Source organism: Actinopolymorpha sp. B11F2 (assembly GCF_040195635.1).
Classification (GTDB): domain Bacteria; phylum Actinomycetota; class Actinomycetes; order Propionibacteriales; family Actinopolymorphaceae; genus Thermasporomyces.
This window is the reverse complement of sequence record NZ_JBEFTX010000010.1, coordinates 230,345-273,387: the sequence shown is the minus strand read 5'-3', so window position 1 is coordinate 273,387 and position 43,043 is coordinate 230,345. Positions and strand designations below refer to the sequence as shown.

General features: G+C 69.0%; 39 protein-coding genes and 1 pseudogene (1 of these 40 cut by a window edge). 16 read left to right on the top strand and 24 right to left on the bottom strand.

All coding sequences use genetic code 11. From position 1 onward, the window contains the following. Window positions 1-89: 89 nt before the first annotated feature. Genes ABN034_RS19775 through ABN034_RS19765 form a run of 3 tightly spaced genes read right to left on the bottom strand, consistent with a single transcriptional unit; the run spans window position 90 to window position 3,885 of the window. A complete protein-coding gene (locus tag ABN034_RS19775; protein WP_349692469.1) occupies window positions 90-1,166 on the bottom strand; it encodes a substrate-binding domain-containing protein in 1,077 nt (358 codons plus the stop codon). Further along, window positions 1,163-2,326, bottom strand: a complete 1,164-nt coding sequence (locus tag ABN034_RS19770) for an ABC transporter permease (RefSeq protein WP_349692468.1) — start codon at window positions 2,324-2,326, stop codon at window positions 1,163-1,165. Before ABN034_RS19770 ends, ABN034_RS19775 begins: the two co-directional genes overlap by 4 nt. Next, the gene (locus ABN034_RS19765; protein WP_349692467.1) at window positions 2,323-3,885 is read right to left on the bottom strand and encodes a sugar ABC transporter ATP-binding protein; all 1,563 of its coding nucleotides are present in this window, start codon (window positions 3,883-3,885) and stop codon (window positions 2,323-2,325) included. The genes ABN034_RS19770 and ABN034_RS19765 overlap by 4 nt, the downstream gene beginning before the upstream one ends. A 193-nt stretch (window positions 3,886-4,078) precedes the next feature. Between ABN034_RS19765 and ABN034_RS19760 the strand changes: the two genes are divergently transcribed. Beyond that, a complete protein-coding gene (locus ABN034_RS19760) occupies window positions 4,079-4,621 on the top strand; it encodes a hypothetical protein (protein ID WP_349692466.1) in 543 nt (180 codons plus the stop codon). Window positions 4,622-4,692: 71 nt separating this feature from the next. Here the strand turns inward: ABN034_RS19760 and ABN034_RS19755 are convergent, their stop codons facing one another. The 7 genes from ABN034_RS19755 to ABN034_RS19725 all read right to left on the bottom strand — a co-directional run bounded on the left by ABN034_RS19755 (window position 4,693) and on the right by ABN034_RS19725 (window position 11,553). Beyond that, a complete protein-coding gene (locus tag ABN034_RS19755) occupies window positions 4,693-5,565 on the bottom strand; it encodes a hypothetical protein (RefSeq protein WP_349692465.1) in 873 nt (290 codons plus the stop codon). A 281-nt stretch (window positions 5,566-5,846) separates the two neighbouring features. Beyond that, a complete protein-coding gene (locus ABN034_RS19750) occupies window positions 5,847-6,230 on the bottom strand; it encodes a cold-shock protein (protein ID WP_349329738.1) in 384 nt (127 codons plus the stop codon). Window positions 6,231-6,463: 233 nt separating this feature from the next. Next, window positions 6,464-7,906: an ATP-dependent sacrificial sulfur transferase LarE gene (larE, locus tag ABN034_RS19745; RefSeq protein ID WP_349692464.1), complete on the bottom strand. Its 1,443-nt coding sequence runs from the start codon at window positions 7,904-7,906 to the stop codon at window positions 6,464-6,466. 151 nt (window positions 7,907-8,057) lie between these two features. Continuing rightward, the gene (locus ABN034_RS19740) at window positions 8,058-8,813 is read right to left on the bottom strand and encodes an META domain-containing protein (RefSeq protein ID WP_349692463.1); all 756 of its coding nucleotides are present in this window, start codon (window positions 8,811-8,813) and stop codon (window positions 8,058-8,060) included. 204 nt (window positions 8,814-9,017) lie between these two features. Further along, window positions 9,018-9,527, bottom strand: a complete 510-nt coding sequence (locus ABN034_RS19735) for a type 1 glutamine amidotransferase domain-containing protein (protein WP_349692462.1) — start codon at window positions 9,525-9,527, stop codon at window positions 9,018-9,020. An 86-nt stretch (window positions 9,528-9,613) separates the two neighbouring features. Further along, window positions 9,614-10,618 carry a lysylphosphatidylglycerol synthase transmembrane domain-containing protein gene (locus ABN034_RS19730; protein WP_349692461.1) on the bottom strand — a complete coding sequence of 335 codons (1,005 nt, stop codon included), beginning with the start codon at window positions 10,616-10,618 and terminating at the stop codon, window positions 9,614-9,616. 122 nt (window positions 10,619-10,740) lie between these two features. Beyond that, window positions 10,741-11,553, bottom strand: a complete 813-nt coding sequence (locus ABN034_RS19725; protein ID WP_349692460.1) for a DedA family protein — start codon at window positions 11,551-11,553, stop codon at window positions 10,741-10,743. A 265-nt stretch (window positions 11,554-11,818) separates the two neighbouring features. On the opposite strand from ABN034_RS19725, the gene ABN034_RS19720 reads away from it, so the two are divergent. Both ABN034_RS19720 and ABN034_RS19715 read left to right on the top strand, forming a co-directional pair. After that, on the top strand, window positions 11,819-14,065 hold the full coding sequence (locus ABN034_RS19720; RefSeq protein WP_349692459.1) for a helicase-associated domain-containing protein: 2,247 nt from the start codon (window positions 11,819-11,821) through the stop codon (window positions 14,063-14,065). Window positions 14,066-14,134: 69 nt separating this feature from the next. Further along, window positions 14,135-15,100, top strand: a complete 966-nt coding sequence (locus tag ABN034_RS19715; RefSeq protein WP_349692458.1) for a DUF3152 domain-containing protein — start codon at window positions 14,135-14,137, stop codon at window positions 15,098-15,100. A 100-nt stretch (window positions 15,101-15,200) separates the two neighbouring features. Here the strand turns inward: ABN034_RS19715 and ABN034_RS19710 are convergent, their stop codons facing one another. The 5 genes from ABN034_RS19710 to ABN034_RS19690 all read right to left on the bottom strand — a co-directional run bounded on the left by ABN034_RS19710 (window position 15,201) and on the right by ABN034_RS19690 (window position 19,548). After that, on the bottom strand, window positions 15,201-16,019 hold the full coding sequence (locus tag ABN034_RS19710; RefSeq protein ID WP_349692457.1) for an HAD-IIA family hydrolase: 819 nt from the start codon (window positions 16,017-16,019) through the stop codon (window positions 15,201-15,203). Beyond that, a complete protein-coding gene (locus tag ABN034_RS19705; protein WP_349692456.1) occupies window positions 16,016-17,302 on the bottom strand; it encodes an ArsB/NhaD family transporter in 1,287 nt (428 codons plus the stop codon). The genes ABN034_RS19710 and ABN034_RS19705 overlap by 4 nt, the downstream gene beginning before the upstream one ends. 55 nt (window positions 17,303-17,357) lie before the next feature. Then, on the bottom strand, window positions 17,358-17,804 hold the full coding sequence (locus ABN034_RS19700) for a CBS domain-containing protein (RefSeq protein WP_349692455.1): 447 nt from the start codon (window positions 17,802-17,804) through the stop codon (window positions 17,358-17,360). Window positions 17,805-18,086: 282 nt separating this feature from the next. Next, window positions 18,087-18,923, bottom strand: coding sequence for a phytanoyl-CoA dioxygenase family protein (locus tag ABN034_RS19695; protein ID WP_349692454.1), 837 nt, complete (start codon window positions 18,921-18,923; stop codon window positions 18,087-18,089). Between the two features lie 169 nt (window positions 18,924-19,092). Further along, on the bottom strand, window positions 19,093-19,548 hold the full coding sequence (locus ABN034_RS19690; RefSeq protein ID WP_349692453.1) for a nitroreductase/quinone reductase family protein: 456 nt from the start codon (window positions 19,546-19,548) through the stop codon (window positions 19,093-19,095). 138 nt (window positions 19,549-19,686) lie between these two features. On the opposite strand from ABN034_RS19690, the gene ABN034_RS19685 reads away from it, so the two are divergent. The 4 genes from ABN034_RS19685 to ABN034_RS19670 all read left to right on the top strand — a co-directional run bounded on the left by ABN034_RS19685 (window position 19,687) and on the right by ABN034_RS19670 (window position 23,226). After that, complete coding sequence (locus ABN034_RS19685) at window positions 19,687-20,406, top strand: TetR/AcrR family transcriptional regulator (RefSeq protein ID WP_349692452.1); 720 nt, start codon at window positions 19,687-19,689, stop codon at window positions 20,404-20,406. A 277-nt stretch (window positions 20,407-20,683) separates the two neighbouring features. Then, window positions 20,684-21,454: a cupin domain-containing protein gene (locus tag ABN034_RS19680; protein WP_349692451.1), complete on the top strand. Its 771-nt coding sequence runs from the start codon at window positions 20,684-20,686 to the stop codon at window positions 21,452-21,454. 238 nt (window positions 21,455-21,692) lie between these two features. Further along, entirely contained in the window at window positions 21,693-22,415 is a 723-nt protein-coding gene (locus ABN034_RS19675; protein WP_349329610.1) for an iron-dependent transcriptional repressor DtxR, read from the top strand. Window positions 22,416-22,428: 13 nt separating this feature from the next. After that, a complete protein-coding gene (locus tag ABN034_RS19670; RefSeq protein WP_349692450.1) occupies window positions 22,429-23,226 on the top strand; it encodes a class I SAM-dependent methyltransferase in 798 nt (265 codons plus the stop codon). Window positions 23,227-23,290: 64 nt separating this feature from the next. Here ABN034_RS19670 and ABN034_RS19665 read toward each other — a convergent pair whose 3' ends face one another. Both ABN034_RS19665 and ABN034_RS19660 read right to left on the bottom strand, forming a co-directional pair. After that, a complete protein-coding gene (locus ABN034_RS19665) occupies window positions 23,291-23,809 on the bottom strand; it encodes a DUF6790 family protein (RefSeq protein WP_349692449.1) in 519 nt (172 codons plus the stop codon). A gap of 77 nt (window positions 23,810-23,886) precedes the next feature. Continuing rightward, complete coding sequence (locus ABN034_RS19660; RefSeq protein WP_349692448.1) at window positions 23,887-24,960, bottom strand: LacI family DNA-binding transcriptional regulator; 1,074 nt, start codon at window positions 24,958-24,960, stop codon at window positions 23,887-23,889. A gap of 157 nt (window positions 24,961-25,117) precedes the next feature. Here ABN034_RS19660 and ABN034_RS34475 point away from each other — a divergent pair. Together ABN034_RS34475 and ABN034_RS19655 are read left to right on the top strand one after the other, a co-directional pair. Next, a pseudogene (locus ABN034_RS34475) lies at window positions 25,118-25,468 on the top strand (glycoside hydrolase family 78 protein); the annotation flags it as partial. A gap of 9 nt (window positions 25,469-25,477) precedes the next feature. After that, window positions 25,478-28,444 (top strand): family 78 glycoside hydrolase catalytic domain, encoded by a 2,967-nt coding sequence (locus ABN034_RS19655; RefSeq protein ID WP_349692447.1) that lies wholly within the window; start codon window positions 25,478-25,480, stop codon window positions 28,442-28,444. On the opposite strand, the gene ABN034_RS19650 is transcribed toward ABN034_RS19655, so the two are convergent. From ABN034_RS19650 to ABN034_RS19635, 4 genes are all read right to left on the bottom strand, one after another. Next, on the bottom strand, window positions 28,409-29,116 hold the full coding sequence (locus tag ABN034_RS19650) for a sensor histidine kinase (protein WP_349692446.1): 708 nt from the start codon (window positions 29,114-29,116) through the stop codon (window positions 28,409-28,411). The genes ABN034_RS19655 and ABN034_RS19650 overlap by 36 nt on opposite strands. A gap of 41 nt (window positions 29,117-29,157) precedes the next feature. After that, on the bottom strand, window positions 29,158-29,922 hold the full coding sequence (locus ABN034_RS19645; protein WP_349692445.1) for a HAMP domain-containing protein: 765 nt from the start codon (window positions 29,920-29,922) through the stop codon (window positions 29,158-29,160). Window positions 29,923-29,957: 35 nt separating this feature from the next. After that, window positions 29,958-30,683 (bottom strand): response regulator transcription factor, encoded by a 726-nt coding sequence (locus ABN034_RS19640; RefSeq protein WP_349692444.1) that lies wholly within the window; start codon window positions 30,681-30,683, stop codon window positions 29,958-29,960. Between the two features lie 67 nt (window positions 30,684-30,750). Next, a complete protein-coding gene (locus tag ABN034_RS19635) occupies window positions 30,751-31,554 on the bottom strand; it encodes a methylenetetrahydrofolate reductase (protein ID WP_349692443.1) in 804 nt (267 codons plus the stop codon). 394 nt (window positions 31,555-31,948) lie between these two features. Between ABN034_RS19635 and ABN034_RS19630 the strand changes: the two genes are divergently transcribed. From ABN034_RS19630 to ABN034_RS19605, 6 genes are all read left to right on the top strand, one after another. After that, window positions 31,949-33,085, top strand: a complete 1,137-nt coding sequence (locus ABN034_RS19630; protein WP_349692442.1) for a sugar ABC transporter substrate-binding protein — start codon at window positions 31,949-31,951, stop codon at window positions 33,083-33,085. Window positions 33,086-33,091: 6 nt separating this feature from the next. Beyond that, the gene (locus ABN034_RS19625) at window positions 33,092-34,141 is read left to right on the top strand and encodes an ABC transporter permease (RefSeq protein WP_349692441.1); all 1,050 of its coding nucleotides are present in this window, start codon (window positions 33,092-33,094) and stop codon (window positions 34,139-34,141) included. Then, complete coding sequence (locus ABN034_RS19620; protein WP_349692440.1) at window positions 34,141-34,920, top strand: ATP-binding cassette domain-containing protein; 780 nt, start codon at window positions 34,141-34,143, stop codon at window positions 34,918-34,920. The genes ABN034_RS19625 and ABN034_RS19620 overlap by 1 nt, the downstream gene beginning before the upstream one ends. 271 nt (window positions 34,921-35,191) lie before the next feature. Next, window positions 35,192-35,878, top strand: a complete 687-nt coding sequence (locus ABN034_RS19615; RefSeq protein ID WP_349692439.1) for a ThuA domain-containing protein — start codon at window positions 35,192-35,194, stop codon at window positions 35,876-35,878. Then, on the top strand, window positions 35,863-36,963 hold the full coding sequence (locus tag ABN034_RS19610; protein WP_349692438.1) for a Gfo/Idh/MocA family protein: 1,101 nt from the start codon (window positions 35,863-35,865) through the stop codon (window positions 36,961-36,963). The genes ABN034_RS19615 and ABN034_RS19610 overlap by 16 nt, the downstream gene beginning before the upstream one ends. A 400-nt stretch (window positions 36,964-37,363) precedes the next feature. Next, window positions 37,364-37,696 (top strand): LuxR C-terminal-related transcriptional regulator, encoded by a 333-nt coding sequence (locus ABN034_RS19605; RefSeq protein WP_349329594.1) that lies wholly within the window; start codon window positions 37,364-37,366, stop codon window positions 37,694-37,696. Here ABN034_RS19605 and ABN034_RS19600 read toward each other — a convergent pair. Next, the gene (locus ABN034_RS19600; protein WP_349692471.1) at window positions 37,657-37,788 is read right to left on the bottom strand and encodes a hypothetical protein; all 132 of its coding nucleotides are present in this window, start codon (window positions 37,786-37,788) and stop codon (window positions 37,657-37,659) included. The two genes, ABN034_RS19605 and ABN034_RS19600, sit on opposite strands and share 40 nt — an antisense overlap. A 293-nt stretch (window positions 37,789-38,081) precedes the next feature. Between ABN034_RS19600 and ABN034_RS19595 the strand changes: the two genes are divergently transcribed. Then, window positions 38,082-40,091, top strand: a complete 2,010-nt coding sequence (locus tag ABN034_RS19595) for an aldo/keto reductase (RefSeq protein ID WP_349692437.1) — start codon at window positions 38,082-38,084, stop codon at window positions 40,089-40,091. A gap of 61 nt (window positions 40,092-40,152) precedes the next feature. Here ABN034_RS19595 and ABN034_RS19590 read toward each other — a convergent pair whose 3' ends face one another. Continuing rightward, window positions 40,153-41,958: a hypothetical protein gene (locus tag ABN034_RS19590; protein WP_349692436.1), complete on the bottom strand. Its 1,806-nt coding sequence runs from the start codon at window positions 41,956-41,958 to the stop codon at window positions 40,153-40,155. Window positions 41,959-42,076: 118 nt separating this feature from the next. Beyond that, window positions 42,077-43,043: the 3' portion of a glycoside hydrolase family 2 protein gene (locus ABN034_RS19585; RefSeq protein WP_349692435.1), read on the bottom strand. Its footprint extends 878 nt past the window's final position; 967 of the gene's 1,845 nt are visible here — the last part of the coding sequence; its start codon lies beyond the right edge, outside the window; its stop codon occupies window positions 42,077-42,079.

Genomic DNA, 43,043 nt, shown 5'->3' with positions numbered 1-43,043 from the left:
TTGTGGGTGCTTGGGGGCCGCTGTGCCCGACCAACCGACACCAACTCGCGGAGCGCACCTGCAGAAGCGCCGATCAGGAACGGAACCGGTCAGGAACGGAAGCCGAGCTCGAGGTAGTCGTCGACGTTCTCCTTGGTGATGGTCGCCGACGCCAGGGTGATCATCTTCGGGATCTCGTTCTCCACCAGGTCACTCATGCCCTTGCCCTGCGCGACCAGCCGGGCCAGTGACACCGCCGACGACGCCATCGAGGGGTTGTAGGTCACGGTGCACTTGACCACGGTGTCGTCGGCCTTGATGCGTTCCATCATGTCGGTGGAGCCGGCGCCACCGACCATGAAGAACTCGTCACGGTTGGCCTGGTCGATCGCCGCGAGGACACCGATGCCCTGGTCGTCGTCGTGGTTCCAGATGGCGTCGATCTTCGGTGCCGCCTGGAGGAGGTTGGACGTGACGCGCTGGCCGCCCGGGACGGTGAAGTCGGCAGCGACGCGGTTCTTCACCTCGAGGCCGGCCTTGGCGAGGGCGTCCTTGAAGCCCTGGCTGCGCTCCTGGGTGAGCGGCAGGGAGTCGATGCCGGCGATCTCGGCGATGACGGGGTTGGACGTGCCGTCGGCTTCGAGCCGTTCGACGATGAAGTTGGCGGCGGCGACGCCCATGCCGTAGTTGTCGCCACCGATCCAGCAGCGGTACGACAGCGGGGTGTCGAAGATCCGGTCGAGGTTGATGACCGGGATGCCCGCGTCCGTGGCCTTCTGCGCGACCGCGGTGAGCTGCTTGCCGTCGTTGGGGAGGATGACGAGCGCGTCGACCTTCTTGTTGATCAGCGTCTCGACGGCGGCGATCTGCTTCGCGATGTCGTTGGTGGCCTCCACCTTCTCCAGCGTCACCTCGGAGTAGGACTTGGCCTGGCTGTCGGCGTTGGCGGTGATGGCCGCGATCCAACCGTGGTCGGCGGCGGGTGCGGAGAAGCCGATCGTCACCGGCTTGCCGGGCTCGTCGGCGGCGGGCTTGGGGGCCGACTCGGCCCGGTTGTCGGTGCCGACGTCCTGCGGCTCGTTCGACGTGCATCCGGCGACCACCGCACCGCCGGCGACGACCGCCGCGCCGAGGAAGAGCTGTCGGCGGCCGAGGTCGGCCCGGTCGGGACCCTGCTGTCGGTTCATGACCATCTCCTGTGGGTGGGGAGCGCTGAGGACGGACGGACGCCTGGACGGTCAGGGGACCAAGAACCCCGGCGTACGACCTGGGTCAGCGCGGCGCCGACGATGATCGCGCCTTTGGCGATGTTCTGGATCTCGGTCGGCAGGTTGTTGTGGATGAAGAGGTTGGTGATCACGGTGAAGACGAGGACGCCGAGCAGCGAGCCGATGATCGTGCCCCGCCCGCCGGTCAGCAGGGTGCCGCCGATGATCGCTGCGGCGATGGCGTCGAGCTCGTAGAGGTTCCCGTGGGTGCTTGAGCCCGCCGTCGTCTGCGAGACGATCATGATCGCGGCGATGCCGCAGCAGAAGCCGGACAGGGCGTAGAGCAGGACGGTGTGCCGGCGTACGTCGATGCCGGCAAGCCGCGAGGCCTCGGGGTTGCCGCCGATCGCGACCGTGCGCCGGCCGAAGGTCGTGCGCTCGAGCAGTAACCATCCGGCGCCCACCACGACGGCCAGGATGATCACCAGGACGGGGATCCCCACCACGTCCGACCGCGCGATGTCGTTGACGAACTCGACCCGGCTCACCTGCGTCTGCTTCGACGACAGCTGCTCGGCGAGACCCCGCGCGCTCGCCATCATCGCGAGGGTCATGATGAACGGCACGATTCGGCCGTACGCGATCAGCAGGCCGTTGACGATCCCCGTGCCCGTGCCGACGAGCAGCGCGCACATGATCATGACGCCGGGGCCGTAGGACTGGGTGGCGAGCGTCGTGCACCATACCGAGGCGAGTGCCATGATCGCGCCCACGGACAGGTCGATCCCGCCGCCGATGATGACGAACGTCATGCCGACCGTGACGACGCCGATCACCGAGGCGTTGGTGAGGATCGTGTTGATGTTGGACTGGGTGCCGAACGTCTCGGGCGACGTGATCATGCCGACGATCGCGAGGACGACGAGGACGACGACGAGACCGGCGTGCCGCACGAGCGTCCCCATGGCGAGCCCGCCTACGGTGCCCGCGGTGGCCGCGCCGGTCGCGGCGGCCGCCGCCTCCACCCGCGACTGCTCGCTGGTGGGTGGCGCGGTCACGGACGGCGTGCCTTCGCCGGGTTCGCGCGTGGTGCCCGCGTCCGTGCCTGCGCCTGTTCCTGTGCCGGTCTGGTCGCTCACACCGCTCCTCCTCCTCCGATCGCGGTGCCGCTGGTGGCGACTCGGCCCTCCATGAGGGTGTCGAGCACCTGGTGCTCGTCGAGGTCGGCCGCCCGGCCTTCGTGCACGATGCCGCCGTCCTTGAGCAGCAGGACCCGGTCGGCGAGGCCGAGCACCTCCGGCACTTCGCTGGAGACCACGAGTACGCCTACGCCGTCGGCCGCAAGCCTGCGGATCAGTGCGTACAGCTCGGCCCGCGCGCCGACGTCGACCCCACGGGTCGGCTCGTCGAGCAGCAGCAACCGGCTGCCGCCGAGGAGCCAGCGACCGACGACCGTCTTCTGCTGGTTGCCGCCGGAGAGGGTACGCATCGGACGGCGTACGTCGTCCGGCCGTACGTCGAGCGAGCGCGTCACCCGGGTCGCCTCCGCGTGCTCGCGGCCGCGGCGGAGCAGCCCGAACGTCGAGAACCGGCGCAGCGTCGCCAGCGTGACGTTGTGGGAGACCGGCTGGTCGAGGATGAGCGCCTGGCTCTTGCGTTCCTCCGGAGCGAGGCCGAGCCCGACGCGCACGGCGGCGCCGACGGACCCCCTCCGCAGCGGCTTGCCGTCGACGAGGACACGGCCCGCGTCGGGGCGTCGTCGGCCGTAAACCGTCTCGAGCAGCTCGGACCGGCCGGCGCCCACGAGGCCGGCGATGCCGACGACCTCGCCGGCACGCACGCTGAACGTCACGTCGCGGAACTCGCCGCGCCGGGTCAGCCCTTCGACCCGCAGCAGTTCTGCGTCGAAGTCACGGCTCGTCGCCGGGGGGAACACGTACTCCACCTGGCGGCCGGTCATCAGCCGGACGAGATCGGGTGTGGGCGTGGTGCGGGCGGGAAGGTTGCGGGCGACCGTTCGGCCGTCCTTGAGCACGGTGATCCGGTCGCCGATCTCGCGGATCTCCTCCAGCCGGTGGGAGATGTAGACCACCGCGACGCCGTCGGCGGACAGGTCGCGGATCACCCGGAACAGGTTGGTGGTCTCGTCGCCCGCGAGTACCGCGGACGGCTCGTCCATGATGAGCAGCCGCGCGTCGTGGGAGAGCGCCCGGGCGATCGAGACGATCTGCTTGCCGGCCGACGACAGCGTGCCGACTTCCTGCGTGGGCGGGATCTCGGCGTGGCCGAGGCGAGCCAGTAGCTCCGTGGTGTGCCGCCACATCGCCTGCCGGTGGGGTACGCCGAACGTGCGGGGTTCGTGGCCGAGGTAGACGTTCTCCGCGACGGACAGGCCGTCTACGAGGTCGAGTTCCTGGTAGATCGCGGCGACACCGCGTTTCATCGCCGCCTGCGGAGTCGGAAGGGTGAGGTGGTCGCCCCGCCACTCGATCTCACCGGCGTCCGGCTGGTGTGCGCCGGAGAGGACCTTGATGAGGGTGGACTTGCCGGCACCGTTCTGGCCGAGCAGGCAGTGCACCTCGCCGGCCTGGACCTCGAGGTCGACGCCGTCGAGTGCGCGTACGCCGGGGAACGCCTTGACGATGCCGGTGAGCCGCAGCAACGGTTGCGTCGTCCCCCCGTTCGTGGTCCCGCTCACCGCCTCGTCCCACCTCCCGTCTGGGAAACGCTTCCCCGCACCTTAGTGCTCCTGCTGGCCGGAGGCGTAGCCGTGATCGATGACAGGAGAGCGGCGAAAGTTGCGGACCGGCAGTGACGCGTATCAGTCATGGCGCGAACCTGCCGCGTCGCGATCGTTCTGCGTGGTCGGCGGTTCTGTGAAGGTGACGGTCATGAACGCAGTGCATCGTCGTACGCCCATCAACCGTCGTGCCGGATTCCGGTTCGGCACCGCTGTCGCGGCAGCTGCGACAGCGGTGGCGCTGCTCTGTTCCATGACGGTGGCGAGGGCGACACCCGCAGCCGGCGATCGGGGGCCAGGTGTGGCCGCGGGCGAGAACACCGCCCTCGTCGGTTCCGCCGCCACTCTGGACGCGACCACGGTGACGCTGGTGACCGGTGACCGCCTTGTCGTGCGTACGGACGAAGCCGGTCGCCACTCCGCCGTCGTCTCGTCGCCGGATCCCGACCCGGCCGGCTATCTCACCCGGCAGGTGGGTGACGAGCTGTACGTCGTGCCAGCCTCGGCCGCGCCCCTGCTCGCGGACGGCACCCTCGACGAGCGGCTCTTCAACGTGACGGGCCTGGTCGAGCAGGGATACGACGACGCGCACAGCGACGGTATCCCGCTCATCGCGACCGCCACGGACGCGCGCTCCGGCGGAGAGGTGCCCGCGCCGGCCGGCTCGCGTCGTACCCGACCATCGGTGAAGTGAGCGGGGCCCGCCGCCCAGGGGTGTCGAGCAGATCGTGGAGCCTGGCGTACGCCTCCAGGTGAGGGACGCGCTCAGGTGCCGGGAGGGGTGAACCAACCGCCGCCGGCCGGGAAGAGGTACCGGTCGGCGACGAAGTTGAGCACCCGCCGCGCCTGCCGGAAACTCTCCGCGACCTCGGCGATGACCTCCAGGCGCACCGTCCGCAGCGGCGCGAGCTGGGACGCCTGGCGATACCAGCGGGCACCCAGATGCTCGAAGAGGTCGATCGCCGGAGCCGCGGCGAGCGCGTCGCGGTCCTCGCGGGCGATGCCGGCCGCGCGCAGCAGGCGGGCCGCGTCGATCGGGCCCAGGGCGTGCCTGGTCGTGTAGTCGGGGAACACGCCGGCGAGGAACAGCACCACGTCACCGAGTCGGCGGTAGGCGCCCGGCCGTTCGGCGGGAGGCACTGTGTCGACGAGGCCGGCGAGGCGGACGGGGTCGAGTTCGCTGTAGCGGCGGGAACGCAGGCCGCGGGCGGTACGCACGACATACCGCCCGCTGGCCACCCGGGCGAACGAGGCCAGCAGTTCGGCGAAGAACAGCCGCCGCGCCAGGGGTTCGAGAAAGCTGGCCAGCTCCGGGCCGTCGAAGACGGGGACGCGTTCGCGGGCTCCCGTGCGTTCGGTGAGGTAGCTCGTGTGGGACAGGTCCGCGGCCGACCGGTGCACCGCGGTCGTGAACGCCAGGAACGGCGACACCCCGACCAGCCAGCGGTCGTGAGGTTCCTGCGTACGACCGAAGACGGCCTCGAAGACCTCCGGCCGGTCGAAGAGGCCGGGAATCGCCGCGGGTTCGTGCCGCAGCTCGGCGGCGGTGAGTGTCGGCGCGGCCGCCTCGGCCAACAGCTCGAGGTCGGCGTCGGTCAGGTTGTCTGCGTACAGCTCACCGATGTGTCCACTGGCCACGCTCTCCACGGTACGCCGAAGCCGGGTGGCGGACACCGCCGTTCGCGCCGGCAAATGACCACGCTGGGCATGCCTGTGGACTGTTGGCCAGGCGTCGGCGCCTCGCCGGTGACCACCCGCCTGGCCGACCAGGCGGGGAACAGGTGGCGCCCCGCGCGGGAACAGGTGGCGCCCCACGCGGGAACAGGCGAAGGAGCCCTCCGCGGGAACAGGCGAAGGGGCCACGCGTGGACAGCGAGCCGCCCGCGCCGAGGACCGGCGAACAGCAAGGGAGCGGCGGCTCAGAGCTCCAGCTCGTTGGCGAGCGCCCGGAGGACGGTCGACACCTGCTTGGCCGTCCGGCCGTCGGGGTGCCGGTCACGCCGGTAGGTGCCCTCCAGGCCGTCGAGCAGCCGGATGAGGTCCTCGACGATGACCACCATCTCGTCCGGCGACTTCCGCATCGCCTTGGAGACGCTGGGCGGTGGCTCGAGCAGGCGTACGGACAACGCCTGGTCACCCTTGCGGCCCGCGACGATGCCGAACTCGACCCGCTGCCCCGCCTTGAGTGAGGTCAGGCCGCTGGGCAGGGCGGAGGCCCGGACGTAGACATCCCCTCCGTCGTCTTTGGTGAGGAAGCCAAAGCCCTTGTCCGCGTCGTACCACTTCACCTTGCCTGCCGGCACATCGACCTCGCTCGGATGCACTATCTGGGATGGGAGAGCAGCGGAACCGGGCGACCCGCGCTCTCATGACACGTCTTCTCATGACTGGGCCCCCGCAGGACGGGGGCCGCTCCAAGGGTAGACGTCTGGACGTCTGGCCTCTACCTCTTAGTACGCCTCACGCCACCTGCGTGCCGGCTTCGGCCCGGACCGCGGGCCGCGCGTCGGGTGGCGGCCGCCACGCAGACCCAGGATCAGCGGAAGCGGGACGGTTCGGGCAGCAGATCGTTCATGGAGCCGGACCGGAAGCCCTTCGGGTCGACCTCCGCTGTCTCGAACCCCGCCGCCAGCACCGCCTCGTGTGCCTCCTGCAGCGCCTCGACCGCCTCGACGAGGTCGGCGTCGACCTCGATCCGCGCGGTGTCGCCAATGTCGCGGACCCGGAGGTTGCGGACGGGTACGCCGGCCTCGGCGAGGACCGCCCGAAGGGCGACCTCGGCCTGTTCGACGCGGGCGAGGCGGGCCGGGGTGATCGAGAGCCCGTACGCGATCCGGCTCGACAGGCAGGCCGCGGCCGGTTTGTCCCAGGTGGGCAGGCCCCAGCGGCGGGACGCCTCGCGGACCTGCTCCTTGGTGAGGCCGGCGTCCCTGAGCGGGGTGACCGCACCGCGCTCGGCCGCCGCGCGGATGCCCGGGCGGAACCCGGCGCGGGCGTCGTCGGCGTTCGTGCCGGTCGCGACGTGGGCGATGTCGAGCTCGGCCGCGATGGGCGTGACGACCTCGAGCAGTTCGGCCTTGCAGAAGTAGCACCGGTCTCCGTCGTTGGCGCGGTAACCCTCCCGGGCCATCTCGTCCGTACGCGGAGTGAGATGGCGGACCCCGAGCGAGTCGGCGAACTCGCGCGCCGGCGCCAGCTCGGCGTCGGGCAGGGACGGCGAGACGGCGGTGGCGGCGGCCACGTTGTCCGAGCCCAACGCGCGGACGGCCGCCGCGAGCAGGAACGCCGAGTCCGCGCCGCCGGAGAACGCGACGACGAGCGAACCCAGGGCGGTCAGCTGCGTCTCGAGTGCGGCCAGCCGGGTGGTGAGCATGTGGTCGTCGAGCCAGTACGGAAAGTCGGCAAGATCGGTGAGTATGACGTCCGCGCCGGCGGCGCGCAGCTCCTCCGCCGAGAGCGGTCCGGTGGGGACGCCCAGCGCCAGCGCCCCCGCCGTCCGCGCGCCGAGCATGTCACCGTGGTGGTCACCGACATAGATCGTGGCGTTGTGGGCGCGCAGGACCGTGCCCTTCTCCTCCGCCCAGACGTCGCCCGCGATCTCGTCGACCTCGAGCCCGAGGTGTTCGAGGTGCAGGCGGGCGTGTGGCTCGTTCTTGGCGGTGACGACCAGCACCTTGCCGCCGTGCCGGCGTACGGCCTTGATCGCCTCGGCCGCACCCGGCAGCAGCGCGGCGTTCTCGACGGCCAGGTCGGGATAGAGCTCGCGGTAGAGCGCGACGGCCGCCGGCACCTGGGCGGCCGGGAACCACTGTGCCGCCTCGTGGTCGAGCGGTGGCCCGAGCCGGGTCACGACGGTGGCGCTGTCGACGTGGACGCCGGTACGCGCGGAGACCGCGTCCCAGACCGCGGCGATGCCGGGACGGGAGTCGATGAGGGTCATATCCAGGTCGAAACCGACGACTAGCGCATCTGGGGCCACGGCATCGACCCTACGTTGCGTGGCAATGTGCCCGTCCCGGTCGGGGTCCGGGGACGGGCGTCGAGGTGCGACTTGGGGGCGGAACCACGTCCTCGACGCGATGGCCGGCGCACACACTGTCCGTAGCGGCGGCTGCCGTCAGGGCTGCGGCTCAGCGGTCCTTGGCGGCGGCGGCCGAGTAGACGAGGGTCTTGCCGTCCGGATGCCGCAGCCGCAACTGGTCGGCGTCGATCGTGAACTGGACGTCGCCCTGCAGCACGTCGAGGACCGTCCGCTCGACCGCGCCCGCGGCACCCGGGCAGGCGATCAGGGTGCCCTGCAACGACCCGAACGCGATGGTCGAACCGGAGACGGTCGCCTCGCCGCCGAAACCGTTGCAACCGCTGAAGCCCCTGACCTCTCCGCCCTTGGTGAAGGTCAGGTCCGGCGTCTTGTCCAGCTTCGGCACCGACGACGCGACCTCCCCGTCGATGAGCGTCGTGAGCTTCCAACGGGTGCCGGTCAGCGGCCGGTCGGGTTGGGCGACCTTGCGGTCGAGGAGAACGATTCTCGACTCGCCCGAGGTGAGGATCAGCCGGTCGCCGTCGACGCGCCATTCCGGGCTCGTGTCGAAGAGCTTCGCCAGCCATTCGTCCTGCTCGTGCCGGGCGGGATCGCAGCCCATCTCGGTCGTCGCGAGGCCGCCGCCCACGTCGAGCCGGCTGTCGTCGAGACTGACCTCACCGGACATGGAGTTGCAGCCGGCGTTGGCGAGCAACCGGCCGTCGTCGGTGAACTGCAGGCTGATCCGGGTGCCGTCGACGAGTTCACGGGGGGCACCGGAGTCCGTGACCTCGGTCGAGAGGTACGTACGTCCGCGTAGCTGGTCCTCCGCCTCGGATCCGGCGCCTGGGTCCACTGTTGTCACCCCTCCGCCGCAGCCACCGGTGCCAGCGGCAGCCAGGAGAAGGGCCAGGCACCCGAGCAGTCTGCGAGATCTCATAGCCATTCAGACGGTTCGCCGTCGCCGGAAGTTGCCCGGCGCGGCAGGCGCGCGGCAGGCGCGGCAGGCGGAATCCGGGCGGCGCTGGGATCCCGCCCACACCGGGCCCCGCCGCGGTCTGCGGTGGGGCTACGAGCCGAGCTGTCGCAGGAGGGCGGCGCAGAACGCCGGCAGGTCGGCGGGCGTACGGGACGTGATGAGGTTGCCGTCCTCCACGACCTCCTTGTCGACCCACTCGGCACCGGCGTTGACCAGGTCGGTCCGGATGGAGTGGTACGAGGTCACCGTCTTCCCACGCACGATGTCCGCCTCGGCGAGTACCCAGCCGGCGTGGCAGATCGCCGCGACCGGCTTGCCGTGTTCGTACGCCTGGCGGGTCAGGTCGACCAGTTTCGCGTCCGTACGCACCTTGTCCGGTGAGTAGCCACCCGGCACGACGACGGCGTCGAAGTCCTCCGCCCGCGCATCGTCGGACCCGAGCTCGACCGTGACCTTCGTCCCCTTCTTGCCGGTGACTTCCTTGCCCTTCTCCCTGCCGACGACGACGGCCTCGTGACCCGCCTTGCGTACCTCGTCGTACGGGACCTGGAACTCGGAGTCCTCGAAGATCTCGTCGACCAGAAATACGACCTTTGCCATGGTTCTCTCCCCGCTTTCGCTTCTCGAGGTCGGGGCCAGTCGGTCGGACTACCCGACAGCTCCAGCCTTACACGCTCGCGGGCTCCCTACAGCTGCCCGCGGCTGCGGAGCAGGCCGAGGCTCACCAGGCCCGCCGGAAGCAGCAGCCACAGCGTCACCAGCCGGAACAGCGCCACCGCCGGCAGCGCCACCGTGAGCGGGGTGCCGGTCGCTGTCAACGCGGCGACGAGCGCCGCGTCGACGGAGCCGAGTCCACCAGGCACCGGGACGATGTTGCCCGCCGTACTTCCGAGCAGGAGAACGCCCGCCGCCGTCAGCAACGCCAGCGACCCACCGAACGCATGCACGGACGACCACAGCGCGAGAATGAGCCCGCCCGAGACGCAGACCGCGCCGGCGACGCTCACGACCGCCCGCCACGGCTCGCCCGCCATCGCCCGCAGCGACCGGGACAGCTCACCCAGCAGCATCCGGACCCGAGCCTCCGCCAGGGGAGACCTGCGCACCACGAGGACGATGGCACCCGCGACCACCGCTGTCCCGGCTACCACGGCGAGCGCGATCCACAGGCCGTCGGCGCTCAACAGCTCGGCCTCGGCACCGGCCGCGATGGCAACGGGCGGGAGCAACAACATCGCCAGCAGCAGTTGTACGGACTGCGCGACCGACACGGCGCCGAGCGAGGCCGTCCCACTCACGCCGGCCCGCCGGAGGTACTGCACGTTGACGGCGGCGGCACCCACCGCTGCCGGCGACACGATGCGCAGCAGCGACCCAGCGACCTGTGCGGCGAACGTCGGCCAGAACCGCAACCGGGTCGGGCTCGCGCCTGAGAGGTTCCATGCGTTGCCGGCGAGCGTGAGCCCCATGCCGGCGACGGCGAGCAGCGCCCAGCCGAGGTGCAGGTTCGCGCGCCACAGCCCGGGGTCGAAGGCATTCCGGTTCTCGTACGCGAGCCAGCCGACAAGGCCGACCACGGCGGCGAGGACGAGTACCTGCCGGGCGCGCCACGACAGCCGGAAGTCACGGTCGCGACGTGCCCCACGCCCGTCGCGACGTGCGATCTCCGCTGTGGTTCTCGATCCGCGCACGGTGCGAGGCTTCGCCACGGGCGGAGTTGATGCGTGTCGGGAGCGAGGAGCCGCCAGAGCAGGCGCATGCGTGGTCCCGGAAGACGTTTCCAGCCGAGCCGTCACCTCAGGAGCCAGGCTCATCAGTTGTCACCTCCCGCGATCGCACGCGTCCACCATTCCGACCGGTTGTCCTGACCCGACCGGTTCGCCGGACCCGACCGGATCACCTGACCCGACCGGTCCACCTGACCCGACCGGTCCACCTGACCCGACCGGTCCACCTGACCCGCCAACGCAGCTGACCCGACCGGCGTAACCGACGCCGACCGCCGACGCAAGGCGGTCTTGACAGCCTTCCCACACCTGAGGGCGATCAAGACGCCGACAACGAGGAGTACGCCGTAGCCGACCAGACCGAGCGAGCCGTTCACCCGCGCGAGCTGGCTGCCCGCCAACGCGCCCGCACCGGCGTACACGAGCGACCAGATGACCGCCGCGGCACCGCACCAGCGCAGGAACCGTCCGATCGGATAGCCGAGCGTTCCCGCGACGACCGGCAGCATCGCGTGGACCACCGGCGTGAACCTGGCGGTCACGATCGCGCGTCCACCCCAACGGTCCAGCGCGCGGCCGGTACGGATCCAGCGGCGTTCGCCGAGGCGCTGGCCGAGCCGGCTGTGCCGGAGACGCGTCCCGTAGCGGCGGCCCGACGCGTAGCCGATCGCCTCCCCCACGAGGGCACCGGCGATGCCGGCGACGACCACCGCCACGAACTCGCCGGGCGTCGTCACGGTGGCGCCGGCGACGAGGAGTACGACGTCCCCGGGGACCAGCAGCCCGACGAACAGCGACGTCTCGACCGAGACCGCCAGGACGGTGAGCGCGAAGAGCACGCCAGGATGCAGTGCGGTCACCATGGCATGGAGATCGGCGAGGGTCCCCGTCACCGACATGCGTACCCCCAGAACTCTCCTGCGAACGGCATGGATCCACCGTGCCGTCCGGGACCCTTCACGCACATCGGGGAAGGGCCCGCGCCCACCCTGGCAAGCCCCTCAGGGTCGGCCAGGGTCGTGGTGTGGTCGGGCTCGGCCCCGGTCACCTGTCAGAGGTATGTCGCCATAGATGACGAGATACCTTCGACAAGTCCGCAGGCACCCGGCGCTTGGCCTGGAGCTCTACGGTGGAGTGGGCTCTACCGTGGAAGGGATGGCCAGAATGGCTGCCGAGCCGGTCACGCTCGCAGAAGCTCTCCGCAACCTCGCTGACGACGCGCTGGTGCGGTTGTTCCGCGCCCGACCGGATCTCGTCACCCCATTGCCGTCGGACATCGTGGCGCTCGCGGCCAGGGCGACGACCAGGAGTTCGCTGGCGCGGGCGCTGGACCGTCTCGATCGGCGCGAGCTCGCGGTCGTGGAGGCCGTGGTGGTCGCCGCGCCACAGGTCTCCCGGGCCACCCTTCGGACACTTCTCGACCTCCCGAACGAGCAACTGGACGCGACCCTGGCCCGGCTGCGTTCCCTTGCCCTCGTCTGGGGCCCCGACGACGCGTTGGACGTGGCCGCCGTCGTACCCGATCTGCTCGGCCCGCACCCCGCCGGCCTCGGACCGCCCGCGGACGACCCGCGCCTCGCCGACAGCGCACACCTGGCCGCACTTCTCGACGAGGCCGGCGCGGAGGCGCGATCCGTCGCCGAACGCCTGGCCGCCGGGCCACCCATCGGGCTGGTGTCCGACGCCAACCGGACCGTCACGGTCGAGTCCGCCCGCAGCCCGGTCGAGCAGCTCCTCGCCCGCGGCCTCCTCGTCGCCCGCGACGCCCGGACCGTGACGCTGCCCCGGGAGGTCGGCCTCCACCTCCGCGGTGGCCGGCTTCTCCCGGCAGGCGAGCTCGATCCGCCCGCGCTGGCGGGGACCGCCCGCGACCAGGCGCTCGTCGACCGGACCGCCGCCGGTACCACGCTGGACGTCGTACGCCTGGTCGAGCAGCTCCTCGACACGTGGGGTGCCGAGCCTCCGACGATCCTGCGCGCGGGCGGTGTGGGCGTACGCGATCTGCGCCGTACCGCCTCCGGTCTCGACGTCGACGAACCCACCGCGGCACTGGTGATCGAGACCGCGTTCGCCGCCGGACTCGTCGCCGTCGGCGACGACGACGGCTGGCTTCCCACCCCCGCCTACGACACCTGGCTCGCGCTTGAACCCGCCGACCGCTGGGCCAGGATCGCGGGTGCCTGGCTGCACTCGACCCGGGTGCCGGGGCTCGTCGGGAGCCGCGACGACCGCGACAAGCTCCTGCCGGCGTTGGCACCGGACGTCGAACGCAGCGTCGCCCCGGACGTCCGCCAGCTGGTACTCCAGGTTCTCGCGGAGGCGCCGGCGAACACCGCGCCGGACGCCGAGGCGGTCGCGGCGCGGGCGCAGTGGCTGCGGCCCCGGCGGATGACCGCGTTCGTCCGCCAACTCCTCGACTGGACCCTCACCGAGGCCGCCGTCCTGGGCGTCACCGGCCTCGGTGCCCTCGCCGCCCACGGCGCCGCCCTGCGTGAGAGCGAGAAGGCCGCCGCCGCAACGCTCCTACCGCTCCTCCCCGAACCCGTCGACCACGTACTCCTGCAGGCCGACCTCACCGCCGTCGCCCCCGGCCCGCTGCGGCCCGAGCTGGCCCGCGCCCTGGCGAGCATGGCCGATGCCGAGTCCCACGGAGGTGCCACTGTCTACCGGTTCAGCGCGGAGTCGGTCCGTCGCGCCCTCGACGGGGGACGGACGGCGGCCGAGCTGCACGACCTGGTGTCCCGCCACTCGGCCACGCCGGTGCCGCAGCCGCTGTCGTACCTCATCGACGACGTCGCCCGCCGGCACGGCCACCTCCGGGCGGGCACCGCGACGGCGTACCTCCGCTGCGACGACCCGGCCGCGCTGGACGCGCTGCTGGCCGACCGCCGGACCACACCCCTCGGCCTGCGCCGGATCGCACCGACCGTGGTCATCGGCCGGCAGCCGGTGAAGGTGATCGTCGACGAGTTGCGGGCCCTTGGATATTCGCCGGTCGCCGAAACCCCGGAGGGCGCGCTGGTGCTCACCGGTACGCGGGCCGGGAGGACCGCCGAGGCGCCGGCACGGGCGGGCACGACAGGTCCGCGAGAACCCGAACCGGACGTGCTGATGGCCGCCGTACGCGCCGTCCGGGCCGGCGATCGGGCCCGGGCCAGCCGGCCCGCCGGGGCCGCAGTGGGGCAACTCCGGCGAACGGCCTCGGCCGAAGCTGTCGAGGTTCTTCGGGCCGCTCTGGCGGGTGGGTGGTCGGTCTGGATGGGGTACGTAGACCAGCAGGGGGGTGCCCGCGACCGGATCGTTGACCCGGTTCGGATCGACGGGGGCTGGCTCACGGCGTATGACCATGCGGCGGGAGAGGCACGGACTTTCGCCCTGCATCGGATCACTGGCGCCGCGCCGGTCGACTAGGGGGGTTTTCGGGTCCCGCTAGGGTGACCCCGGGGTGAGGGGGATCGACCAGGGGAGGGCTCGCCACCGATGTTCGCCCGCAGGAAGGTACGCCGCACGACGGCAGCCAGGACGAAGGCGTCCGGGACGAAAAGGCCGAGGACCACGAAACGCCGTACCCAGACACTCACCGACCACCAGCTCCAAACCCGCCGCCGCAGGATCCGGCGTGCGAGTGTGGCTCTGATCTCGACGTTCATCCTCGGATTCGGGCTTCTCGCCGACTGGTACGGGTTGTGGCTTCCCACCGAGGCCCTGGTCGGAGTACCGACCGCCATGGACCGGAACGTCGAGCAGGGTCCTGACGCCACCGCGCCGGCCGACGACGCGCCGGTGTCGAGGAACAAGGATCGGGGGCCGTTCCCGATATCGACCAGTCCGGCCGCCCCGAGCACCGCCACGCCGCCATCGGCTTCGTCCACGCCAAGGGCACGTCCGCCGAAGGCGGTGACCATCGTCACCAAGGGCTCCGGCGACTTCGGCGTCGCGGCCGGAGGTACCGGACGGACCGGTTCTGGCCCGCTGATCAAGTACCAGGTCGATGTCGAGAGGGACCTTCCGTACCCTCCCGCCGAGATCGCGACGACCGTCGACAAGATCCTCGGCGACCCGCGCAGCTGGGCGGCCGCCGGATGGGCGACCTTCCAGCGCGTCGACAGCGGTCCGGTCGACCTGCACATCCTGCTGGCGACGCCTGCGACGGTGGACCGGCTCTGCGCGCCGCTGCAGACCAACGGCGAACTGTCCTGCCGCACCGGGGACCGGGTCGTGATCAACGCGAAGCGCTGGGCGTTCGGTGCGGAGGCGTTCGGCAAGGACGTGGTGAACTACCGCAACTACGTCGTCAACCATGAGGTCGGACACCGACTGAGTAAGGGGCACGTGGACTGCGCGGGGGCCGGGCAGCCGGCGCCGGTCATGATGCAGCAGACCAAGGGTGTCGGCAGCTGCAAGGCCAACCCGTGGCCCCTCGGCTCCGAACTCGCCCGCGACTGACACCGCACCCGCCGACCACCAAGCACCGCACACCGACCACCAAGCACCGCACACCGACCACCAAGCACCGACGCCCGTCCCGCGGCGCCTAGCGGTCACATCATCGAGGGCCCAAGGCGAGGGCGGGGAGGTCGGCGAGCGACGGGAGTACGTAGGTCGGCGGCGGTTCGGCGCTCCCGGCCGCCGCCTCGTCGGTGACACCGGTCAGCACCAGCGCGGTGTCGAGTCCGCCCCGGTCCCCCAGCTCGATGTCGGTCTCCAGCCGGTCGCCGACGACGAGTACCTGGTCGGCGGCGAGCCCGAGGCAGTCGAGCGCCGCGGCCAGCATCAGCGGTGACGGCTTGCCCATCACCGCCTCCACCTCGCGACGGGTACTGGCCTCGAGTGCCGCGATGATGCCGCCGGCGTCTGGTACCTCACCGCCGTCCACCGGGCACGTCCGGTCCGGGTTGGTCGCGACGAACCGCGCACCCGCCCGCAGCGCCCGGAACGCCTCCAGCCACGTCTCGTACCGGAACGTCCGGTCGAACGACGCCACCACCAGCTCCGCCTCGCCACCCCGCTCGACGACCTTCGCCCCGGCCGCGCGAAGCTCGTCGCGCAGGCTGGTCTCGCCGAGCAGCAGGACCCGCGCGCCCGGCATCTGCGTACGCAGCCAGGACGCCATCACCCCACCCGAGGTGACGACGGACTCGCGTCCGGTCGGGACGCCGAGCCCGGTCAGGCGTTCGGCGTAGGACTCGGCGGTACGCAGCGGATTGTTGGACACGAACGCCACCCGTACGCCTGCCGCGCGGAGGGCGTTCAACGCGTCGACCGCACCGGGCAACGGCCGCCCGGACAGGTAGACGGTGCCGTCGAGGTCGCAGATGATCCCGGCGTAGCCGGCAGCGCGCCGACCGTCTGGGTGGACGCTCATGACAGGTACCTCAACCAGAGATAGGGCAGGGCGAGTACGACGGTCACAGCGGCCACCACCGAACCGTACTTCGTGAACTCCCAGAAGCTGATGGGGTACCCGTTGCGCCGGGCGATTCCGATGACGACCACGTTGGCGCTCGCGCCGACCGCGGTCGCGTTGCCGCCGAGGTCGGCGCCGAGCGCGAGCGCCCACCACAGCACGGTCTGCCCGGCGAGTGGACCGTCAGGCGCGACCAGCTGCGCCACCACGGGGCTCATCGTCGCGACGTACGGAATGTTGTCGACGAGGGCGGACAGCACTGCCGACCCGAACAGCACCACGACGACGGCGAGTCCGGCCTCCCCGCGTACCGTTCCCGCCAGCCAGTGCGCCATCGCGTCGATGACGCCGACGTTCACCAGCGCTCCCACCATGACGAACAACCCCATGAAGAAGACGAGCGTCTCCCACTCCACCTCCTCCAGGTAGGACTCGGCGCTGAGCCTGCTCACCACGACCAGCACTCCCGCCCCCAGCAGCGCCACGATGGACGGCTCGACGTGCAGGGTCGAGTGGAGGACGAATCCCGCGAGCACGGCCGCCAGGACGATCAGGCTGCGCCGCAGCAGGCGTACGTCATTGATCGCTTCCCGCTCGTCCAGCTCCATCACCTCGGCCACCTGACGCGGATCGGCCTCGAACTCACGCCGGAACAACACCCGGCACAGCACGACGAACACGACGAGGAGCACCACGATGAGCGGCGCGAGGTGGACGAGGAAGTCGTTGAACGTCAGGCCGCTCCGGCTGGCGATGATGATGTTGGGAGGATCGCCGATGAGGGTGGCGGTGCCGCCGATGTTGGAGGCGAGCACCTCGGCGATGAGGTAGGGCTCTGGGCGTACGCCTATGCGTTGGCAGACGAGCAGGGTCACCGGAGCGATCAGCAGCACCGTCGTGACGTTGTCGAGGAACGCCGAGGCGACTGCGGTGAGAAGGCACAGCAGCACCATCACCCGGAACGGGTCGCCGTGCGCCCGCTTCGCCGCCCAGATGGCCAGGAACTCGAAGATGCCGGTCTGCCGGAGTACGCCGACGATGATCATCATGCCGAGCAGCAGGAAGATGACGTTCCAGTCGATGCCGGTGTCCTCGGAGTAGAACACGTCGTTGGCGCCGACCACGCCGAACGCCAGCACGAGGGCAGCACCGCCGAGAGCGGCCGCGAGGCGGGGGATACGTTCGGTGGCGATGAAGACGTACGCCGCCACGAAGACCGCGAGCGCGATCCACAGACTCACGAGGGGACCCGCCTCGGCGGCTCGGCCAGGATGCGGCTCCGCCCTTCGTACCTCCTCATGAGGCGTGGAGGGCCAGCGACAGCAGCCGGGACGCCGTGACGACGCCGAGCACGTGGTCGTCGTCGACGATCGCCACCAGCGGACAGCGCAGGCGCGCCATCAGGGCGGCCAGCTCGAGCACGGTGTCGTCACCGTGGAGGATCGGGAGCTCGGGCAGTCGCTCCGGCAACATGTCACCGACGGTGAGCGGGCTGAGCTGGTTGACGATGCTGTCCGCGGCCTTCTCGCCGAGGACCCGCGCCAATGACGGGTCGTCCTGGATGTACTTCGGGACGACGAACCGCACCACCTGTGAGGCCGGCAGGACCGCGACCGGGCGGCCGGCGGGGGTGGTGACGAGCAGGCCGGGCAACCTGTGGTGGCCCAGGAGCTGGGCGGCCTCGAGGGCATCGGTGTCGCTGGTGACGGATGGGTACTCCTCAACGAGGTCGCGCGCGAGCATGGTCAGACGCTATCGCGACCCGCGGCTCGGCGGGATCGTCCAGCACGGCCGGGATCGCGGGCGGTCTCTCACCCGCGTGGGGGCCCTCACGCAGGCGGGCACCTTACGCAGGCGGGCACCTTACGCAGGCGGGCAGCTCACGCAGGCGGGCACCTTACGCAGGCGGGCAGCTCACGTAGGCGCGGACCAGGGCCGGTGAATGACCACGCTGAGCAGGTGGGTGAACCCGCGCCAGGCTTGTACGGCTTGCTAGGGTCCCGCCAGCCTGCTCAGCGTGGTCATTCACGGCTCTCGTTTACCGGCCCGCCGGTAGAGAACCGGGTTCAGCTCGGTGTCAGGAATCTCGCCAGGTCGCGCACCCGGGAACCACGCTTCGAGGTCGATCTCCTGGTTCCGGTTGGTCGGTTCGCTGATGATCATGTCGGCGTCGATGTAGATGACCGTCATGACCCGGCGTGGGATCTGCGTGGTGTTCGGGCCCGCGTGGTGGAACGTCCAGCCGGAGTGGAAGCTGGCGTCTCCGAGCGCGAACGCCTCCTCCACGAACGGGAACCCCTGCTCGGCAACGGCCCGGCCGATCGCGGCCTCCGACTCGTCACTGATCGCCAGCTCCCGTCCGTAGGAGAAGTGGTGGCTCCGGGCGGCGAAGGCGAGCGGTCCCATCTCGAGCGGCGTCTCCTGTAGCGGCAGCCAGAGCGTGCAGCAACGGTCGGTGGAGAGCGGCCAGTAGTACTGGTCCGCGTGCCAGGGCGTGAGGCCGCCGCCGGCCTCCTTGTAGAGCGCCTGGTCGTGGTAGAGACGTACGCCGTCGACGCCCAGCAGGTCCGCCGCGATCTGGGCGAACCGCCGCGCAAATACCAGCTCCCGCACCGCCGCACTCTCCCGCCACAGGTTGGTGACCTGCAGGAACGCCTTCTTGTACGTCGACCGCTCCGCGAGCGGCAGGTGCATCGTGTTGAGCTCGATCACCTTCGCGGTGACCTCGGGCTCGTACGCCTCGACCAGTTCCCGGCTCGCCACGCCGGAGAGCTTGACGAACCCCTGCTCGTCGTAGGCCTTGACGTCGGCCGCATCCACTGCGTACGGCGTGTCCAAGGTGAGCTGCGGTGTGCCCGTCATCGTCGGGTCCCTTCGTCGGCGCGTCGCCCACATGGTGGCATCGCCGGCTCACGATGTCGCGCGCCCGGGTAGCGCCGCGGCCCGTCCTGCCCCGCCAACCGGCCCCTTCCCCGTGATCATGATCGTGATCATGAAGATTTGCGGCGTACACGCGACTTTTCCTTCATGGTCATGGAACCGACAGGCGGAAGGCGGGAAAGCCCGGAGCCGCCTCGCCGAGGTCCTCATCGGGTGAGTTCTTGTCGAGGTTGTCGAAGAACATCCCGACCTCCCAGCCGAACCGCTTCAGGTAGGCCCGCAGGATCGGGATCTTCTCGCCGTCCGGTAGCTCCTCGGCGCGGACCGGGGTGACCTGCCGGCCGAGGACAAGCTCACCCGAACCGGCTGCGCGGAGATTGCGTACCCACTGGGTGTGCCCGCGCGGCGCGACGAGGTACTTCACCCCGTCCACCTCGAGCAGATTGACCAGCGTCGTACGCCATTCGCCAGAGGTCCGGCCACGGACGCGGAGAAGCCGTGAGCCAAACAGGCTGACGCCGTGGCCGGTCAGCCAGCGCGCCGCCCGGTGGACGGAATTGCCTCCCGGCTTGGGGGCGAGATAGCGGAAGGTCGGCTGGTCACTCATGGGTGCGGCCCTTCAGTCCAAAGGAAAGTGTGAGCAGTGCTCTCGAATGAGGTCAGTGTTCACGCATGCTGAATGGCTGTCAAGAGCAGTGCTCTCGATTGTGGTCGGCGCTCACAAAGATGTGACAGGATGGCCGGCATGCCGAAGCTTCGAACCGCGAGGGAACGCGCCCGGTCCGAGCTGACCCGCGAAATCAAGGACGAAGCGCGCCGTCAGCTCGCGACACACGGCGCCGAAGCCCTCTCGCTCCGAGCGGTCGCCCGGGAGCTCGGCGTCGTCTCCTCGGCGCTCTACCGTTATTTCCCCAGCCGTGACGACCTGCTGACCGCGCTGATCATCGATGCGTACGACGCCATCGGTCAGCAGGTCGAGGACGCGGACGCGCGGCGGAGGCGAGGCGACTTCCTCGGCCGGTGGCGCGCCTGTTGCCACGCCGTCCGCGACTGGGGGCTTGCCCATCCTCGGGAGTACGCACTGATCTACGGCTCGCCGATCGTCGGCTATCAGGCACCGCGTGACACCGTGGACTCGGCCGCTCGGGTGCCACGCGCCCTGCTCGCGGTCGTCCGCGACTGCGCCGAGGCTGGCGCGCTCGAACCGCCGTCCGGGCTGCCGCGGGCCGCGGCGCGACAGGTCGACCAACTGGTCACGACGGTCGAGGACCTGCGGCTTCGCGGGGTCCCACCGGCAGCGCTTGGCGCCGTCCTGACGGCGTGGACCCAGCTCTACGGGATGGTGAGCTTCGAGCTCTTCGGGCACCTCGAGGGGCTGTTCGACGACAAGCGGGCGCTGTTCGAGCACTCGACGGGGCAGCTGGCCCAGCTCATCGGCCTCCGCCCGCGCTCGCGGCGCGGCTGACGAGCCATCCCGGCAACGGAAGAGTCGCCGGTGTGTGCGCCCCGCGCCCGCCATGCGCCCGACAGTGTGCGCCTTGCGCCCGCCAGCCATGTGCGGCTTGTGCGCGCATGCCCTGTGCGCCTTGCGCGCCCGGCCAGCCGCAGGACTAAGCTGCCGCCATGGGACGAGGATCTCGAGCGAAAGTTCGCTGGAACAAGGACCGCGCCAGGCGCAAGCGTCTCCGCGACAAGCGCAAGGCCGAGGAGAAGGGCGTGGCGCGCAAGGGAGCCGCGTAGGTATGACCATCGAGTCCTCCCCGCACCGCCCCGTGGACACCTCCACGCCCGCTGTCCTCGGTCACTTCCCCGGCGGCACCGCGGTCTCGCGCGTACGCATCTACGACTGGCCCACCCTCGACGGCCTGCGCGGTGGGTCCCCACACATCCACCTCGTGTGCACCGAGGGATACATCGTCGCGGCCGGGGTCGGCCGGTTGCAGACGCTCGGTCCTGACGGATACCTCGAGGTTCCCCTCCAGGTCGGCGACGTCGTGTGGTTCACGCCGGGCGTCATCCACCGCGCCGTCAACGACGGCGGACTCGAGGTCCTGGTCGTGATGCAGAACGCCGGACTGCCCGAGGCCGGCGACGCCGTGCTCACCCTGCCGCCGGAGATCCTCGCTGATCCCGAGCGCTACGCCGCCGCCACGGCGCTCACCGCGCCCGACCGACTCGACGATGCTGACGGGCACGCCGCTCGCCGCCGCCGTGACCTCGCCGTCGAAGGGTTCCTCGCCCTCCGCGAGCGCGTCATCGACGATGGCCCGGACGCGCTCGCCGAGTTTCACGAGGCCGCGCACCAACTGGTCCGCCCCCGGCTCGACGCGTGGGAGCGGCGGTGGAGCGACGGCCCACTCGCCGCCGCCCAGGAGACCGGCCGCCAACTCGCCGGACTCCGGGGAAGCGATGCCTCTCACCTGCGGGCGGGGGGAGTCCACGCGAAGTCGGCACCCGCTGAACGCTGGGGGATGTGCGGCCGGCTGTCGACGTACGATCCACTCGCGCGATAACGTCCAGCTTCGCCCGTTTCGGTCATGACCGGCATCGGTCGCTGCCGCGTATTCTTTTGGCAGGGTCGGCGAGCCGCTCGGGCTGGCCAGAAGGATCCGCCTCCCCGCGGATCCCCCGGACGCCTGGGCCTCGTCGCGACGAGACCAACCGCCGGCGTACGCACACGTGAGACGGGAGCGAGCAGACCGCGAGAGACGGACCGGACGCGCGGGGACCGACGCAGAGGAGACAGCCGCCGTGAGCCACAGCGAGCTCATCGACACCACCGAGATGTATCTCAAGACCATCTTCGAGCTCGAGGAGGAGGGCATCGTCCCCCTTCGTGCCCGGATCGCTGAGCGGCTCCACCAGTCCGGCCCCACCGTCAGCCAGACCGTGGCCCGGATGGAGCGCGACGGTCTGGTCACGGTCGAGGGTGACCGGCACCTCGAGCTCTCGCCGAAGGGCCGGCAGATGGCCACCCGGGTGATGCGCAAGCACCGGCTCGCCGAACGCCTCCTGGTCGACGTGATCGGCCTCGACTGGGAACTTGCCCACATCGAGGCGTGCCGGTGGGAGCACGTCATCTCCGAGGAGGTCGAACGCCGCCTGGTGGAGATCCTGGGCCAGCCGTTGATCTCCCCGTACGGCAACCCGATCCCCGGACTCGACGAGCTCGGCGGCAAGGGGCCGGTCGAGGACTTCCTCGACGGTGTCGAGCGGCTCAACCGCGTGGTCGCGAGCCTGCGCGGGACCGACGAGGAGGCCAAGGTCCTCATCCGTCGGATCGGCGAACCCGTCCAGGTGGTGCCGGAGCCGATGGAGGTCCTGCACCGGGCGCGGGCACTTCCCGGCAATGTCGTGATCGTGGCGCCGACACCGGCGGGCGCTCTGCTCACCGCCGTCGACGCAACAGAAGGCGGCGGTACCGCGGAGATCTCCGACGATCTCGCCAGCCACATCTTCGTCAAGCGAATCTGAGCCGGCATCGCAGGTGACAGCGGACTGGCCGGGTTATCTCGACGAGTTTCACCAACGCTACGCGGGCTACACCGAACAGGTTCTCAAGAGGTGCACTGCGGGTCGACTCACGCCGTACGCCTGGATCATCCGTCCAGTCGCCGGCCGGGGTCGGCAGGTGCTCGACCTGGCGTGCGGGAGCGGGGCAGTGACGGCCGCCATCGACGCCGAGTCCGGGCGCGAGGACGTGGGCACCTCGGGGCCGCAGGTGGTGGGTGTCGACCGGTCGATGGCGGAGTTGGCGCTCGCCCACCAACGGCACGGAGCCCGGGTCGTGTGCGCCGACGCCACCGCCCTTCCGTTCGCCCCCGGAAGTTTCGACGCGGCCGTGTGCTCGATGGGCCTGATGGTGGTGCAGCCGCTCGCGGCGACTCTCACCGAATGTGCACGCGTGCTCCGGCCTGGCGGGATGCTCGCGGCAACCGTGGCGTCGGCGGTCCCGTTGCGGCCCAGCGACCTCGTGATCCTCGGCCCGTTGACGGCGCGGCTGCGGACGCCTCCGCAGTTTCCGGGTGGGGGCGAGCTCGCGGGCCTCACCGACGGGTTGGCCGAGGCCGGATTCGACCTGATGGAGGACGCCCGCGAGCGTTTCGTTTTCCGCGTACACGGTCCTCGCGACGCCGAGTTGCTGTTCCGCGCACTCTACCTTCCGGACGTCCCTGACGAACGCCGGAATGCTGCCTTGCAGTGGCTTGCCGACCGGGGGAGGAATCGGCCGGACGGGGTGGAGGTCGCCATTCCGATCAGGCGGGTCATCGCACTGCGCCGCTGACCGATCGCGCCTCCAGGAGATATCTCGTACGGACGGTTTCTCCCGCGGCCGGGACGACAATGTGTCAGGTGGTCTGGGCGGTGGCATGAGGACGTACGCCCGGACCGGCGGGAAGCGCACGGTAGGCGATGAGCAGGATGACCGCGACGAGCGGTTGGAGAATGTCACTCGGTATCGCGCCGATGTTCGACGGAGCGGTGTTGTCGTGCGCCACCCACTCCATGATGTGGCCGATGGCGTCGCCCCAGTACAGAATCGCGACGGCGACGACCGCCGCGGTCAACCATGAGTCCCGTTTCCAGATGCACATGAGGCCGAGCACACCCACCGTGATGTCGGCCCACCCGACTTCCCACTGGAACATGCTCTGGCGATAACCGATACTCGTCGCGATCTGGTCCGATGTCGGCCCGATATGGCTGATACCTCCGACAATTGCCCAGACCCCGCCGCCGACGACGAACCACAGCAGCCACAGCTCGACCATCCGCCGCCTGGTACGACGTGCGGGGTCGCGGTCGAGAAGGGTGTGGAGCAGGGCGCCGACCACCAGTGTCGCCAGTGTCAATGTGAAGAACCACATGCGCCCAAGGCTATGGTCGAGCTTCAGGCAATTCTTTCGTTCTCCCGCGTGAGTACACAGAATGGCAGAGCCATCATCTATCCCATGGGCACGAGCTGGTGGGGGCCGCTGGATTCGCGCACGATGAGTTCGGGTTGGAAAAGGATCTGCTCATGTTGATGGCCGCGAGAATGCGCTTCGGCGAGCAGGAGTTCAGCGGCGGCGCGACCGAGTTGATAGCGCGGCTGCCGGATCGAGGTCAGCGGGGTGGTGAGAACGGCGGCGAATTCGACGTCGTCATAACCGACCACCGCCATCTCGTCTGGAACTTTCACCCCACCACGGCGCAACCCGCGCATGACTCCAAGAGCGGCCAGGTCGTTGACGCAGACGATGGCCGTGACGGGATCGGCCAGCTGCAGCAGGCGTTCGAGGGCTTCCTCACCACCGTCGGCGTTGAGCGAGTTGACCGTCACCTCGACGAGTGAGCGGGCGACGGGAAGCCTGGCCGCACGCAGTGCCTTGCGTACTCCCTTGCGGCGGTCGGCGCACTGCCGGATCTTCGTCGGGCCGTTGACGAAACCGATCCTGCGGTGCCCCAGCGCGACCAGGTGGGCTGCCGCCAGCTCACCGCCCCGGACATCGTCGACCGCGACCGAGCACATCGTCTCTGCCGGACCCGGACGGTCGAGAAGCACGATGGCGGTGCCGCGCGCGCGAGGTTGGTCGAGCCAGCCGAGGTCTTCCTCAGCGGGGCTCACCAGGACGCCCTGAACGCCTTGCTCTTCGAGCAGGCGGAGGTATCGACGCTCCTTGTCGACGCGTTCGTCGGAGCTGGCGAGGATGAGGATGAAGTCGTCCTCGGCGAGCCGGTCCTCGATTCCCCGCGCGACGTCGGTGAAGAACGGGTTGGAGATGTCGAGCACGATCGCGCCGATCGTCCGACTCGTCCCTGCCCGGAGCTGGCGAGCGGAGCCGTTGCGAACGAAGCCGAGCGTGGTGATGGCAGCCTCGACCTTGGCTCTGGTTTCCGGAGCCACCAGGGAGGGCTTGTTGAGCACGTTGGAGACGGTTCCCACCGAGACGCCCGCCAGTTCGGCGACATCCCTGATGCTCCGCCTGCGACCCGCCGCCCGGGCAAGGCGACCGGCTGTCTGGATGGTTGCCGCCACGGTGCACCTCCGGACAAGGACGAGTGGGCTCGCGAATGAGACGGATGGGAGAGGTGGTCAGTTTCGTGGGAGAGGGCGGTCAGGATATGCCTCTTGACACCTCTCTTGCGCTGACCATAGCGTCACGGCTGACTTTTTGAAAGGTTTCACTTCCGGTATGCGATGGGCGGGTTGCGCCATGGAAGAAACCACTGAGGCTCTTCGACCCTTTGACCTCCGTACCGAACGTGTACCCGCTCCTCTCGGACTCGACGAACCGTCGCCGCTATTGGCCTGGAAGCTGGCCGGTTCCGGTCGAGGGCGTACGCAGACGGCCTACCGGATCAGGGTTGTCGCGGTCGATGACGACGCTCCGGTATGGGATTCGGGCACGGTGAGTTCTGGAGAGAGCCACGACATTTCCTATGGGGGACAACGGTTACGGCCACGTTCCCGATATGCCTGGTCCGTTCAGGTAACCGACGAGTCCGGCAACGTATCGGCATGGAGTGAGCGGGCTGAATTCGAGACAGCCTTTTTGTCTGCGGCCGACTGGTCCGAGAGTGTGCCGGCGGAATGGATCGGGTCGGGCGAGGACATCCGCACTGCCGACAAACCGTCTCTTGATTCCCTCGGACCGCATCGAGACATCGAACGTGTCTGGCTCTCCGGTGCCGGCGACCGTGCGCACTCCCGGGCGTACTTCCGGGCGCCCGTCGACATTCCCCAAGGCGCCCGCGTCACACGGGCGCGGTTGCTCGCCGACGCGGGTTCTGCGACGGTCGTGGCCTACCTCAACGGTGCGGTCATCGCTGTCGACGGCACGTCCGACCAGGCGACGGCCGCGACACGCCCGGGTCGGAACACCCTGGCGTTCGAGGTCGACGCGTCCGATGCCGCGACGGTCGGCGCACTGGACGGCGCACCAGGCGGCGCACCGGGCGATACGCCGCGTGACACTACGGGCGACGGCGTGACGCCGGCGGGACTGGCCGCGACATTCCAGGTCGAGATCGACGACCGAGCCACGGTTGCGGTAGTGAGCGAGGGCACCTGGCGGTCCAGCGGCACAGCCGAGGAAGGCTGGCAGGACGCGGACTTCGACGACTCCTCCTGGATGCTGGCCGAGGAGATCGGTGCCCACGGGACCGCCCCGCACGGCCGCTCACCGCTGACGCACCGCCCGAGTCCCCATCTGCGCAAGGAGTTCTCACTCGCGGCACCCGTCGCCAGGGCGCGGCTCTACGCGACCGCCCTCGGCATCTACGAGGCGCGCATCAACGGCACGAGAGTCGGCGATCATCGGCTGGCGCCTGGCTGGACCGACTACGAACGCAGGGTTCCGTACCAGACCTACGACGTCACCCCGTTGGTGACCGAGGGTGCCAACGTCGTGGCCGCGGTTCTGGCGGACGGATGGTACGCGGGAAACATCGGGTGGTTCGGGCCGTACACCTATGGACGCCAGCGGCTGTTCCGGGCCCGGCTGGAGATCGACCACGCCGACGGGACCCGGACCGTGGTCACGACCGACGACTCGTGGCGGTTGGGTGAGGGCACGATCCGGTACGCCGACCTGCAGAACGGCGAGGTCGTGGACGCGCGGGCGAACCAGCCCGGTTGGGACTCGCCCGGATTCGACGACTCCGCGTGGGCGCAAGCCTGCGTCGACAGTCCGGCGCACGGTCCCCTGGAAGCGCAGATCGCCCCACCGATGCGGATCCAGCGGGAGTTCACGCCGAAGAGCATCGAGGAACGTCGACCCGGCCGCTATGTCATCGACTTCGGCCAGAACGTCGTCGGATGGGTACGCCTGCGGGTGCGCGGCGCGCGGGGTACTCGGCTCCTGCTGCGGCACGCGGAGGTCCTCGACCATAGGGGAGAGCTCTATGTCGAGGCACTGCGCGGAGCGCGGGCGACCGACGAGTACATCCTTCGCGGCGACCCGGACGGTGAGATCTTCGAACCCCGCTTCACGGTTCACGGTTTCCGCTTCGCCGAGATCGTCGGGTGTCCCGGTGAGCTGCAGGCCGCCGATGTCACCGCGCGGGTGGTCTACGCCGACATGGAACAGGCGGGCGACCTGCAGTGCTCCGACCCGCGGCTGAACCAACTGCAACGCAACATCGTGTGGGGCCAGCGGGGCAACTTCCTCACCGTGCCGACGGACTGCCCGCAGCGGGACGAACGCCTGGGCTGGACCGGCGACGCTCAGGTCTTCGCCTCGACGGCGGCGTTCAACTACGACGTACGCACGTTCTTCCGCAAGTGGCTTCGCGACCTGCGAGACGCGCAGCAGCCGGACGGAGGCGTGCCCCACGTCGCGCCCGACATCCTGACCAGGAACAACTTCGGCGAGGGCGGATGGTCCACGACCGGCGCTGCCGGGTGGGGTGACGCGATCGCCATCGTGCCGTGGGAAATCCTTCGAGCCTACGACGATCGCCGCCTCGTCGCCGAGAGCCTCGATGCTGTCAATGCCTGGTTGCGCTACCTCGAGGAGCACAGCACCGACCTCATCCGCCCCGACGAGGGGTTCGCCGACTGGCTCGCGCCGGTGCACACGCCGAGGGACCTGGTGGCGACGGCGTTCTTCGCCTATGCGGCCAAGGTCGCGGCCGGGCTCGCCGCGGCCCTCGACCGGGCCGACGACGCCGCCCGGTACGAGGAGCTGTACGCGAAGGTCCGGACCGCCTTCCGCGACCGTTACGTACGCGGTGGTGGCAAGGTCGCGTCCGGCACCCAGACGTCGTACGTACTGGCGCTGCACTTCGGTCTGCTCGAACCCGCCGAGGAGCCCGCGGCGGCGGCCCGACTGGTCGACGAGATCGCCAGCCGCAACTCGCACCTCGCCACCGGGTTCCTTGGCACGCCGTACCTTCTTCCGGTCCTTGCCCGGTTCGGCTACGAAAACGTCGCCTTCACGTTGCTCACCCAGGACACCTGTCCGTCCTGGCTCTATCCCGTCGTCCACGGTGACGCGACGACCATGTGGGAACGCTGGGACTCCTGGAGCGACTCGCGCGGCTTCCAGGATCCCGGCATGACGTCGTTCAACCACTACGCCTACGGCGCGGTCGGCGAGTGGATGTACCAGACGCTGGGCGCGATCGCGCCAGGCTCTCCGGGCTACGGTCACGTGGTGGTGCGGCCGAGGCCGGGCGGTGGGGTCACGTGGGCACAGGCCAGCCTGGAAACGGTGCATGGCCGGGTTTCGACGTACTGGCGGGTCCTCGACGATGCCTTCGCCGTCGACGTGACGATCCCACCGAACGCCACCGCCGAGGTGTGGTTGCCGACCAGCGACCTCGCGACCGTCACCGAGAGCGGGCGGGCGCTCGTCGATGTGCCGGAGATCGCGTCGGCGGATGTGTCGGATGCGCCCGATATACCGGATGCGCCCGATATACCGGATGCGCCCGATGTACCGGGTCGGCAACGTGACAACGAATCCGTGATCAGGATCGGATCAGGCTCCTACGCCTTCCAGGTTCGCCTCCGCTAGGTGCGGTGCGGCCCGCTGGGGATCGACCGGGAGGACTACCCGGAACCGCGCGCCGTGGCCGGGGGCGGTATGCAGCTCCACCCGGCCGTGGTGTGCCGCGACGATGGCCGCGGTGATGGCGAGGCCGAGGCCAGACCCGTTCTGGCCGCGCGAGCGCGCGGAGTCGCCGCGGTAGAGCCGGTCGAAGACGTACGGCGCCTCGTCCGGCGGGATGCCCGGCCCGTCGTCGTGGACCTCGAAGATCGCGACCGGTACGCCGCCCGGCAGTGCCTCTCCCGCTGTTGCCGCCGGCACCTCCACCCGCGCCGCCGCAGCCGACAAGGACCCGGACGGGCCGGTGCCCACGAACATCCGGATCGGTGTTCCGGCTGGTGTGTGTTGAACGGCGTTCGTCACGAGGTTGGTCACCACCTGCCGGAGCCGGTGCTCGTCACCGACGATCCGCACCTGCTCCACGGCACCGTCAAGGCGGACTTGACGGTCCGGATCACGCACCCGCACATCGTGAACGGCGTCCCTGGCGAGCACGCACAGGTCGAGCCCTGCCAGGTCGAGCGGACGTTCGCGGTCGAGCCGGGCGAGGAGCAGGAGGTCCTCGACGAGGGTGCCCATCCGGATCGCCTCGGCCTCCATTCGTCGCATCAGCTCGGCGACGTCGGTGTGCTCGGGCATACCGCCTCGGCGGTAGAGCTCGGCGAACCCACGGATCGAGGTCAGGGGGTACGCAGCTCGTGGGACGCGTCGGCGACGAACCGGCGTAGCCGGCTCTCCGACTCCTCACGCTGCGCCAGTGCCGCGGAAAGCCGTTCCACCATGGTGTTGAGGGCGTACGCGAGCCGCCCGGTCTCGGTACGCGGATCGACGCCCGTCACCCGGCGGTCCAGGTCGCCGGCGGCGATGGCGGTCGCGGTCTTCTCCATCCGGTTCAGGGAGGACAGGCCGACACGTACCACGGCGGCGGCCGCCACACCGAGCAGGACGAGGACGATCGCGCCGGCCGCGAGCTCGATCCGGATCAGACGTTCGACCGGGACGTCGACCACGGCCAGCGACCGGGCGACGGCGACGGCGCCGCCGGACCGGACAGGAACGGCACGCACCCGCCAGGAACCGTCCGCCGCCAGGTCAGGCACGGTGAACGGTTCGCCAGCACGTCGTTCCACCGCGGACTGGTCGAGAACCGGCAGCGCCGGCCCGCCGGACGCACCCGGCGGCTGCCCGACGCTGGTGAGAGGACGTCCGTCAGGACGCAGGTAGGTCACCTGGTAGTCGGTCGGCAGTACACGCTGGCCGAGTCGAAACGCCGCGATCCGGCGGAGTGGGGGAAGGTCGGCCCGCCACTGCGGCGTCAGCTCGACAAGCTGGTTGTCGACCCGGTTGGTGAGTGACTGGCGTAGGAGCGCGACGCTTGCGCCGCCCACGACGGTGAGCCCCAGCGCCGTGACGACGACGACGGCAACGACGAGGCGGAGGCGCAAACTCCACGGCCGACCCCCGGGCCGCCGCCGGGCGTTCAACGGGTGGTGGCTCCGCGCGGCATGCGCAACGTGTAGCCGACGCCCCTGATCGTGTGGATCAACGGCGGGTCGTGCACATCGATCTTGCGTCGGAGGTAACTGATGTAGGACTCCACGATCCGGCTGTCGCCGCCGAACTGGTAATTCCACACCCGGTCGAGAATCTGTGACTTGCTGACCACCTTCTCGGAGTTGATCAGCAGGTAACGCAGCAGGTTGAACTCGGTCGGAGAAAGCCGCACCAGTTCGCCGCTGCGGCGTACCTCATGAGCGCTTTCGTCGAGTTCGATGTCGGCATAAGTCAGCATGGTGGAGTCCTGCGGGTCAGCCATCTCGGTCGTACGACGCAAGATGGCGCGAAGCCGTAGCACCAGTTCGTCGAGACTGAACGGCTTGGTGACATAGTCGTCACCTCCGGCCGTGAGTCCGGCGATCCGGTCCTCGACAGCGTCGCGGGCGGTCAGGAACAGCACCGGAAGCCGGTCGTTGTCAGCGCGGAGCTTCCGAGCGAGATCGAACCCGTCGTAGTCGGGCAAGGTGACGTCGAGGACGACGATGTGAGGATGCACATCGACGACGCGTTCGAGGGCGGTCGACCCGCGGTCGGCGGTATGGACCTCGAATCCGGAGAACCTCAGGGCAGCCGACAGCAGCTCGAGAATGTTGGGCTCGTCGTCGACCACGAGGACTCTGGGCGAGCCGTCCTGATAGTTACCGGACACGCCGGAAGCCTTGCGCGCGTTCCTGAGAGCGAGCTGTGATTTCGCCAAGGAGCCGGAAAGAATCGCCTCAGCCGCGCGGCGACCCCGCCCAGCCGCGCGCATCGAGAACCTCGGCGACCTGCCGGAAGCGCACACCGCTGACCAGGTGTACGCCGTCGAACCCGCCGGACTCGCGGATCTGGTCGACCTGCTCGCAGGCCATCTCGACGCCCACGCGCTTGTCGCGGCGGAGACGTTCGATCAGAACGTCCGGGATATCGATGTCCGGGATCGCGCCGCGGAGGCGGGTGGCCATGGCATCGCTGGCGAGGACCAGGACACCGGCGTAGACCGGGCCGTCGTAGGACTGTGCCTCCCGCCACCGCAACACCTCCGGCACCGAGAACGACACCTGCGTGAGGACGAAGTCCGCGGCACACTTCCATCTCGGGAGCGGCCGGCCCGGTTGCGCGGCGACGCCGACCTCGAACGGCGGTATGCCGTCGAACGCGGGCTCGTCGCGGATCCGGCGTACCTCCTCGATCATCGCGCGCACGGTGAGGTCGCTCGTGCGGTTACCCGACGTCGGCTTGTCGCCGTAGACGAAGACCATGCGCCGAACGCCGTACGCAGCCGCCGTCAGCAGGTCACGGCGGAAGCCGAGCAGGTTGCGGTCGCGGGAGTTCAGGCAGGCGATCCCCGGCGCGCCGACCCGCTCGATCTCGTGCGCGACCGCGATGCTCGAAACCGTCGCCCGCCCGATGTGGTTGTCCGGTGCGAGGAATGCGTCAGCATGCCGCGACAGGACCGCTATCTGCGTACGCACATGAGCGAGGTCGGGCCGAGTCGGCGGCTCGATCTCACAGACCAGCTGGAAATGCTGTGGCGACATGACCGGCAGCTTAGCCAGGTCAGTGGACCTGTCAGCGAACTTTGTCGGCGGCCGCGTCAGAGGTATCTCGTCATAGCAGGCGAGATACCTCTGACAGGCCACCGGCGGCGAAAGTGTCGGGCATTGACATCGTTCCTGGCGGCGCTCTAACGTCCAGGCAAGGTTCAGCGTCCCAAATGTCCGAAAGCTTTCAGGCCAGCAAGACCGTGACCAGCAAACATCGGTGACCAGCAACACCGGTGACCAGCAACACCGGTGACCAGCAACACCGTCCGGGGGCGGACGAGGGCACGAGCTCTGAGCACGTTCGTGGGCACAGCGGTGACCACGAACCATCGACGGCCTGGCCGCCCATTCGTCGTTGTCGCGAAGGTGCCCGGCGAGGAGCCCGCTCATGAGCACGAAGAAGGTCGACCCCCGCGTCGAAGAAGCGGTCGACACACTTGATCTGCCGTCGGCCACGCGTCGCCGCCTCCTCACTGGCGGCGGACTGGTCAGCGCGTCGCTGTCCGCATCGGCGCTCCTCGCGGCGTGCGGCCCGGACAACGGGAGTCAGGCCGGTGCCGCCGGAGTCGGCGACTTCCCGGCGACTCCGAAGTGGAAGTTCGTCTTCGTCAACCACGTCACGACCAACCCGTTCTTCGTTCCCACGCAGTACGGCGCGGCCGACGCGTGCGCCCTCCTGGGTTGCGACTACCAGTGGACGGGCTCGAAGACGTCCGTGGTCGGCGAGATGGTCAACGCGACCAACGCCGCCATCTCCGCGAAGGCGGACGGGATCGCGGTCTCGGTGGTCGACGTCAACGCCTTCGCCGGGCCGGTCGACAAGGCCCTCGACGCCGGCATTCCGGTGGTGTCCTACAACGCCGACGGATCAGCTGAGGACCCTGGCACCAACCGTCTTGCCTACATCGGTCAGGACCTGTTCACCTCAGGCGTACAGCTCGGTGAGCGGATCGCCGAGCTCGTGTCCGAGGGCGACGTCGTCGGGTTCATCGCGACGCCTGGGCAGCTCAACATCCAGCCTCGCATCGACGGTGCCAAGCAGGCGATCGACCAAGCGGGCAAGGGAATCACGTTCGACCAGGTGGCGAGCGGCGCCGAACTCCCGCAGGAGCTGAGCACGATCGACGCCTACGCGCAGGGTCATCCCGACCTGGCGGGAATGTTCGCCGTCGACGCCGGGTCGACCGAGGCGGTCGGCAAGGTGATGGCTAAGTACAAGCTCAAGGACAAGGGTGTCGCTGCCGGCGGGTTCGACCTCGTCCCTGGCACCCTGAACGCGATCGAGGCCGGTGACCTCGACTTCACCATCGACCAACAGCCTTACCTGCAAGGCTTCCTGCCGGTGCTCTCGCTCTATCTCTACAAGCTCTCCGGTGGACTCGTCGCGCCACCGGAAACCAACACCGGCCTGCTGTTCGTCACCAAGGACAACGTGAAGCCCTACCTCACCACCAAGACGAGGTACGAAGGTTCCGACACCGAACAGCAACTCATCAAGCGATCCGGTCCGATCTCTCATGGGTGAGCAGCGTTGACGCAGACATCGGCAGAACCGTCCGGTACGCCTGAACCGGCCGCCGCCCCCGGCCCGGCTGGGACGGGTCGACAATCGACGCCGCTGCGTTCGGTCGGCGAAGCGTTCCTGCGGTGGCGTGAGGCGAGCATCATCGCGGTCGCCATCGTCCTCGTGGTGTATTTCCAGGCGACGACCGGGATATTCCTCACCGAGGACAACCTCGTCAACGTGTCGCAGTACGTCGCCGCGACGGCGATCATCGCGGTCGGCCAGGTGCTGCTGCTGGTCAGCGGTGAGATCGACCTCTCGGTTGGCCACGTCTACACGCTCGCGCCGTTCCTGATGCACTACGCGGTCGACTTCTACTCCGTACCTGTCATCCCGGCCATCATCCTTGCGCTGTTGCTCTCCGGCTGCGTCGGCCTCGTCAACGGCCTCATCACCGTCAAGCTCCGCGTTCCGTCGTTCGTCACCACGCTGGGCATGCTGTTCATCATCAGTGGGATCACGTTGACGACGTCGCACGCCTATCCGGTGCCGGTTCCGGAGGCGGCAACCGGCGTGCAGCCCTGGCTCGGTGCGGCCGGCTGGTCGGAGATCACCTGGGCGGTGCTCATCGTCGCGTTCTTCCATGTCGTACTCACCCGCACCCGCTGGGGTCTGCACACGGTGGCGGTCGGCGGCAACCTGCTCGGCGCCCGTGAAGCGGGGATCAAGGTGGGGCGGGTCAAGATCGGCAACTTCATGATCTGCAGCACCCTGGGCGGGTTCGCCGGCATCATCGAGGCGTTCCGGATCGACTCGATCGACCCGACCGCCGGCGGGGAGACCATCATGTTCGCCGCGGTCGCGGCCGCCGTCATCGGCGGGACTGCACTGGCGGGCGGATCGGGGACCGTCATCGGCGCCCTGCTGGGTGCGATCGTGCTCGGCGTCCTCCGCGACGGATTCAACCTGATCGGGATCGACGCCTACACCTTCGACCTGATCATCGGAGCGGCGATCCTGATCGCGATGATCTCCAACGTCTATCTCGCCGGACTACGAAGGGCAGGGCGGACCTGATGGCCGAGGAGATCCTGCGCGTCGAGCACGTCTCGAAGCGGTTCGGGGCCATCACCGCACTGCGCGACATCAACCTCAGGCTGGCCAAGGGTGAGGTGCTCGGCATCATCGGCGACAACGGTGCCGGCAAGTCGACACTGATCAAGATTCTCTGTGGTTTCCACCCGCCGGACACAGGTCGCATCCTCCTCGACGGCAACGAGGTCGTCCTCAAGTCGGTGGACCACGCGCGCTCGATCGGAATCGACACCGTCTATCAGGATCTCGCCCTGGTCAACGAGCTCACCGTCTACCACAACATGTTCCTCAACCGCGAGCTCGTCCGCTGGCGGTTGCTCCGCAACCGCGCCATGCGGAAGCAAGCCAAGCAACATCTGGACGACATGGGGGTCGCCATCGCCTCGGTCGACGTGGAGGTCGCCAAACTCTCCGGCGGTCAGCGGCAGGCGATCGCGGTGGCGAGGTCGGTCTATTCCGACGCCCGCATCCTGCTGCTCGACGAACCGCTGGCCGCGATGGGTGCCAAGGAAGGCGCCCTGATCCTCGATCTCGTCCGGGCGCTTCGGAGCCGGGGTGACGTGGCGATCATCATCATCGCCCACAACTACGCGCAGGTCCTCGACGTCTGCGATCGGGTGAACCTCCTCGAGCACGGAACGATCTCCTTCGACAAGCCCGCGTCCGAGACCTCGGTGCAGGAACTCACCGACCTCGTGGTGGCCGAGTACCGGAACTCCAGGACGGCCACCTTCGCGGATGTGAACGACGATCAACCGTGAGCGCGGCCCGAGACCAGCTCCGGCTCGGCCCCGCTCCGGCGCCCCAGGCAGCGCCGGGTGGCCCGGCATGCCGGGGGCCAGCGGCCGACGTTCTCACATGCCGGACGCTGCGGGGGCCGCCGTTGCCGGCGGCACCACCGCGTCCTACGGTCATCGATGACTCTGGCTTCGCACAAGGGCGTGGGTTCGCGCACGAGTCTCAACGTTGGTACGGCATCCCGGGCCGATCGCTCCGGAGCCGAGTTAGCTCACCAGGGAGGACGTGACGTCCGTGACCACTGCCACAGCTCCGGAGGCCGGCGGAAAGCGCCGTGCACTGGTCGTACGGGGAGGCTGGGACGGCCATGTCCCGGTCGAGGCCACCGACCGCTTCATTCCGTACCTTGAACAAAACGACTTTGACGTTGAGATCTCAGACACCCTCGACTCCTATCTCGACGCCGACCTGCTCGAGTCGGCCGATCTCATCCTGCAGATCTGGACGATGGGCGAGATCACGAAGGAGCAGCGCGAAGGGCTCGACAAGGCGATCCGGTCCGGCACCGGCTTTGCCGGGTGGCACGGCGGCATCGCCGACGCGTTCCGCGCGGACCTCGAATACAACTTCATCGTCGGCGGGCAGTTCATCTGCCACCCGCACGGCTTCGTCGACTACGACGTCGAGGTCGTGCCCGAGAAGGCCGACCACCCGATCGTCCAGGGCATCAACCGGTTCTCGGTGCACACGGAGCAGTACTACATCCATGCCGACCCCAGCAACAACGTGCTGGCGACAACGACGTTCCCGGCCCATGACAACTACCCCTGGATCGAGGGCGTCACGATGCCGGCGATCTGGACCCGCACGTGGGGCCAGGGCCGGGTCTTCGTGTGTACGGTCGGTCACAAGCTGGACGACCTCGACACCCCCGAGGTCCGCACGATCATCGAGAGAGGACTGCTATGGGCGAGCCGCTGAAGGTGGGCGTCGTCGGGACCGGAACGATCAGCAGGACGTACTTCGAGCACCTGGGCAAGCTGCCCGGCACCGAGGTCGTGGCCGCGGCCGACCTCGACCTTGCCCGCGCGAAGGCGACCGGGGAGAAGTACGGCGTCCGTGCGATGTCCCCTGACGAGCTGTACGACGACGCCGAGGTCGAGGCGGTCCTCAACCTCACGATCCCCGCCGCGCACGCGTCGGTCACGTTGGCAGCGATCGCTGCCGGAAAGCACGTCTATGGCGAGAAGCCGCTGGCCGTGACCCGGCAGGAGGCCCGGCCGCTGCTCGGGGCCGCCGAGAAGGCGGGCCTGAGGATCGGCTGCGCCCCCGACACCGTGCTGGGCACCGGCACCCAGACGGCGCGGGTGCTGCTCGACCGGGGCGACGTCGGCGTACCGGCCGCCGCGTCGGCCTTCTTCGTGAGCCCTGGACCCGAGCCGTGGCACCCCGACCCGGAGTTCTACTACAAGCCCGGTGGCGGCCCCCTGCTCGACATGGGTCCGTACTACCTCAGTGCCCTGGTGACGCTGCTCGGCCCGGTACGCCGGGTCAACGGTCGGGTCAGCCGGGCCAAGCAGGAGCGCACCGTGGGGAGCGGCCCGAAGGAGGGCACATCCTTCGGGGTCGACGTCGACACGCACGTGACCGGGGTCATCGAGCACGAGTCCGGCGTCCTCACCACCATCGTCACAAGCTTCGACGTCTGGGGTGCCAAGCTGCCGCGGATCGAGATCTACGGAAGCGAGGGGACGTTGTCGGTGCCCGACCCCAACACCTTCGGCGGCGACGTCGAGGTGCGCGCGGCTGGCGGCCGGGACTGGACCGTCGCACCAGTGGCCGGCGGTTACGCGGAGTCCGGACGTGGCTACGGCCTGGCCGACATGGCCCGTGCCATCCAGCAGGGCGGCGCCCATCGCGCGAGTGGTGAGCTGGCGTTCCACGTGCTGGACATCATGGAGGCGCTGCTCGAGTCCGGCGCCCAGGGCGGGACACCGGTCGACGTGGAGAGCACGGTCGCCCGGCCCGCGGCGGTGCCGCTCGACGCAACTCCTGACCTGGCCTGAGCTTGGCGGTGTGACCTGGGCCGCCTCGGTGCGTACGTTCGTGGAATCGATCCCACGGAGGCGCACGGAGGCGGCCCGAAACGTTGGTGAAACGAGGGGGTAGTAGTGGCCCGAGGTGCGGGTTCCCGGCTGCCTGACGCGTCGCCTGTGTGCCCTGCCGACGGCATCTTCCGGCGTTGAGGTGCCCAATTTCTATACGCAGAGTGGTTGAGGATTACTATCCGCTATTGGTTTGCGGGTGTTGGCTGCGTTCGATACAGATCCGATTGCGAACGGTGCGCGGCCGACCGTTGACTAGGCGGTGTTAATCCCCGTACCTTAGGTGCACATTGAAACGACTCAGGCCGCTTCTTTTTACACGGGGTTAACGCGAAGGGTTACGGGGTCAACGCGAAGGCGGATGGGCATGTCAGATCTCAGCCATGGCGTAGTGAGGGCACTCCGACCGGCCGGCGTCGCAGAACCGATGTACAGCACGCCAGCCCCCAACATAACAAGTCACAGTGCGGTCAACCATGTCACCACCACGAGTGACCTGCGGCGCCGCGTGACTGACGACGAAATCAGGCTCCTGGCTCTGCTGGCCGATGGGCTTCCGGTGGAAGCTATTGCGCGTCGGTTAGCGCTTTCCGATCGTACGGTGCGTCGGCGTTCCCGAGCACTGTGTGACCGGTTGGGTGCTCGGGCACCTATTCAGGTCGTCGCATGGGCAGCAAGGAACGGGTTGATCTGATCCGATCCTGCTGAGTGCTCGATGCTCGGCACGCCGGTGCTCAACGATGCGCGCCGGCCCACCAAATCTTCTTCGGTGTTGAACGGGAACATTGCGGTTCCCGTTCAACACCGGGTATTTCTGAGCGCATTTCTTTGCGCCTTTCCGGCCGCCGGCCGGAATTCTTTTGTCGCCGCCAGGTGTCGCCGCCGCGGTTATTTCCATGATCACGTGTCGCGCATGAGCGTGACGAGTGCGGCGTGTGTGGCGATCGACTCCGCCGGCCTGGGCCAGCCCTTTCGATCGCATCCTTGCCAGGTTGGTATCGCGTCCGGATTCGGCCAAGGAGGCGGCCGAAGCCGGCTCGGTTACCGGTGTCGGCGTGGCGCCTGGGAGGCTTGGATCCATGGGACAAGACACTGAAGGTGCCGGCCACAAGCTCCGCTGGGGAATTCTCGGACCTGGGAACATCGCCCAGCGTTTCGCAGCAGATCTTCCGGCGTCGAAGACCGGCGTTCTCGTCGCGGTCGGCGGTCGCAATGCCGACAAGGCACAGGCGTTCGCGGCCAAGCATGGCGCAGACCGGGCATATGGAAGTTTCGATGAACTGTTGGCCGACGATGGTGTCGATGCCGTTTACATCTCAACCCCGCACCCACTCCACGCCGAGTGGGCGATCAAGACCGCGGAAGCGGGCAAGCATGTGTTGTGTGAGAAGCCACTGACGGTCAACCGCGCCGAGACCATGGCGGTGATCGAGGCGGCACGCGCGAACGACGTCTTCTTGATGGAGGCGTTCATGTATCGCTGCGTTCCGCAGACGCAGCGGCTTGTGCAGCTCCTGCGTGAGGGCGCGATCGGTGACGTTCTCCAGATCGAGGCCTCATTCGCCTTTCGTTCGTCTCCGTCGCCTGGCAGCCGGCTGTGGGAGGCCGAGCTGGCCGGCGGTGGAATCCTCGATGTGGGGGGATATCCGGTCTCCATGGCGCGGCTTCTCGCGGGCGCCGCGGCGGGCAGGTCGTTCGCCGACCCGGAGTCCGTCACGGCGGGCGGTGTGGTCGGTGAGACCGGCGTGGACGAGTGGGCTACCGCGACCCTGCAGTTCGCAGGAGGCATTTCCGCGCACGTCACCACGGGCATCCGGCAAGGGGCGGACAACGTTGTCCGGGTCATCGGCAGCGCTGGCTATCTCCTCGTTCCGAATCCCTGGTTGCCGGGGCGCGACGGCAGCAGTTCGGGCATCTCGGTCTACCGGTTGGGGGCGGACGTCGAAGAGATCGAGGTCGAGCCGACTCCGTTGTACGCAGCGGAGGCGGACACCGTGGCCGCTCACGTCGCCGACCGGCAGGCACCGGCCATGAGCTGGGACGACTCGCTCGGACAGGCGGCGACGCTGGACAAGTGGCGACAGGAGATCGGACTCACCTACCCCGGTGAGCGCCTCGATGCCTCGATCCCCACGGTGCACCGGCGTCCGCTCGCCAGGCGGAGCGACCACGTCATGCGCTACGCGGAGATCCCGGGTGTGGGCAAGCCCGCCTCCCGGCTGGTGATGGGCGTCGACAACCAGACCAACCTGCCGCACGCGACGGTGATGTTCGACGACTTCGTGGAGCGCGGCGGTACGACGTTCGACACGGCGTACATCTACGGCGGTGGGATGTGCGAACGCGTGCTGGGGCAGTGGATCCGCAACCGCGGTGTCCGTTCCGACGTGGTGGTGATCGGCAAGGGTGCCCACACGCCGCACTGTGATCCGGAGTCGATCACCCGGCAGCTGCACGAGAGTCTCGAGCGGTTGCAGACCGACTACCTCGACATCTATTTCATGCACCGCGACAATCCGGAGTACCCTGTCAAGGAATTCGTCGACGTGATGGACGAACACCTGCGGGCCGGGCGGATCAAGGCGTACGGCGGGTCGAACTGGAGCACGGCAAGGGTCGCCGAGGCGAACGCGTACGCGGAGTCGGCGGGGAAGGCCTCCTTTGTCGCGATGAGCAACAACTTCTCGCTGGCGCGGGCAATCGACGTGCCGTGGGCGGGATGCGTGTCGGCCTCCGACGACGAGTCTCGGCAGTGGCTGGAGAAGAACCAGTTGGCCCTGATGCCCTGGTCGAGCCAGGCGCAGGGATTCTTCACCGGGCGGGCGGATCCTGCGGACCGGTCCAATCCCGACCTGGTGCGCTGCTGGTACAGCGACGACAACTTCGAACGCCTGGCACGGGCGCGCGAACTGGCCGAACGACGCAATGTCGCGCCGACGGCCATCGCGTTGGCATACGTTCTGCACCAGGAGTTCCCGACGTTCCCGTTGATCGGGCCGCGGGCGCTCGCGGAGACCCGCAGTTCCTTCGACGCGCTCCGGGTGGAGCTGACGCCCGACGAGGTGCGGTGGCTGGACCTCAGGGACTGACCTCCGCCGAGGTGGATGAGGAGCCCTTTCGCGCGAACTTCGGCGTGAAGGGGCTCCTCAGTCAGCCGACGACGCTGATCCGGTAGCTGATCCGATCAGCGGGCTCGTCGAGATCGAGGCGGAGGAGTCCGCAGAGGCCGCGCCGGTTCTCGAATCCGAACGGAAGATGGATCATCGCCTCGATCTGGGCATCGACCGTCACCGCGACCGTCTCATCGCCGTAGGTCAGGTGGATGCCGTCAGCGCACTGTTCGACCGTGGTGTGGACACCGGTGCCGGGATCGCGCAGGTAGGGAACAAGAAGTGTCCGGTGATCGATGGTGCCCGGCGTCGCCTCGACGACCGAGACACCGCCGGGGGCCGCGAGCACGGTGAGCTCGTAGGCGAACGCGGGTTGGTCTTCCGCCTCTGGTGCCGTGGCGCGCAGCCGGACGCCGCGGGTGGTCGGACCGGGCGCCAGCGAGGCGAGCGGCTCGTCGAGGGTGAACGTCCGTTGGGCCATGATGTCGAGGCCGGTACGCCCGGGTGTAGGGCGTCGAGCCATGCCCAGGTTGACGAAGGTCCCCGACTCCGGATGCTTGACGCTGGAGGCGAACTGCAGGAACCGGCCCGGTCCGACGGTGAGGTCCGTGATGCCGTACCCGTCGTAGGCCGGTGCGGGATCGGCGTTGACCGCCACACTGTACGGACCGGAGTGGGCGACGCCTCGGTAGGTCGGCGTGTGTTCGACGCGGACGGCGGGCGGACGATCGGCGGTGACAGGAGCGGCCTCGGTGAACCCGTGCAGCAGCGCGGCGGCGAGGAATGCCAAGGCCAGGTTGCCGTAGTGGGCGTCGGCGGTGTAGCCCTCGTAGCCGATCCGGTAGCCGGCTGGAAGAAGGTTCTCAACCGGGCTGAACGGGCCGTCGGCGCGCTGCCAACGCCGCATTGACGCGAACGCACGACGGGCGCCGTCGGCGGCGGCTGCAGTGCGCGCCGTGTTGCTGGTCAGTGCGGGATCGCTTGTGCTGCTGGCGTTCGCCGGCTGGCCGCCGACATCGGGGCCGAGGCCGGAGAAGTAGCGTTCGGCGAGGGTGAAGAAGGCGATCTGGGCACCGACGGTCCAGGTCTGGCCCGCGCTCCGGTGCGCGGATGCGAGGGACCCGTCGGACATCTGGACCGCCAGGCTGCGATCGAGCCCCGTGACCATGAGCCGTTCCAGGTCCCCGCGAAAGCGACCGTCGTAGCCCTCCGCCAGCAGATCCGCAACGTGGTAGCGCGTGAACAGGTCGTAGGAGTTGGGTTTGCCCGGCTCGAAGTAGAACCCGTCCTCCGGACGGAGCAGGTCGTCGAGGAAGACACCGAGCCAGGTGTCGACATCGCTGATCGTGTACGGAGAAAGGTCTTCGCGGATCCGGATCCACTCTCCGGACAACCACACCGACGCCCAGTTCGACGGCGGTCGACTGCGGAATGACGCCTCGATGTCGACGGCTCTGATGCGTTCGGCGAACTCGGCGGTCCGGTCCGCACCAGCCGCCGCGAGGATGCGGTAGGTCTTGAGGATCGGTGGCCAGGTGAAGTCGCGGTGGTTGGATCGGCGGACGGCTCCGGTGGCACGGGAGAAGCCGGCCGCCGAGGGTGTCAAGGACGGGTTGCCGGTGTGCGTGAGCGCCGCGTCGAGACCGCGAACGGCGTGGCCGAGGTGGAACTCCCGGCGTTCGGGCGGGCCGACGACGGACAGGGCGGCGTGACAGAACATGTGGTACGCCGTGCCGTACTGCGTCGGCTCGTCGAACACCGGGTCGTGCAGCTCTCCGGAGCCTTGCAGGTAAGGAAGATAGCTCTCGACACCGGTCGCCAACAGGTCCAACGGACGCACGTTCATGACGGTGATGACTCCCACCTGCTCCGTGGTTCCAGCTCTGCTTGTCTCGTTGCTGTGCTGGTTGTTGCTGTGCCGGTTGTTCCTGCCCTGCGTCCGCCCTGGTGCCGTGCCCAGTCGCTCAGCCGTCGACCTTCTCGATCGCCGCTGTGCGCGTCTGTGCTGCCCGGATGCGTTCGAGGCCGAATTTCTCCCGACGGTCGAACCGATAGACGCCGTTCTGCTCCTGGTAGACATCGGTCAGCTGGGTGTAGCAGTAGCCGAACATGTTCGGGTCGTCCAGGAGCACGGCGACCAACCCCTCGAAACGGGAGTAGAACTCCTCCAGAGTCCGTGGCCGTTCGCCGTATCCCCAGGAGTCCTCGTCCGGCCCTGCGTCGGGGTTCCACCAGATTCCGCCGAACTCGCTGCAGAAATAGGGTTGTCCGGCGTACGAGATCGACCACGGCCGGTCGGGGCCACCGGCATTGGTGTAGGGCTGGTCCTCCGCCAGACCTGCCATGGCCTTGCCGAACTTCGCCGGATCCTGTTCGTAGTTGTGCGAGTCATAGACATCGGTCTCGCGGACGCGGTGGGAGTAGCCGGAGGCGTCCAGAACCGGGCGGGACTGGTCTGCGCCCTTGGTGGCAAGGAACATCCCGCGCGTGACGTCGTCCAGCACCGTCACCTTGTCGTGCAACCACTGCCGGGTTTCGTTGAGCGGGCACCAGCCGACGATCGACGGGTGAGAGTAGTCACGCTCGACGGCCTCGAGCCACTGGGTGATGTAGGTGGCACCGGGTTGTTGGTTGTCGCCTTCCCTGCCGGCGTTGGCGCCCCAGTCGCCGAACTCTCCCCAGCAGAGGTACCCGAGCCGGTCGGCGTGGTAGAGGAAGCGTTCCTCGAAGACCTTCTGGTGAAGGCGTGCGCCGTTGAAGCCGGCGGCTTTGGACAGTTCGATGTCGGCGACCAGCGCGTCGTCGCTCGGCGCGGTGAGGATGCCGTCCGGGTAGTAGCCCTGGTCGAGAACCAGTCGCTGGAACACCGGATGGCCGTTGAGCAGGATCGCCTTGCCGTCAATGGTCACCGAGCGAAGGCCGGCGTAGGTC

Bases quoted from the DNA above. Each gene is read 5' to 3' on its own strand.
- ABN034_RS19735 (WP_349692462.1), bottom strand. From the start codon at position 9,527: ATGGCAAAGGTCGTATTTCTGGTCGACGAGATCTTCGAGGACTCCGAG.
- ABN034_RS19695 (WP_349692454.1), bottom strand. From the start codon at position 18,923: ATGACGGGCACACCGCAGCTCACCTTGGACACGCCGTACGCAGTGGAT.
- ABN034_RS19605 (WP_349329594.1), top strand. From the start codon at position 37,364: ATGGGCATGTCAGATCTCAGCCATGGCGTAGTGAGGGCACTCCGACCG.
- ABN034_RS19600 (WP_349692471.1), bottom strand. From the start codon at position 37,788: ATGTTCCCGTTCAACACCGAAGAAGATTTGGTGGGCCGGCGCGCATCG.
- ABN034_RS19710 (WP_349692457.1), bottom strand. From the start codon at position 16,019: ATGAGCGTCCACCCAGACGGTCGGCGCGCTGCCGGCTACGCCGGGATC.
- ABN034_RS19590 (WP_349692436.1), bottom strand. From the start codon at position 41,958: ATGAACGTGCGTCCGTTGGACCTGTTGGCGACCGGTGTCGAGAGCTAT.
- ABN034_RS19685 (WP_349692452.1), top strand. From the start codon at position 19,687: ATGCCGAAGCTTCGAACCGCGAGGGAACGCGCCCGGTCCGAGCTGACC.
- ABN034_RS19690 (WP_349692453.1), bottom strand. From the start codon at position 19,548: ATGAGTGACCAGCCGACCTTCCGCTATCTCGCCCCCAAGCCGGGAGGC.
- ABN034_RS19630 (WP_349692442.1), top strand. From the start codon at position 31,949: ATGAGCACGAAGAAGGTCGACCCCCGCGTCGAAGAAGCGGTCGACACA.
- ABN034_RS19595 (WP_349692437.1), top strand. From the start codon at position 38,082: ATGGGACAAGACACTGAAGGTGCCGGCCACAAGCTCCGCTGGGGAATT.
- ABN034_RS19665 (WP_349692449.1), bottom strand. From the start codon at position 23,809: ATGTGGTTCTTCACATTGACACTGGCGACACTGGTGGTCGGCGCCCTG.
- ABN034_RS19610 (WP_349692438.1), top strand. From the start codon at position 35,863: ATGGGCGAGCCGCTGAAGGTGGGCGTCGTCGGGACCGGAACGATCAGC.
- ABN034_RS19620 (WP_349692440.1), top strand. From the start codon at position 34,141: ATGGCCGAGGAGATCCTGCGCGTCGAGCACGTCTCGAAGCGGTTCGGG.
- ABN034_RS19700 (WP_349692455.1), bottom strand. From the start codon at position 17,804: ATGCTCGCGCGCGACCTCGTTGAGGAGTACCCATCCGTCACCAGCGAC.
- ABN034_RS19650 (WP_349692446.1), bottom strand. From the start codon at position 29,116: ATGCCCGAGCACACCGACGTCGCCGAGCTGATGCGACGAATGGAGGCC.
- ABN034_RS19635 (WP_349692443.1), bottom strand. From the start codon at position 31,554: ATGTCGCCACAGCATTTCCAGCTGGTCTGTGAGATCGAGCCGCCGACT.
- ABN034_RS19760 (WP_349692466.1), top strand. From the start codon at position 4,079: ATGAACGCAGTGCATCGTCGTACGCCCATCAACCGTCGTGCCGGATTC.
- ABN034_RS19715 (WP_349692458.1), top strand. From the start codon at position 14,135: ATGTTCGCCCGCAGGAAGGTACGCCGCACGACGGCAGCCAGGACGAAG.
- ABN034_RS19775 (WP_349692469.1), bottom strand. From the start codon at position 1,166: ATGAACCGACAGCAGGGTCCCGACCGGGCCGACCTCGGCCGCCGACAG.
- ABN034_RS19680 (WP_349692451.1), top strand. From the start codon at position 20,684: ATGACCATCGAGTCCTCCCCGCACCGCCCCGTGGACACCTCCACGCCC.
- ABN034_RS19720 (WP_349692459.1), top strand. From the start codon at position 11,819: ATGGCTGCCGAGCCGGTCACGCTCGCAGAAGCTCTCCGCAACCTCGCT.
- ABN034_RS19725 (WP_349692460.1), bottom strand. From the start codon at position 11,553: ATGTCGGTGACGGGGACCCTCGCCGATCTCCATGCCATGGTGACCGCA.